At 60.8% G+C, this 57,671-nt stretch carries 46 protein-coding genes and 2 pseudogenes (1 of these 48 running past the window's edge); 13 read left to right on the top strand and 35 right to left on the bottom strand.

Translation table 11 applies throughout. The annotated features are described in order from the left end of the window. Positions 1-949 (bottom strand): acyl-CoA carboxylase subunit beta (locus tag H8A95_RS03180; RefSeq protein ID WP_420839321.1); only part of this gene is annotated, 949 nt, incomplete at its 3' end. 133 nt (positions 950-1,082) lie between these two features. On the opposite strand from H8A95_RS03180, the gene H8A95_RS03185 reads away from it, so the two are divergent. Together H8A95_RS03185 and H8A95_RS03190 are read left to right on the top strand one after the other, a co-directional pair. Then, on the top strand, positions 1,083-2,489 hold the full coding sequence (locus H8A95_RS03185) for a helix-turn-helix domain-containing protein (RefSeq protein ID WP_229181781.1): 1,407 nt from the start codon (positions 1,083-1,085) through the stop codon (positions 2,487-2,489). A 311-nt stretch (positions 2,490-2,800) separates the two neighbouring features. Beyond that, positions 2,801-3,436, top strand: a complete 636-nt coding sequence (locus H8A95_RS03190; RefSeq protein ID WP_057020979.1) for an Lrp/AsnC family transcriptional regulator — start codon at positions 2,801-2,803, stop codon at positions 3,434-3,436. Positions 3,437-3,669: 233 nt separating this feature from the next. Here H8A95_RS03190 and H8A95_RS03195 read toward each other — a convergent pair. Further along, positions 3,670-4,446: pseudogene (locus tag H8A95_RS03195) on the bottom strand (helix-turn-helix transcriptional regulator). Between the two features lie 133 nt (positions 4,447-4,579). Between H8A95_RS03195 and H8A95_RS03200 the strand changes: the two are divergent. Genes H8A95_RS03200 through H8A95_RS03210 form a run of 3 tightly spaced genes read left to right on the top strand, consistent with a single transcriptional unit; the run spans position 4,580 to position 8,219 of the window. Further along, the gene (locus H8A95_RS03200) at positions 4,580-5,071 is read left to right on the top strand and encodes a (2Fe-2S)-binding protein (protein WP_229181782.1); all 492 of its coding nucleotides are present in this window, start codon (positions 4,580-4,582) and stop codon (positions 5,069-5,071) included. Beyond that, complete coding sequence (locus tag H8A95_RS03205; protein ID WP_229181784.1) at positions 5,068-6,057, top strand: FAD binding domain-containing protein; 990 nt, start codon at positions 5,068-5,070, stop codon at positions 6,055-6,057. The genes H8A95_RS03200 and H8A95_RS03205 overlap by 4 nt, the downstream gene beginning before the upstream one ends. After that, the gene (locus H8A95_RS03210) at positions 6,054-8,219 is read left to right on the top strand and encodes a xanthine dehydrogenase family protein molybdopterin-binding subunit (protein ID WP_229181785.1); all 2,166 of its coding nucleotides are present in this window, start codon (positions 6,054-6,056) and stop codon (positions 8,217-8,219) included. Before H8A95_RS03205 ends, H8A95_RS03210 begins: the two co-directional genes overlap by 4 nt. A gap of 1,559 nt (positions 8,220-9,778) precedes the next feature. Here the strand turns inward: H8A95_RS03210 and H8A95_RS03215 are convergent. The 5 genes from H8A95_RS03215 to H8A95_RS03235 all read right to left on the bottom strand — a co-directional run bounded on the left by H8A95_RS03215 (position 9,779) and on the right by H8A95_RS03235 (position 16,713). Next, on the bottom strand, positions 9,779-11,161 hold the full coding sequence (locus H8A95_RS03215; protein WP_229181786.1) for an aminotransferase: 1,383 nt from the start codon (positions 11,159-11,161) through the stop codon (positions 9,779-9,781). A gap of 60 nt (positions 11,162-11,221) precedes the next feature. Further along, positions 11,222-12,538 (bottom strand): aspartate aminotransferase family protein, encoded by a 1,317-nt coding sequence (locus H8A95_RS03220; RefSeq protein ID WP_229181787.1) that lies wholly within the window; start codon positions 12,536-12,538, stop codon positions 11,222-11,224. 29 nt (positions 12,539-12,567) lie between these two features. Further along, positions 12,568-14,361 (bottom strand): hydantoinase B/oxoprolinase family protein, encoded by a 1,794-nt coding sequence (locus H8A95_RS03225; RefSeq protein ID WP_229181789.1) that lies wholly within the window; start codon positions 14,359-14,361, stop codon positions 12,568-12,570. A 10-nt stretch (positions 14,362-14,371) separates the two neighbouring features. Further along, positions 14,372-16,444, bottom strand: a complete 2,073-nt coding sequence (locus tag H8A95_RS03230; RefSeq protein ID WP_274617373.1) for a hydantoinase/oxoprolinase family protein — start codon at positions 16,442-16,444, stop codon at positions 14,372-14,374. A 131-nt stretch (positions 16,445-16,575) separates the two neighbouring features. Continuing rightward, entirely contained in the window at positions 16,576-16,713 is a 138-nt protein-coding gene (locus H8A95_RS03235; protein WP_229181792.1) for a hypothetical protein, read from the bottom strand. 363 nt (positions 16,714-17,076) lie between these two features. Between H8A95_RS03235 and H8A95_RS03240 the strand changes: the two genes are divergently transcribed. After that, the gene (locus H8A95_RS03240) at positions 17,077-17,823 is read left to right on the top strand and encodes a GntR family transcriptional regulator (RefSeq protein ID WP_229181794.1); all 747 of its coding nucleotides are present in this window, start codon (positions 17,077-17,079) and stop codon (positions 17,821-17,823) included. 185 nt (positions 17,824-18,008) lie between these two features. Here the strand turns inward: H8A95_RS03240 and H8A95_RS03245 are convergent, their stop codons facing one another. Both H8A95_RS03245 and H8A95_RS03250 read right to left on the bottom strand, forming a co-directional pair. Beyond that, positions 18,009-18,950: an alpha/beta hydrolase gene (locus H8A95_RS03245; protein WP_229181795.1), complete on the bottom strand. Its 942-nt coding sequence runs from the start codon at positions 18,948-18,950 to the stop codon at positions 18,009-18,011. Positions 18,951-18,990: 40 nt separating this feature from the next. After that, entirely contained in the window at positions 18,991-20,487 is a 1,497-nt protein-coding gene (locus H8A95_RS03250; RefSeq protein WP_229181797.1) for a flavin-containing monooxygenase, read from the bottom strand. Positions 20,488-20,616: 129 nt separating this feature from the next. On the opposite strand from H8A95_RS03250, the gene H8A95_RS03255 reads away from it, so the two are divergent. Beyond that, the gene (locus H8A95_RS03255; protein ID WP_229181799.1) at positions 20,617-21,663 is read left to right on the top strand and encodes an AraC family transcriptional regulator; all 1,047 of its coding nucleotides are present in this window, start codon (positions 20,617-20,619) and stop codon (positions 21,661-21,663) included. Between the two features lie 230 nt (positions 21,664-21,893). Here H8A95_RS03255 and H8A95_RS44345 read toward each other — a convergent pair. The 22 genes and pseudogenes from H8A95_RS44345 to H8A95_RS03370 form a co-directional block, all read right to left on the bottom strand. Continuing rightward, positions 21,894-22,010 (bottom strand): annotated as a pseudogene (locus H8A95_RS44345) (biotin carboxylase N-terminal domain-containing protein); the annotation flags it as partial. A gap of 293 nt (positions 22,011-22,303) precedes the next feature. Next, on the bottom strand, positions 22,304-23,590 hold the full coding sequence (locus H8A95_RS03265) for a methyl-accepting chemotaxis protein (RefSeq protein ID WP_420839323.1): 1,287 nt from the start codon (positions 23,588-23,590) through the stop codon (positions 22,304-22,306). Positions 23,591-23,643: 53 nt separating this feature from the next. Beyond that, on the bottom strand, positions 23,644-23,826 hold the full coding sequence (locus tag H8A95_RS03275; RefSeq protein WP_229181800.1) for a hypothetical protein: 183 nt from the start codon (positions 23,824-23,826) through the stop codon (positions 23,644-23,646). A 54-nt stretch (positions 23,827-23,880) separates the two neighbouring features. Beyond that, complete coding sequence (locus H8A95_RS03280; RefSeq protein WP_229181801.1) at positions 23,881-24,990, bottom strand: WD40 repeat domain-containing protein; 1,110 nt, start codon at positions 24,988-24,990, stop codon at positions 23,881-23,883. An 8-nt stretch (positions 24,991-24,998) separates the two neighbouring features. Beyond that, positions 24,999-25,307 (bottom strand): hypothetical protein, encoded by a 309-nt coding sequence (locus H8A95_RS03285; RefSeq protein ID WP_229181802.1) that lies wholly within the window; start codon positions 25,305-25,307, stop codon positions 24,999-25,001. Beyond that, entirely contained in the window at positions 25,304-25,753 is a 450-nt protein-coding gene (locus H8A95_RS03290) for a hypothetical protein (RefSeq protein ID WP_229181804.1), read from the bottom strand. Before H8A95_RS03290 ends, H8A95_RS03285 begins: the two co-directional genes overlap by 4 nt. A gap of 14 nt (positions 25,754-25,767) precedes the next feature. Then, the gene (locus tag H8A95_RS03295) at positions 25,768-27,807 is read right to left on the bottom strand and encodes a sigma-54-dependent Fis family transcriptional regulator (RefSeq protein ID WP_229181806.1); all 2,040 of its coding nucleotides are present in this window, start codon (positions 27,805-27,807) and stop codon (positions 25,768-25,770) included. Positions 27,808-27,928: 121 nt separating this feature from the next. Continuing rightward, on the bottom strand, positions 27,929-28,423 hold the full coding sequence (locus tag H8A95_RS03300; RefSeq protein WP_229181807.1) for a hypothetical protein: 495 nt from the start codon (positions 28,421-28,423) through the stop codon (positions 27,929-27,931). 140 nt (positions 28,424-28,563) lie between these two features. Then, the gene (locus H8A95_RS03305) at positions 28,564-29,244 is read right to left on the bottom strand and encodes an MIP family channel protein (protein ID WP_229181808.1); all 681 of its coding nucleotides are present in this window, start codon (positions 29,242-29,244) and stop codon (positions 28,564-28,566) included. Between the two features lie 110 nt (positions 29,245-29,354). Continuing rightward, entirely contained in the window at positions 29,355-30,986 is a 1,632-nt protein-coding gene (gene groEL / locus H8A95_RS03310; RefSeq protein WP_229181810.1) for a molecular chaperone GroEL, read from the bottom strand. A 122-nt stretch (positions 30,987-31,108) separates the two neighbouring features. Further along, on the bottom strand, positions 31,109-31,912 hold the full coding sequence (locus H8A95_RS03315; RefSeq protein WP_229181811.1) for a metal-sulfur cluster assembly factor: 804 nt from the start codon (positions 31,910-31,912) through the stop codon (positions 31,109-31,111). 6 nt (positions 31,913-31,918) lie between these two features. After that, on the bottom strand, positions 31,919-32,941 hold the full coding sequence (locus H8A95_RS03320) for an amidohydrolase family protein (protein ID WP_229181812.1): 1,023 nt from the start codon (positions 32,939-32,941) through the stop codon (positions 31,919-31,921). Positions 32,942-33,059: 118 nt separating this feature from the next. Next, positions 33,060-33,431 carry an MmoB/DmpM family protein gene (locus tag H8A95_RS03325; protein ID WP_028345441.1) on the bottom strand — a complete coding sequence of 124 codons (372 nt, stop codon included), beginning with the start codon at positions 33,429-33,431 and terminating at the stop codon, positions 33,060-33,062. Positions 33,432-33,437: 6 nt separating this feature from the next. Further along, a complete protein-coding gene (locus H8A95_RS03330; protein WP_229181814.1) occupies positions 33,438-34,508 on the bottom strand; it encodes an aromatic/alkene monooxygenase hydroxylase subunit beta in 1,071 nt (356 codons plus the stop codon). A gap of 60 nt (positions 34,509-34,568) precedes the next feature. Next, on the bottom strand, positions 34,569-35,609 hold the full coding sequence (locus H8A95_RS03335; RefSeq protein ID WP_229181815.1) for a 2Fe-2S iron-sulfur cluster-binding protein: 1,041 nt from the start codon (positions 35,607-35,609) through the stop codon (positions 34,569-34,571). A gap of 83 nt (positions 35,610-35,692) precedes the next feature. Next, positions 35,693-37,363 (bottom strand): aromatic/alkene/methane monooxygenase hydroxylase/oxygenase subunit alpha, encoded by a 1,671-nt coding sequence (locus H8A95_RS03340; protein ID WP_229181816.1) that lies wholly within the window; start codon positions 37,361-37,363, stop codon positions 35,693-35,695. Positions 37,364-38,721: 1,358 nt separating this feature from the next. Further along, positions 38,722-39,774 carry an NAD(P)-dependent alcohol dehydrogenase gene (locus H8A95_RS03345; RefSeq protein WP_229181817.1) on the bottom strand — a complete coding sequence of 351 codons (1,053 nt, stop codon included), beginning with the start codon at positions 39,772-39,774 and terminating at the stop codon, positions 38,722-38,724. Between the two features lie 645 nt (positions 39,775-40,419). Then, positions 40,420-40,863 (bottom strand): NADP-dependent isocitrate dehydrogenase, encoded by a 444-nt coding sequence (locus H8A95_RS03350; RefSeq protein ID WP_229181819.1) that lies wholly within the window; start codon positions 40,861-40,863, stop codon positions 40,420-40,422. A 253-nt stretch (positions 40,864-41,116) separates the two neighbouring features. Beyond that, positions 41,117-41,317 (bottom strand): hypothetical protein, encoded by a 201-nt coding sequence (locus tag H8A95_RS03355; protein WP_229181820.1) that lies wholly within the window; start codon positions 41,315-41,317, stop codon positions 41,117-41,119. 97 nt (positions 41,318-41,414) lie between these two features. Beyond that, on the bottom strand, positions 41,415-41,999 hold the full coding sequence (locus tag H8A95_RS03360) for an adenylate kinase (protein ID WP_229181821.1): 585 nt from the start codon (positions 41,997-41,999) through the stop codon (positions 41,415-41,417). After that, positions 41,996-42,553, bottom strand: coding sequence for a hypothetical protein (locus H8A95_RS44350; protein ID WP_420839324.1), 558 nt, complete (start codon positions 42,551-42,553; stop codon positions 41,996-41,998). Before H8A95_RS44350 ends, H8A95_RS03360 begins: the two co-directional genes overlap by 4 nt. A gap of 57 nt (positions 42,554-42,610) precedes the next feature. Beyond that, entirely contained in the window at positions 42,611-43,405 is a 795-nt protein-coding gene (locus tag H8A95_RS03370) for an enoyl-CoA hydratase/isomerase (protein ID WP_229181880.1), read from the bottom strand. Positions 43,406-43,765: 360 nt separating this feature from the next. Between H8A95_RS03370 and H8A95_RS44065 the strand changes: the two genes are divergently transcribed. Continuing rightward, complete coding sequence (locus H8A95_RS44065) at positions 43,766-46,117, top strand: enoyl-CoA hydratase-related protein (protein ID WP_338027766.1); 2,352 nt, start codon at positions 43,766-43,768, stop codon at positions 46,115-46,117. A 23-nt stretch (positions 46,118-46,140) separates the two neighbouring features. Here H8A95_RS44065 and H8A95_RS03385 read toward each other — a convergent pair whose 3' ends face one another. Next, positions 46,141-47,694, bottom strand: coding sequence for an acyl-CoA synthetase (locus H8A95_RS03385; protein WP_229181823.1), 1,554 nt, complete (start codon positions 47,692-47,694; stop codon positions 46,141-46,143). Positions 47,695-48,087: 393 nt separating this feature from the next. Between H8A95_RS03385 and H8A95_RS03390 the strand changes: the two genes are divergently transcribed. Further along, a complete protein-coding gene (locus tag H8A95_RS03390) occupies positions 48,088-48,864 on the top strand; it encodes an SDR family oxidoreductase (RefSeq protein ID WP_233286898.1) in 777 nt (258 codons plus the stop codon). A gap of 784 nt (positions 48,865-49,648) precedes the next feature. Here H8A95_RS03390 and H8A95_RS03395 read toward each other — a convergent pair. The 3 genes from H8A95_RS03395 to H8A95_RS03405 all read right to left on the bottom strand — a co-directional run bounded on the left by H8A95_RS03395 (position 49,649) and on the right by H8A95_RS03405 (position 54,310). After that, positions 49,649-51,034: an MFS transporter gene (locus tag H8A95_RS03395; RefSeq protein WP_229181824.1), complete on the bottom strand. Its 1,386-nt coding sequence runs from the start codon at positions 51,032-51,034 to the stop codon at positions 49,649-49,651. A gap of 182 nt (positions 51,035-51,216) precedes the next feature. Continuing rightward, positions 51,217-52,845, bottom strand: a complete 1,629-nt coding sequence (locus H8A95_RS03400; RefSeq protein WP_229181826.1) for a fatty acid--CoA ligase — start codon at positions 52,843-52,845, stop codon at positions 51,217-51,219. 301 nt (positions 52,846-53,146) lie between these two features. Then, positions 53,147-54,310 (bottom strand): CaiB/BaiF CoA transferase family protein, encoded by a 1,164-nt coding sequence (locus H8A95_RS03405; RefSeq protein WP_229181828.1) that lies wholly within the window; start codon positions 54,308-54,310, stop codon positions 53,147-53,149. A 225-nt stretch (positions 54,311-54,535) separates the two neighbouring features. Here H8A95_RS03405 and H8A95_RS03410 point away from each other — a divergent pair, with 225 nt between their 5' ends. The 4 genes in view from H8A95_RS03410 to H8A95_RS03425 are tightly spaced (at most 13 nt apart) and all read left to right on the top strand, a layout consistent with a single transcriptional unit that may run on beyond the window. Further along, positions 54,536-55,828 carry an alpha/beta hydrolase gene (locus H8A95_RS03410; RefSeq protein ID WP_229181829.1) on the top strand — a complete coding sequence of 431 codons (1,293 nt, stop codon included), beginning with the start codon at positions 54,536-54,538 and terminating at the stop codon, positions 55,826-55,828. Positions 55,829-55,841: 13 nt separating this feature from the next. Continuing rightward, on the top strand, positions 55,842-56,225 hold the full coding sequence (locus H8A95_RS03415) for a hypothetical protein (protein ID WP_229181831.1): 384 nt from the start codon (positions 55,842-55,844) through the stop codon (positions 56,223-56,225). 3 nt (positions 56,226-56,228) lie between these two features. Continuing rightward, positions 56,229-57,314 (top strand): PHA/PHB synthase family protein, encoded by a 1,086-nt coding sequence (locus H8A95_RS03420; protein ID WP_229181832.1) that lies wholly within the window; start codon positions 56,229-56,231, stop codon positions 57,312-57,314. Next, positions 57,311-57,671, top strand: partial view of a GNAT family N-acetyltransferase gene (locus tag H8A95_RS03425; RefSeq protein WP_229181833.1) — the 5' portion only. 236 nt of this gene lie beyond the right edge of the window; the window shows 361 of its 597 coding nt (coding positions 1-361); its start codon is at positions 57,311-57,313; its stop codon lies beyond the right edge, outside the window. Before H8A95_RS03420 ends, H8A95_RS03425 begins: the two co-directional genes overlap by 4 nt.

The following is a 57,671-nucleotide window of genomic DNA, read 5'->3' on the forward strand; positions in this document are numbered from 1 at the left end:
TGCGGCCGGCGATGCGGCCGAAGCCGGTGACGATGTTCTTGGCGAAGGTCTCCGAGATCTCGAAGAAGTCGCCCTCGTCGACGACCTTCAGGATCAGCTCCTTCATGTCGTAGGGCTTGTTCGGATTGTCGGGGATCAGCGTGTCGAGCGACATGTCGACCCGGCCGATATCGTCGAAGCTCGGCCATTCCGGCACGCCGTCGGTGTTGTTCGACGGCAGGAAGTCGATCAGCCGGCGCATCTGCAGCAGCGCGTCGACGTCGTTCTCGAACGCGCCGTCGGCGATCGAGGAGCGCGTCGCGTGCACCGAGGCGCCGCCGAGCTCCTCGGCGGTCACCACCTCGTTGGTGACGGTCTTCACCACGTCGGGGCCGGTGACGAACATGTAGCTGGTGTTCTTCACCATGAAGATGAAGTCGGTCATCGCAGGCGAATAGACGTCGCCGCCGGCGCAGGGGCCCATGATGACCGAGATCTGCGGGATCACGCCCGAGGCCTGCACGTTGCGGCGGAACACATAGGAATAGCCCGCGAGCGCCGCGACGCCCTCCTGGATGCGCGCGCCGCCGGCGTCATAGAGGCCGATGATCGGCGCCCTCGCCTTCATCGCCATGTCTTGCAGCTTGGTGATCTTCAGCGCATGGGTTTCCGACAGCGAGCCGCCGAACACGGTGAAGTCCTTGGCGAACACAAAGGTCTTGCGGCCGTTGACCGTGCCCCAGCCGGTGACGACGCCGTCGCCGGGGATCTTGTTCTTCTCCATGCCGAACTCGATCGAGCGGTGCTCGACGAACATGTCGAATTCCTCGAACGAGCCCTTGTCGAGCAGGAGCTCGATCCGCTCGCGGGCGGTCAGCTTGCCGCGGGCGTGCTGCGCCTCGATGCGCTTTTCGCCGCCGCCGCGTCTTGCGCCGGCGCGACGTTCTTCAAGAGCTTCAATTGTGGAGATCACACAACACCCCCCGGTGGGTCCGCGAGCAGGTCTTACGCGCCATATACAAGCGATCCGAAACCTGAGAAGGGTTGAAGACGCACATTCGCACATGTTACAGAATTGCAAACAGCATATTGCGAAGTTGCAAATGGCAGGAAAGCTTTATATCGGTCGCAGGTTCCGCGAGGTAAGGGAGAGCAAAATGCTCACCCAGGCGGCGTTCGCGGAGCGGCTGGGAATCTCGCTCAGTTACCTGAACCAGATCGAGAACAATCAGCGGCCGGTCTCGGCTTCCGTGCTCGTGCTGCTCGCCGAAAAATTTCAGGTCGACCTGAGCTCTTTGTCGCTCAACGACAGTGACAAGATCATTTCGATGCTGGCCGAGTCGTTGGCTGATCCGATCTTCGCCTCCTATTCGCCCAGCATACAAGAGTTGAAACTGGTGGTTCAGAACGCTCCCGGTTTTGCTCAAGCGCTCCTGAGCGCGCATCAGGCATATCGGCGCAACAGCGAGCAACTCGCCAGCCTGGATGGCCAGATCGCCAATCTGGCGGGAGAACCGACGGCTTATGAGGAAGTTCGCGATTTCTTTCACCTGGTCGACAATTACGTCCATGAGTTGGATACCGCGGCCGAGGCTCTTGCCGACCGGCTGAATATTCCCGACAGCAACGCGACGACGGCGTTGATCAGCTACCTGGAATCGAAACATGGCGTGCAGATTCGCCAGAGCGGTCCGAACGAGACTTCATTGCGGCAATTCGATCGCGCATCGCGCACGCTGTTCCTAAGCCAATATCTGCCTACACCAACCCGAACCTTCCAGATCGCTCTGCAAATCGCGACTCTTGAACAAGAAGACCGGATTGGTCAGATTACAGATAAAGCGACATTTCGATCAGTCGATGCACGAAACGTGTGCGCGGCCGGATTGCGAAATTATTTTGCGGGCGCTCTCGTTCTACCGTACCAACGATTCCTGCAATCCGCTCGAGAGCTGCGGCACGATCTTGAATTGCTCGCGACGAGGTTCGGCGCAAGCCTGGAGCAGGTTGCTCATCGCTTGTCTACGCTTCAACGGCAAGGCTCGAAGGGTGTGCCCGTCTTCTTCGCCCGATTGGACCGCGCCGGAAACATCACCAAACGCCACAGCGCGGCAAAACTGCAATTTGCACGATACGGAGCCGCCTGCCCGCTCTGGAATGCGCACCAGGCATTCGAGGCCCCAAGCCAAATCATTCGGCAACTCGCCGAGACACCGGACGGCATCCGATTTCTTTGCATCGCAACTGAACTTTCGAAAGGCCGGGGCGGCTTCGGCTCTCCTCGTCCGCGCTATGCCATCGCTCTGGGATGCGAAGTCTCCTATGCAAAAGATTTCGTATATGCAGACGGGCTCGACCTCACAAGCAAGGGCACTTTCGATCCGATCGGAATTTCTTGTCGAATCTGCGAGCGGACCAACTGTTCTCAACGCGCGATCCCGCCGCTCAAGAGCAGATTGAGAATAGACCGCGATCGCAGGGACATACTGCCCTACCAATTACCCGGCTAGGCCAGTCGATGACAAAGCTGGGACCTCCAAAAATCGCGGGCTTGGGCTGGACCTGGTTCAGTTCCCGCGACCATCAGTGCACAGATTGCAATCGCGTTGCTCATCACGACGGCAGCAGTCGACGGCGCGCAGGCCACATGTTCGAGCGGCAAGATCAGATTGACCGTTTTTCGATACAAGTCGTCATTTTATCGAAATTCTACATGCCCCGGCGAGAGATAGCATTTGTTTCATCGAGATGTCACCACGCGGAATAACGCGAGGGGCCGGGCCTCGATGGGACGACGAATGCTTGCCCATGGGAGAATGAAATGACGACGACGGCTTTGGACAGGATCGACATAAAGATCTTGAATGAACTGCAGCAGAACGCAAGTTTGACCAACGTTGAACTCGCTTCCCGCGTCAATCTCTCACCGTCTCCGTGTCTCGCTCGAGTTCGAACGCTCGAAAAACTCGGGGTCATTGACCGGCGAATTGCGGTGCTGGATCCCGCAGTTCTCGGCATCGGCGTTACGGCATTCATACAAGTAAAGCTTGAAAGGCAGGCCCAGCCATCACTCGAGAGCTTTACGCGTTCAATCGATCGCCTTGGCGAGGTGATGGAATGCTACCTGATGACCGGGGACAACGATTATCTTCTCCGCGTTATGGTGTCTGATATCGAGGCTCTTGAGGATCTCATCGTAAACAAGCTCTCCCGCATAACCGGGGTTTCGAGCATCCGCTCAAACCTGGCCCTGAAGCGGATATCTCACAAGACGGTGCTCCCTATCGACACGAACCGACCAGTTCAGGTCAAGCCGTGCAGCTCTTCCAGGCGCCTCGACAGGCCCGCCAAACAGCAATACGACGCCTCGCCCCAGGCGCGGATCGATGGTGGCATGAATCTCGAGACTTCGCGGATTTTGCGGGGTGACGGGCAGTACCCCTCAAGCCTCCCGTAGACAACGGCAGGAGCACTGTCTCGAGCTTGCGCTCGTTGTACGTGCTTTTTGCTCCAACGCACAAAGATCGAGTGCCGTTCCGTGTTCGACCGTGTGCGCGCGGAACGCGACGGTCAAAAGCCGGCCGCCTGCAGAAAGGCTCCCGCGTGATGTGTGGGAGCTCAGGATCGACAGCTAATAGGCCCTCGTGGTCGGGGCCGCAATTTAGCGACTGTCAGTAGAACCCCGCCCCCCTACTTCACCGGCGTGTAGATCACGACCCGCAATGACGGGTCGTCATTGACCTGGAAGCTCGCATGTTCGAAGGACACGACGCCCTTTTTCGGATGATGCAGCCGCTTGATGCCGGCGGCCGTGCCGCGGATGTCGTGGGTTTTCCACCAGACCGAAAATTCCGGGCAGCCTTTCCTGAGCTTGAGCAACAGCTCATGAAACGCGGGATCGTCGGCCCATAGATCGTGCACCGCCCGGAACTGCGCGACGACGCGCTTGGCTTCATCGGCCCAGGCCGCCCCGAACAGCTTCCGCGCCGAGGGCCGCGTCAACATGGAGACGAGCACGTTGCGGTCTTCGCTCGCGAGATGATCGAACGCGAAAATGTCGTTCGCCGCCTTGTTCCAGCCGAGCAGGTCCCATCAGCGACCGGTCACATAGGCCGGGTGCTTCATCGCGTCGATCATCCGCTGCAATGATGCCGGCACGGTCTCCTGCTGGAAACTCCGCCGCTCGCCGGAACGGGTGAGGGCCTTGAGATGAAGGTGCTCGACCTTGTTGAGCTTGAGCGCCCGGGCCAGCGCATTGATGGTCGTGATCGACGGATTGACCGAGCGGCCCTGCTCGAGGCGCACATACCAGTCGACGCCGATGCCGGCGAGTTCGGCTACTTCCTCGCGCCGCAGACCGGCGGTTCGCCGCCGCCGTCCATCGGCAAGCCCGACATCCCGCGGCCGCAATTTCTCACGGCGCGACCGCAGGAAATCCCCGAGCTCACTGCGGCTCTTCTCGATCACCGACATTGCAGCATCTTTCGAACAACGCCCAAAGGGGGACTGCCAATCCTAGGATAATACCATGCCTTCCAGCTTCGCCCTAGCCTGCCATAATCGCGGCCGAACATTCCAGTGCCACGGCGATGTACACCACATGACGCAATCACTGAACGCCAACATTCCGAAACAGAGCATCGCGCTGTCCATAAAGATCAACGGCACGCGATACGAGCGCGAGATCGCGCCGACCGCGACCCTGCTGGACGTGATTCGCGACGAGCTCGGGCTCACCGGCACCAAGAAGGGCTGTGACATGGGCGGCTGCGGCGCCTGCACGGTGCTGGTCACGGGCCGTCGGATCGCATCCTGCCTGGCGCTGGCAGCATCCTTTGGAGGGGCCGACGTGACGACGATAGAGGGGATCGGCACGGCCGATCGCCTGCATCCGCTGCAGGATGCGTTCATCCGGCACGATGCGCTGCAGTGCGGCTACTGCACGCCGGGCCAGATTCTGTCCGCGATCGCCTTGCTGGCGGAGGGCCCTCTCTCGATCGACGACATCCGCGAAGGCATGAGCGGCAATCTCTGCCGCTGCGGCGCCCATGCCAACATCGTCGCTGCGATCGCGGAGGTCGGCGGGCTATGAGCAGCGCTTCCTTCAACTATATTCGCGCGGCCGAACTCACCGATGCGCTCGCGCGCGGCGAGAGGGCAGGTGCCGCCTATCTCGCCGGCGGCACCGATCTGCTGCCGCTCTGGAAGGCTTCGCTGACCGCGCCACAGGAGGTGATCGACATCTCGCACCTGCCGCTTGCGACCATCACCCGCTCCGGCGACGCGCTCACCATCGGCGCGACGGCCCGGCTGAGCGACATCGCCGCCCATCCGGAGGTGAAAGCGCACTATCCTCTTGTATGCGATGGCATCCTTGCGAGCGCGAGCGGACAGGTGCGCAATGTCGCAACCATGGGGGGCAATCTGCTGCAGCGGACACGTTGTCCCTATTTTCGCGACGCGGGACTGGCCTGCAACAAGCGCGATCCCGGGTCCGGATGCGGCACCCGACATGGCGAGAACCGCCATGCCGTGCTGTTCGGTGGCTCGCCCGGCTGCGTCGCCACGCATCCGTCCGACCTCGCGGTGGCGCTGGCCGCGCTTGACGCCAGGATCGTGGTGAGCAGTGCTAGCGGCGAACGCGAACTCGCACTGTCCGAGCTTTACCCGCTGCCGGGCGAGACCACCGCACCCGATTCATCTCTGCGCCCCGGGGAGATGATCACGGTGATCCGCATGCTCAATGCGGCGCGTTTCGCAAACCACGCGACCTATCTGAAGATCCGCGATCGCGCCTCGTTCGAATTTGCCGTCGTCTCCGTCGCGGCGGCGTTGCGCATCGCGGATGGCGCCATCGCCGAGGCGCGGCTCGCGGCTGGCGGTGTTGCACCACTGCCCTGGCGACTTGAGAAAAGCGAGGCGGCGCTGATCGGTCGCGCACCGACGGAGCACGCCTTCGCCGAGGCCGGCGCGCTCGCAATCGAAGGCGCGCGCCCGCTCGAAGGCAACGCATTCAAGATCCCCTTGCTGCGCAACGCCGTCATTCGCGCCCTGCAAACGGCCGGAGGCCAGTCGTGAAGAACCGAACCATCGCGCGCTATGAAGGCACCCTCAAGGTCACCGGCCAGGCCCGCTATGAAGGCGAGATGATGCCCGAGGGCCTGCTGCACGCGGCCCTCGTGGAGTCGCCCATCGCCTGCGGCGAATTGCAGTCACTCGACACATCGCGCGCTGCCACGCTGTCGGGATTTGCCACCCTCGTCACGCATGAAGATGCCGCATCGCTGAAGCCGTCGGCAGCAACCGCCCTGATCCGGGAGAAGGCGATTCATTTCCACGGCCAGCCCGTCGCGCTCGTCGCCGCCACTACGCTGTCGGAGGCCCGCGAAGCGGCGAAGGCGACACAAGCCTCGATCGCAGCGCGCACCGCGTTGACGCAAATGGGCCAGGCGCTGGACCAGGCCTATGAGCCGGCGATGGTCGGGCGTTTCCCGGCCTCGACCCGCCGCGGCGATTCTGCGAAGGCGTTGAGCGAGGCCGGGCTCGTGGTGCGGCGCCGCTACACAACCGCCGTCAACAATCATCATCCGATGGAGCCCCATGCGGTCGTTTGCTGGTGGGAAGGCAACAAGGTCGTCGTTCACACCTGCACGCAGGCGATTTTCGCCACGCGGGCGATCATCGCGCATGCGTTCGAGATGCCGCCCGTCGACATCCGCGTGCTGTCGCGCTATCTCGGCGGCGGCTTCGGCTGCAAGGGACAGCTGTGGTGGCCGTGGATGTTCTGGGCGATGCTGGCATCGCGAAAGACGAACCGTCCGGTGCGGCTCGAACTGACCCGCGCACAGATGTTCATCCTGGTCGGGCGGCGGCAGGAGACGGCGCAAGACATCGCGCTCGGCTTCGTCGATGGGCGGCTGACGGCGATCGAGCATGATGTCGTAGCCCAAACCTCGACACATGCGGAATTTTCCGACTCGACCGCGGTCTACACGCGCTTCCTCTACGCCTGCCCCAACGTCACCACGCGTCACAGCCTCGTGCGCACCAACGAGCCGCAGCCGGTTCCGATGCGTGCGCCGGGAACGGCTCCCGGCACCTTTGCACTGGAGTCGGCGATGGACGAGGCGGCAGAATTGCTCGGGGTCGATCCGCTCGAATTGCGCCTCGACAATTTTGCCGATCGCGACCAGGAGAACGGCCGGCCCTGGAGCAGCAACAGCCTTCGCGAATGCTATCGCGTCGGCGCCGAGCGTTTCGGCTGGGCCGAGCGCCGTGCGCGATCGGCCACCAAAGTCGGCCGCTGGAAAATCGGCTTCGGCATGGCGACCACGCTCTATCCTGCGATACGCCAGGCCTGCCGAGCGCGCGTCGCGCTGCGCGCCGACGGCTCGCTGCTGGTCCAGTGCGGCACCCAGGACATGGGCTCGGGCACCTACACCGCGCTCGGCCAGATCGCAGCCGATGCGCTCGGAGTCCCCATGGACAAGATCACCGTCGAACTCGGCGACACCGAGTTGCCGGACGGCCCCTTCTCCGGCGGCTCGCAGGTCACGGCGAGCATCTTTCCCGCCGTGGAAGCGGCGACGGCGAAACTGCGCGCGGCGCTGGCGAGCATCGCAACCACAGACGCCACCTCGCCGCTCGGCGGCAAGCCGCCGGAGGATCTCGAATTCGCCGACGGGATGATCCGCAGCCGCTCCGGCAACGCCGGCGAAAGGCTCACCGACGTGCTCGCGCGTGCGGCCGCCGATGGCCTCGAGGCGGAGGGCGAGAGCCCGGCGACCGATCATCAGAAGCTTGCCGCGACCGGCATGGGCTATGGCGCGATCTTTGTGGAGATCGGTGTCGACCCCGAACTCGGCGAGATCCGCGTCCGCCGCGTCTGTGGCGCCTTCGCGGCCGGGCACATCCTCAATCCGCTGCTGGCGAAGAGCCAGTATATCGGCGGCCTCATCGGCGGCATCGGCATGGCGTTGCATGAGCAGACCGCGACCGATGCTGCGACCGGCAGCATCCTCGGCAAGTCGTTCACCGACTATCTCATTCCGGTTCATGCCGACATGCCCGCATTCGACATCGCCATGATCGACGAGGACGACCCGCATCTCCCCGGCGGCGTCAAGGGCATCGGCATGCTCGGCACCGCCGGCATCCAGGCCGCGATCGCCAACGCCGTCTACGACGCCATCGGCAAGCGCATTCGCAAGCTGCCGATCCGGATCGAGGATTGTCTCTGATCGCGGCACGTGGCTGCGCGCTCAAATAACTTCTGCGCTGTCGGAAAATGATGGCGGAGAGAGTGGGAGTCAAACTCCCGATTTCGATTACTCCACTTCGAAAGACTGAAAGCCGCTGAGTAAACGCTCGCCTGCCTCCTGCAAAGGTTTCGAGTTTGAGCCCGGTTCGATTCCAGTCGGGCGATTGTTGAGCACGGACCGTGCCGGCGCAGATCGCTTGCGGCTTTTTGCGAGCTAATGCCGTCCGCATCCTGCTGGTATTTGTGCTGGTATTGGCAGCAATCGACGACAAAAGTTCCTTCAAATTCAAATTGTTATGGCTCTAGACGATTGTCGGCCAGGGGCACCACGGAAAAAATATTAACAATAACAACAACTTAAGATGCTAGTTCGATTCCGGATTCCCCGGGAAAACCGTCGGGATGGATTGAAAATCCAAGCATAAGCCCACTGCAGCGGTCCACTTTGCTGGTATTTTTGCTGGTATCGCCAAGCCAAACGCGCCGCGGCGAATTTCGCTATTCCGAACGACGGAATCGAGCAGATGGCCCGCAAGAATGATGGCGCGGGTGCCAACCCAAAGCAGATCTGACTAATCTCGACTGCCGCCGCGTGACCGAAATTCGACATGAGCGACGGACCGCCGACGCTTTTCGACTCGCACACAAAGCTGCTGCAGCATTGGGCTGATCGGAACTGTTTCGATCCCAAGAAGTCGATGCCGACAAGGGAGGCGCGCAGGCTTGAGTCTCCTAGTCATCAGGCTGGTTGAGGTTGTCCAATTCAACCCGCGACAAACTCATGTGATAATCGTCGAACGCTTGTGCATGACGTGCCGCAAAAGCGGATCGATTTCGCAGCGCTTTTGCAACGCGTTGCGCTTGGCCGCCTGAGATAAACCGCCGCGCGTACATACGCCGTGACCAAGAGATCGTCTGCGCTCCTGACCGCTGCCTTCCGAAGAAGGTCACGCTCGTATCGTGGTCGAACGCACCATCGCGCAAGATGGATCGATTCCTTCGTGTCGACCCTCTGGTCGGGGGTTCGAGTCACGGGAACGCTACATCGCGATACCCACTATTTCGGGAGTCCTGTTTTCTTTCCGGAGAGCAGCCTAAACTCGGAACGTCGGAGCTCGACAGTCAGCCAAAACCGCCGTTCGTGCGCGATCCCTTGTCGCCAAATAGTCGGCGAGTAGGTTCAAATCAGGGACCTGCAACTATCTCAAATTGCTGTTTCAGGCGGTAGCTTGAACGGTTAGCGTTGCCCTCCGAAGGCTGATGTCAAGGGGTATGGTTTGGAAGGAAGTCGAAAAAGGGCAACGAATATCAGTAGGTTGAGAACCTCTCGGCGCCCGCTCCGGAAAATTCTTCGCGTAAGCACCGCGTGAGCAGCAGCAGCGAAAAAAGGCGCAGCGTGGCCCGTATGGTTGCCATGGAAATACTCATCAGTGAAGCTGGTTCAGGTCCGTTTCGGCTGGTCAGAATCGTTTCGAATGCGGCTTTGCTCCCGCTTTTTGACAACGTTGACGCGATCGCATCAGCGGCAGCGTCACAACGCTACTTTGTTTCACGTTCGTAGGCCGCGCTCACGTCTTCCAGCGCCTTGGTGAAGCGATCGAACATTTCGTCGACTTCTTCCTCCGTAATGATCAGCGGCGGAGAGAAGGCGCAGCCGTCGCAGCCGGGCAGTGCGCGAACGATCAGCTTACAAAATTCCTCGGCCCGATCCCTGACCTTGCCGCCGAAAGTGCCGACCGGCATCAACGGCGCCTTTGTCTTCTTGTCCGCAACAAATTCGATGGCCCCGATCAATCCGGAGCCGCGCACGTCTCCGACGTAAGGATGATCGGCGAGGCGGCTCAGGCGCGCGAGAAACCGCTTCGATACACGCTCGACATGCGCACCGATGTCGCGCTCTTCCAACAGGTCGAGGACCTTGAGCGCCACCGCGCAGCCCACCGGATGTCCGGAGTAGGTGGAGCCGTGTCCGAAGTAGCCGGTGGATGCGCTCCCCTCGACGAGGCCCTGAAATATTTCATCGGATACGACAATGGCGGCCAGGGGCTGATAGGCCGACGTCAACCCCTTGGCCAGAGTCATCGTATCCGGCTTGAAGTTCATTGTCTGGCAGCCCCAGAGCTTGCCGGTGCGGTAGAAGCCGTTGATGACCTCGTCGTCGAGAAAGAAGATGTCGTACTTGCTGAGGACTTCGCGAACTCCCGCATAATAGGACAGAGGCGGAATGCTCACGCCGCCGCCGCCAGTGATCGGTTCCGCGATAAAGGCCGCGACCGTGTCGGGACCTTCGCGAAGGATCGTATCTTCGAGTTCCCGCACCAGACGCGCGGCAAACTCATCGCGGCTCTCGCCATTCAGGCTGTTGCGAAAGTAGTGCGGATCGGAGACGTGGATCACGCCCGGCAGCGGGAGATCGAAATTCCTGTGATTGATCGGAAGACCGGTGAGGCTCGTCGCCATGACGGTAGCGCCGTGGTAGCCGTTGATGCGGGAGATGATCTTCTTTTTTTGCGGCCGGCCCTTGGCGTTGTTGTAGAAGCGGATGAACTTCACAAGGAAGTCGTTTGCCTCCGAGCCGGACAGCGCGAAGTAGACATGCGCATTCTCGATCGGTGCCAGCGCGGCAAGCCGCTCCGCGAGATCGATGGCCGGATTGACCGACTTGTATGCGACCGTGTGGTAATAGGGCAGCTTGCGCAACTGTTCGGTGGCGGCCTCGATGAGCGCCTGCTCCCCGAAGCCGAACGCGGTGCACCACATGCCCGCGGCACCTTCCATATACGGGGTGCCGTTCTCGTCCATGACGTAGATGCCCTTGCCGCCAACCATTACCGTCGGAGGTCGCTCCAACTGCGTCTTCAGGTTGACATATCCGTGGAGGACGTGGGCGATGTCACGGGCGCCGGCCGAGTTTGCATGCATCGAAAGGTTCCTTAGCGTGAGAAGAGAGCGAGACCGACTCCATCAACGCAACTGCGCCGGTCACGTCCGAAGCCCGCCTTTCGTGATTCCGCTGACCGCGGCGATGAAATGATCGATATCGGCGTCGGTCATCGGCGTCGAAAGAATTCCCTTTCCCGTGCTGGCGAGATGAAATCCTTCGTCGGTAAGCGCCCTTTGAAGGGCTTTGATGCGGTTTGCTTCCTCGGTCGTGGCATAGGCTGAACGATAGTCGATAACCGGCCGAGTGTGCCCGAAGATCATGAACATCGATGCGAAACCAGTAACCTGACCCGGAAAACCGGATTGTTTGAACGCGACATTGAGTTCGTTGATGATCCGCACGTTCATGCGGTTCATCCGATCGGTAGCGGAATCGTCGAGCAGATCGAGCGTGACTTTCCCGGCGGTCATCGTCACGGGGTTGGCCGTGAATGTGCCGCTCCATGGCAAGGCGGGCTTACCGGCACGGTGATCGTAAACCTTCATTAATTCGCGCCGGCCGACCACGGCACCGACGGGGAATCCGCCGCCGATGATCTTGGCGAGTGTCGTCATATCGGGATTGATGCCGAACAGCGTTTGTGCGCCGCCACTGTGAGCCCTGAAGGTGATGACCTCGTCGAGGATGAAGACCGCGCCGATTTCGCGCGTCACGCACTCGATCATGGCGATGTAGTCCTTCGACATCGGAAGGAAGCCGAGATAGCTGGGAGCCGGATCCATCAACACCGCAGCGACTTGTGACGCGTTCGCGCGAATGATGCGTTCAGCGGCCTCGACATTGTTGAACGGCACGACGACGACGTCGTCAGTCACGCCTTTCGGCACGCCCTTCGAATAGCCGATTGAGTTCGGATCGTTGCCCCAGTTGGACGGATTGGAATCGAGGCTGACTTCGGCATAGTCGTAGGAGCCGTGGTAGACGCCTTCGGCCTTGACGATCTTGGGACGTCCGGTCAGTGCGCGGGCGGCCTTGATCGCGCTCATCACCGCTTCCGAACCGGAGTTACAGAAGCGAATCTGCTCGAAGCTTTCGGCGCGGGCGCAGATCGTCTCGGCGAGCGCGACTTCCTGCTCCGTCGGCAGTGTGAAGGCCGTCCCATTGCCGACCTGCCTGCGCACCGCCTCGACCACGGCGGGATGCGCATGGCCATGCGCGAGCGAAGCGAAGTTATTGAGAAGGTCGAGGCGGCGAGTCCCGTCGACGTCGATCACATAGGCGCCTTCGCCGCGCGCCGCGTAGACCGGAAACGGATCCTGCCACGGCATCGTTCGGGTGATGCCGCCGGGCAGTACTTTCAGTCCGCGGTCATAGAGTTGCTTCGACCTGCTGGTCGGATCCGGCCAATGAGTCATGTCGCTATTCCAACCTCAAGGCTGCTGGTTCAGGCGGCTGCACGCGCGCGCAGCTTTTCGGTTGCTCCGATATCGACGGTGAGATCGTTCGTGGTGACCGAACCGATGAACGCGACGCCATAGACATCCCGCGCCCGCTCGATCGTTTCGAAGCCGTCGAGCACATCCTTAAGGACGCGGCGCGGGTCGCGCTCGAGTGGATTGCCATAGCCGCCGCCGCTGGTGGTGTTGCCGCGAACCCGCTCGCCCTTCTTGAGAACCGTGATGACGACGTTCGGAAGCTCCTCTTCCTCTCCGTTTGCGCTTATCTTCCAGTGCTGCGCCTTGATGCCGTCCTCGCCGCCGCGGACACCCTTAGGCGGATAATGCGTTCCGTCACATGGCCAGAGGGCGTCCATCGGCTGCCCCTTGGGACCATAAGAGACTTCGACCGCGAAGGAGCCACGATACTTGCCCGCGCCGGCGGAGCCGGGGAGGATACGGATGTATTGGAATTCCAGCGGATGCTTGAGTTCGTCGACCTCAACGGAGTCGCGATACATGAGGCCGGCCACAACAGGCAAGGCGTAGTTCGGCCAGCCGTCTGCCGTTGGGCTGCCGGGGCCGCCGGCCGCTGCGACGATCAGCTGATTGACGTAGGGTTCGTTGCCCAGCCGGTGGTCCTTGCCGGAGATGACGCCGGTGCCGGCGCCCATTCCGATGCCGCCTTCCGCGAGCCCGAAGTTGTCGCCGATCGTCGCGAACGCAGACTGGGTGATGTTGATCAGCCGGTCGGCGACATTCGTGGTGGCCAGCGAACAGGAGTGCGGGAACGCAGGACGGCCCGCAACGGAGCCGTCGCGGAGATGCAGGCCCAGGCGCCGGAACGAACCCGCATTGCGCGGCACGGTGGGATCGATCGAGTTGAACACGCCCGAGAACACCGCCGCCGTGACGCAGGCCTCGCTTTCATTGAAGCCGCAGGGCACGTTGTCGACATTGTCTCGCAGGTCGAGTTCGATGATCGAGTTATCCGGATCGATGCTGAGCTTGACGTTGAGCGGCACGCCGTCGGGCAGCAGTCCCGCGAGGGGATCGTGCGCGCCGCTGCGCACGACGCTCGCTTTCGGCAGCTTCTTGATCGCCTGGATCATGCGCTGCTCGGAATAATCCATCCAGTTGGTGATGAAGGTCCTGATCGTTTCCTTGCCGTATTTGCTGCACAGCTCCTTGAGGCGCCGTTCCGCGATGCGGGCGGAGCCGATGCCGGCGAGGAAATCGCCGTACCATTGGTTGGGCACGCGGATACGTGAACGACACATCGCGACGACGTCTTCATTCATCTTGTAGTCGCGCTGGATACGGACCGCCGGGAAGATGAGGGCGCCTTCTTCATATTGGTCGCGCGCCTGAGCCATGTAGGTCGTCGGGAGGCTGTTGCCGATGTCCGCTTGATGGGCCTTGGCGACCGTGGTGAACAGGTGCTCGCCATCGATAAACACGGGGACGAGAAATGCATGATCTGCAGCGTGCGAGTTGCCGGAATAGGGATCGTTGTGCAGGTAGCAATCGCCTTCGCGGAGATCGCCGGCATGACGGTCCGTCATCGCAGCGGTCAGCATGTGCGATCCGAAGATATGGATCGGCAGGCCTTCGGCGCTGGCGAGGAGCTGATTGTCGGCCGTGCAGATCGCGCAACTGAAGTCGCGTGCAGAATTGATGACTGCGGATCGCGCCGCGCGCAGAAGGGTGTTGGTCATCTCGCGCACGATGCCGTCGATGCGATTCGCGATGATCGCCGTGAGATAGGGATCGAACTCGCTGTTGGCTGTGGTCACGGTCATTGCTCTGATCCTATGCCAGGCTGAGAAGGTAGTTTCCGGCGGAGCTGATCGTCGCCGTCATGCCGGGATAGACGACAAGCGTCGTCGTTGGCTCCTCGACGATAGCCGGTCCCTTGATGACGGCGCCGAGACCCAGATCATCCGGCTTGTAGATACTGGTGCTGACAGGCGTGGCGGTGCCGAAGAAGCACTGGCGTATCGCGGAAGGACTGGCGTCGGTCTTCGCCATGCGCGCGACATTCGGCGCTTCTCGGGATGCGATCTTGGCCGTCAGCCGCGCTTTCCAGTTCACGATCTCGACAGGACTTCCTTCGTCGCGAACGGCGAACACGCGCTCATGGACTTCATGAAAGGCGTTGACGAGCGCGTCGATATCGCCCTGCCCGGCGAATGAACCCGATGCCAGCGGCGTATCCAGCTCCCACACCTGACCGAGGTAGCGTGCCTCCGCGTAATAATCAATCCGGTAGTCTTTGCCACGTTCGCCGAGCGCGCGCCGGAAAGCCTCGAGCCGATCTTTCAGTTCGGCCAGCGTGGCATTCACTTTGTCCTTATCGAAACGATTGGTCAGCGACACGACGCTCGCCGTCTCCTCAGCGACGATGTTGGCGAACTGCATCCCCGAGGCCGATAGCACCGAGGCAACTTTCGGCAGCACGACGCTTTCGCACCCCAACTCCTTGGCGATCAGCATGATGTTGAGACCCGCCGCGCCGCCGCCGGCAACGATGGTACTTTCGCGCGGGTTCACGCCTTCGTTGATCGTGATGTCACCGATCGCGCGCATCATGAATTCGCCGGCCAGATGGATGATGCGATAGGCCGTCTCTTCCACGGTGCTCCCGAGTCGGGAGGATACGGTTTCGATCGCGCGACGCGCCGCGCCGGCATCAAGAGTCATGCGGCCGCCGAGAAAGTAGTCGGGATCAAAATAGCCGAGCACCACCGCGGCGTCCGAGACGGTCGGCAACGTACCGCCACGTCCGTAGCAGGCAGGACCGGGTTCAGCGCCGGCCGATTGGGGGCCGACACGCATCAAGCCGCCTTCGTCAATCCACGCGATCGAGCCGCCGCCGGCGCCGATCGACCTCATGTCCACGGCGGAGATACCCAGCAGGTCGCCCGTATATTGCGGTCCAAGCCAAGTGTCGCGCGTATATGTAAGATTGCCGTCGCGAACCAGCCCGACGTCGAAGGTCGTACCACCGGTGTCGCAAACGATGACGTCATTGCCGAGGCTCTCCAGCGCGGAGAACGTGAGGCCCGCGATCGGGGCCATCGCCGGTCCCGAACCGACCGTGTAGATCGGCTTATCGATCAGGGCTTCGACATTGCTGCATCCGCCGGCCGCCGTGCTGACTAGAAGTTCGCCGTTGAAGCCGGCTTCCCGCAGGTCATGCTGTAGCCCTTCGAGATGCCGCTGCATCAGCGGCTTTAGCGAAGCGTCGATGGCCGTCGCCGAAGCGCGGCGATATTCGCGGACGATCGGAATGAGCTGGTGCGAAAGCGTGTAGGGGACGTTGGGCGCGACCTCGTCGAGAATCCTGGCGAACCGCAGTTCGTGGTCCGAATTGGCAATAGACCAGAGGAAACTGATGGCCACCGCCTCGAAGCCTTGATCGCGGATGCTTTCGGCGATGTGTCGGGCCTGGGCCGTATTGAATGGCACAGAGACTTGACCCTCCGAGTTCATCCGCTCCTCGATCTCGAAGGTGTGGCGCTTGGCGATGTAGGGATCGGGGTAATCCTGGGTGAAGTCATGGGGATTGAACTTGCCGCCCTCCTTGAACAGGAGAGTGTCGGCGAATCCCTTGGTCGTGACGAACGCCGTTTTCGCAACGGTCTTCGTCACGATGGCGTTGGTAGCTCGCGTCGTTCCGTAGATCAGAAGAGTGGTTTGACCGAGAAGTTCGAAAAACGAAATCTCGAGTTGATCCGCCGCAGCCTCGATCGCCTCGCGCATGCCGAGGAAGATGCGATCGCGCGTGGTCAAGGCCTTGCCGATCGTCATCAGGCCACGGGTATCGGCCACGATGACATCCGTGAATGTGCCGCCCGTGTCGACTGAAATTGTATAGGCCATCGCCTGAACTCTCCAAAGAAGGACTGGAATCTTGCGGAATGTGCGAGCGTGCCCCTTGGGCACACGCTCGAAGGTCGAGGAAGGTTTAGGTCAGGACGCTATGGGTTGAGCCGCGTGCGTATCCGAAGTGGTCATCGGTCGCAGGAAAACCGGATCGCGCGCGAAAGTCGGATCGTCGTGCGGTTATCTGTCTGGCCAATGTCTCGTGCCGAAATGGCGGCATCTGACGGCACAGCACGACGGAATTCGCGGATGGTCACCTCAGGCATGCCATTCCTCCCCAGTCTCGATGCGTCTAATCGCGTAATTCGGAGGCGCGGTTCGTCTCTGGGCCTTTCGGCTGGCGTTGAAACCGCGCCCTGGCCCCGCTTCGAGAGCGTCGTGCGGGAGCTCATAAAATCAATGTGATCACATAAATATCCGCGCTGCAAGTGAAAATATCAGGAGGATCAAGCGATTTTGGTTCATTTTTCGGCAAATTGGCATGCAAGCGCGCTCCCCGCCGGAGAGCATCGCCAGATATTTCGTGTCCAGCCCGAAAATGCGATGTATGAAGGATATTATGTGATCACAAAGTGACGCTTTGTAAGAGTAGCTAGAGCGACGTAAAGCTCCGCACAGGGAGGTCTTCGATGAATCTGATCGACAGTCCGAAAGACACGGCATCGCTAGCCGGGGTGCCGGCGGAGACCCTGAGCATTCAGGTCTATTTGACGATCCGGGACCGGATATTTCGTGGAGAGTGGCTCCCCGGCACACGCCTGACGCTGCGCGCACTCGCGGCCGAACTCGGCACGAGCGTGCAACCTGTCCGTGACGCGATCAGCAAGCTGACCGTGGAGCGCGTGCTCATCCTGCGTCCAAATTACAGCGTGCAGATACCGGGAATTGACCGGCTGATGATGGACGAACTTTTCTCGATGAGGAATCTTCTGGAAGCCGAGGCCGCCCGCCGCTGCGCCTCGTTGATGTCGGATGTGGACATCGATGAACTTGAAGAAGCGATCCGCGCCACTCGCCGCGTCTATACCCTTGAGACGGCCACTGCGAACAGGGTTGGAGAGATTCAGAACGTCGCGCGCATGCTGGCGCTGAAATCTGGCTCGAGCACGATCGCCGAACAGATCATCAACCTGCGCACGCGCACCGCGCCTTACTATGCCGCCGCTCTCTCACGCGACGATCACGAGGGCAACAGGGATCCTGAGTTCGTCATCTTTACGATCCGTATTCAAGATGAGTTTGTGAGAGCGCTACGCCGCCGCGATTCTGTCGCCGCAGCCGAGATCAGGAAAGTCGATCTCTATACGTTTCAGCATTACATCTACCGGCTCATCAATGTTCCGCAGAATGATGCCAGCTCCGCCGATCCACGCTGAACAACAAAGCTGCCGGCACGCTCCCCGCCTATCCAGTCGCCACTCCAATCGACCCAGCTCTTCCTCCGTCGCATCGCCGCCAGATGCGACAAGACCGATCCGAGCCTTTCCGCCACGATCGGCCTTGCCGCAACGCGTCTCGCCTTAAGGCGAACGTCAACAGGCCCTGGCCTGCCGAAGTAGCGCTAGTCGCCCCGCAGCACTTCACCGAAGCGAGAAGTGCTGTGCTCGATGATAGCCTGCGCGGCAGGCGACCAGCGGCCCATGTCGAAATAGCCGTGGATCATGCCCGGCCCTGGAATGTGCTCGGCCTTGCCGCCTGCGGCGCGCAGCGCCTCGGCGTAAGCGGCCCCTTGGTCGCGCAGCGGATCGAACTCGGCCGTCACCACCACGGCCGGCGGCAGGTTTGCGAGGCTCCTGGCCTGCAGCGGCGCCAGGCGCGGGTCCATGGTGTCGCTGAAGCCGCCGGCATAGTGATTGTAGAACCAGGCCATGGTGTCCATTTCGAGGAAGTAGCCCTTGGCGTTCTGCTCGATGCTTGGATAGACGGCGGCTACGTGGTCGACCGCCGGATAAATGAGAAATTGCGCAGCGAGCGGGATGCCCGCATCACGAAATCGTTGCGCTACCACGGCGGCAAAGTTGCCGCCCGCGCTGTCACCGGCCACGGCGACGGCGCCGTCGCCGCCAAGTTCGGGCGCATGGGCCACGACCCACTTGGCGGCAGCCACGGCGTCATCAATGCCGGCGGGGAAGGGGTGTTCGGGCGCGAGGCGGTAGTCCACCGCCACCACCACGGCGCGGGCGCCGCGGCAGATGTCGCGGCACATGTTGTCGTGCGTATCTAGGTCACCGATGACATAGCCGCCGCCGTGGAAGAACGCCACGGTTGGGAAGGGGCCGTCGCCTTCGGGACGGTACGCGCGCGCCTTGAGCGGGCCGGCGGCGCCGTCGACGGTGGTGTCCTGCACGCTGGCAACCGGCACGACCTGCTCGGGTGTACGAGAGCCGAATGTCAACGCCAGGTAGCCATCGCGGCCTTCGGCGGGCGAGCCTTCTTGGATGGGCTTGGCGCCCGAGCCGGCCATCATTTGCAGGACGCCGTCGAGGTGGGGATCGAGGGGCATGATCGTTGTTTCCTTGAATTGGTTGTGCCGGAAATTGGTCTCAGCGGTAGGCGAGCGCTTCGTCGTTGGGCTGCAAGGCAGGCAGGATCGAGAGTTCTTCCGCGTATTCCATATGATGCTTCCAGGGGTGACGGTCGCCTTGCCGGAACAGATGGTGCTGCGCTCGCATCACATAGCCGGCGTTGAAGTTCTCCGAGCTCATCCAGGGCAGGCGCGGCATGTCGACGTCCGCGGCGGAAAGCGTGGGCTCTACCACCGAGCGGCCCTCCTGCCGCATGTGCTCAATGAGGCGGCACACCAAGTCACTGACCAAGTCCGCGCGCAGCGTCCAACTCCAGCGGAAGTAGCCCAGGGTGTAGGCCATGTTGGGGACGCCTTGAATCATGACGCCGCGGTAGGTGACGCGCTGGGTGAAATCCACCGCTTCGCCATCCACGCTGAAGGGGACGCCGCCGAAGAACTTCATGTTGAAGCCGGTGGCGGTGACGATGATGTCGGCGTCGAGGCGCTCGCCACTGGTGAGCTGGATGCCTGTGGCGTCGAAACGCTCGATGGTGTCAGTGACCACCGACGCCTTGCCGCTGCGGATGGCGCCGAACAGGTCCCCATCGGGAATGACGGCAATGCGCTGCTGCCAGGGGCGGTAGCTCGGGTTGAAGTGCTTGTTCACGTCGAAGCCTTCGGGCAGGTGGGCTCGGGCCTGCTCCATGAGGAAGGCGCGCAGGCCTTCCGGCTGCTCGAACGACATGCGCACGATCTCGCCCATTTTCGCGATTTGCGCGCGCCGCATGATTTCGTGTGTCCACTCCTCGGGCAGGTCCAGCGCGCGCAGCGGAGCCTCCAGCGGATGGGCCCAGGGATCGGCCGAGAAGAAGGTGGGCGTGCGCTGAAGCATGGTCACATGCGCGACAGAGTCGGCAAGGGCGGGAATCAGCGTGGCCGCGGTGGCGCCCGAGCCGACGATGACAACGCGCTTGCCGGCGCAGTCCAGATCCTGCGGCCAGTGCTGCGGGTGCACGATCCGGCCCTTGAAGTCCTGCATCCCCGGCCATTCTGGCGTATGGCCCTTGGCGTGGTCGTAATAGCCCGAGCACATCCAGAGGAAGCCCGTCGTGAACGTCAGCGTCTCTCCCGTGTCTGTGCGGAGGACTTTCAGCGTCCAGCGCCGGTCTTGCGACGACCAGCTCGCCGACGTAACCTTGTGCCCGTAGTGCAGGTGCGGCGTCAGGCCGTTTTCCTCGATCACCTCTTCGAGGTATGCGCGGATCTCGTCCGCTGTGGCGATGGAACGGCCGCGCCAGGGCTTGAAGCTGTAGCCGTAGGTATAAAGATCGCTGTCCGAGCGGGCGCCGGGATAGCGATGGGTCCACCAGGTTCCGCCGTGGCCATCCATCGCTTCGAGCACGGCAAAGCTGCTCTCGGGAAAGCGCTTGCGCAGGTGGTAGGCGGCGCCGATGCCGGAAATGCCAGCGCCGATGATGAGATAGTCGAGATGCTTTACGTCAGATGACGCATTGGCCTTCTGGTGCGTTTCCATGTGAATTTTTTCTCCTGTCGCGTTGGGGTCAAGGGACCACGCGTTGGAGAATGTTAGGCTCAAACCGATTGCGGTTTTTGTTTTTACGCGACAAGATTTCGATCTTGGACGACAGGCAACAGGATTCGGATGCCGCGCGATTCAAATCACCTCAACATCGTGCGCGCCGCGGCGCTGTCCGGCTTCGAGACGCTCGTTCGCGATCTCGGGGGAGACGCGGCGACCATCTTGCGTTCTTGCGCATTGGATATCGAGGATCTGGACGATCCCGAGCGCTACATACCTTATCGCAATGTGGCCCTGGCGGTCGAGGAGGCGGCCCGCCTGCTGCAAGTGCGGGATTTCGGCCTGCTCCTTTGCGCCATGCAGGATGTGAATTCCCTGGGTCTGCTCGCGCTGGTCATACAGTCCGCGTCTAGCGTGCGCGAAGGTGTGCTGCTGGGCGCCAAGCACGTTTATTTCCACAATCCGGCGCTAGGCTATCGGAACTTCATGGATTCCGGCGAGGGACTAGAATGCGTTGAAGTGTTTCAGCGCCTGACGGCGCTGCCGAGCCTGCCACAGGTCACGGAAATCTGCGTCGCCTATCTCTGCCGCATAGTCGGCATGCTGTCCGACGGCACGCTGCGCCCCGCCGCCATCCATTTTCGTCATGCGCCTGTGGGCGCCGATACGCAGTATCGGCGCCATCTGGGGCAAACGCCGCGCTTCAATGCAGCCTTCGACGGCATCTCCGTTGATCCGTTGGCGTGGCGCCGTCCGATACCGAGCCGCAACCAGCTCTTGCAGCAGTTCGTCGAGCGGTTTCTGGTCGGATCGTCGCTTCCGCGCGAGCAGTCCGTCTCGGATCAGGCGAGCAACGTATTGCGCAGTCTCGTGCGTGCGGGAATGGCCGATCTGGGAACCGTCGCGAGCGCTATGGGGCAGCACCCGAGAACGTTGCAGCGCCGGCTACGCGCCGAGGGCGCGGTTTTTGAGGAACTGCGGGACGCCGCGAGAAAGACCTGGGCTCGCCAGTTGCTGGTCCAGCCTGGTCTCAGCCTGATCCATATCGCGCACTTGCTTGGATTCGCCGATCAGTCGGTTCTGACGCGCGCCTGCCAGCGTTGGTTTGGAGCCGCGCCGAAACGATTGCGCCAGGACGCCACAGCGCCGCGGGCGCTGTCGACTTCATAACAATCTGCGCGTCAGGGTAGGCCCTTGCCTGCGAATTGCAATCGGTGGAATACGCGCTCTACCCCATTCAGGGGCTCCACGACGACCTTTGAACGCGCTTTCCGGCCGAGATAGTTGAAGGTAGAGCGCTGGCGGACAGGATTTTGGAACCGCGTGAGATGATCGAACATGTCGACGCGCAAGTCGTCGTGACTGCCGCACCTCGCCAACAAAATCGCGCTATTGGCTCAGTCCTGTTCGGCATAGAGCGCGACCGTCTGGATTCCAAGTTCGGTCGCAGCTCGGAAGACGCGGATGGCGATTTCCGAGGGGTTGGCAACGAGCAGTTTTTTTATGCAACTCTTCATGGTGCCGCTCGCAAATACCTGCTTTGCCGACGAAGGCCCGTAAACAGACGTGGTTTGGCCGCAAGTTCGGACCCACGACCAGGGGCGGCGGAAGTCATAGAGACCGATTGTGCCATGCATTCCACCATCGATCTGCAAGACGAAAGCGATCGGCCCTAAGAATGACGGGGGTGCACACGACATCTACTCGAAAATTTTCAGAGGCTTGTGATCGTGGTCCGAAAGACGCCGCCAACGCGCCGGGCCGGGCCGGGAGGCGGTCTCGGCACAAACTTTCAAATTTCACGTTTTAGTCATGAAACCCGTACCGTGTTGAGAAATCGGCTCACTTCGTCTTTCAGCCGACCACTCTCGCTCGACAGCGACCGTGCCGAGGTCAAAACCTGCGAAGAAGCCGCACCAGTTTCGGTGGCCTCGCGCCGCACGTCCATAATGTTCGTGGACACCTGTTGTGTACCGCTTGCAGCCTGCTGAACGTTGCGGGAGATCTCCTGCGTCGCAGCACCCTGCTCTTCTACAGCCGCGGAGATGGTTGACGAAATCTCCGATAGCTTCTCGATCGTGCCGCTGATCTCGCCAATTGCGCTGACCGATTCCTGTGTCGCGGCCTGGATCCCGCCGATCTGCTGACTAATTTCTCCAGTAGCTTTCGCCGTCTGCTCTGCCAGGGCCTTCACTTCTGAAGCCACGACCGCGAAGCCACGGCCGGCTTCGCCCGCTCGAGCCGCCTCGATGGTGGCGTTCAAGGCCAGCAAGTTTGTCTGTCCCGCGATTGAATTGATGAGGTCGACGACGTCTCCGATGCGTGCAGCCGCTTTGGAGAGCTCACTGACGCGTTCGTTGGTCTTTCGCGCTTGATTCACCGCCTCGTTGGCAATGCGCGCGGCTTCCTGCACCTGTCGGCTGATTTCCCTCACGGATGAGGAAAGTTGCTCGGTCGCCGACGCGACGGATTGTACGTTCGTAGAAGCCGCCTCGGAGGCGGTAGCGACAGTCGTCGTTAGCTCTTGTGATCGTTCTGCGGTGCTGCTTAGCTTGTTCGCCGAGTCCTCGAGCTCGGTCGAGGCTGAAGAAACCGTCTCGACGATCTTGCCGATAGCGCTCTCAAACTCGTTGGCCAGTTTGTTGATTAGAGCTCTTTTCTCCTCTTCTGCCGTCATCAATTCGTGAATATCCACCAACGATCCGCAGGCACGCCGCGGTTTTCCTTTCTCGTCGAGCACGACGCCACCTGTCGCTCGAAACCAGCGATAGCTTCCGTCTTTGACTTTTAGGCGATACTTCACGTCATAACCGACGCCCGTCTGGCATGTCGAACCGAACGCGGCGAACGTCGCCGGCGCGTCGTCCGGATGAAGGCGCTCCGACCAGGATTGCACGACGTTGGGGAATTCGATCTCGTTCTTATACCCACACAATCGGCGGAATTCACTCGACCAAGTCCAGCGTGCCTTGGGATGCATCGCATCTCCTTCGTGAAGGATCGCGTCCCACAATCCGATGCCCGAATAAAGAGAAGGCGTCTCAAGCCATTCGGCCTTGTGAAGAAGCTCGTCGTTCCGAAGAAGTCTTTTCAACATACCATTCCCCGCAAATTCGTTTCGCAAATCCAACCTGACGTGCAGCAACGCTCCTACTGTGTCACCGCGCTTCGCTCAAACGGCTTGTTCTCGGCGATAAATCTTGCGGCCAACACCAAGGCCCCCATCGAAAAGTCCTTCCCGTGCGCGGCGACCATGCGTTCGGAGAGTTCCGCCAACTCTTTGAAGAATCGATCTTTACTTTCGGCCTCATTAACAGGGCGATTGGTTGTCATAGTTGGCTCTCCTCACGATTTCGTCGCCGTTCGTAGTCATTCTGGAGCGGGAAGCTACTTGAAGATGTGCGGGGGAAACGTAATGATCGCCGCCTCCCCGTTATCCGAGCCGAATGCAAGATGCTGGCCATCGGCCGACCACCGAAGTGCGTGGACAGCGCTCCCGCCAGGTGGCTTGACGACCAGTTCGTCCGATTCCCCGATCTTGGCGACAACCACCATGCCGTCCCCGTAACCTGCCGCGATCAGCCGACCCTCGGCGTGCATATCCACCGTCTCGACGAGTACGAGCCTGGCACGGCCTGTCGTAATGCTGGCCAGCCGCTCGCTGTCGTCGCTGAGACTGGAAATGTCCCAGGCGATTATTCGATAAGCTCCGCTCGTAACAAGGACGCGGGAGTCCGCGCTCCACGCCAGGGATGAAGTGCTCCCAGGATAACTGGAAATCCGGACGATCCGGGCATCGGCAAGGCGGATCAAAACGACGCCTGCCCCCATGATAGACGCGGCCAACCAGCCTCCATCGGGACTCCACGCCAAATTGGAGATTGGGCCGAGCTCGAATGAAGCCACCGGCTCTGGTCTTGCCCCGAAGGCACGAACAAGCAGGCAATCGTCGACTCCCATCGCAAAGCGCCGACCATCCCTTGATACAGCCAGTGCCGATGCATTCCCGCCCGCGCGCTCCTGGAGCCAGCCGACTTCGCCATTGGGATCGTAAAATACGACCGATCCGCCGGAAGCGGCCAGAATGCCCCCGGCCTGCACCGGGGCGACGAGATCGATTGCGGACCCATGGTCCGCGATCAGATGCGTGACCCCGGATGGTGACACGCCGAGCAGCCGGCTGCGCTCATTTGCGACAAAGCCCGACGACCCGATCGAGGCGAGATGAAGCGGCGCATCGCTGACGACGACCTTCGTCAATGGGGGCACCGGCTTCCGCCGCGGCGAGATTGTGGCCCGGCCTCCGTCCAGCGCGATACGACAGCGATCCTGCGGCGGCTCGGTATCGGTCAACGGAGCGATTGCCAGCGCGCCATCGGTGAGCGCAAATGCGACTCCGTCTCCCGCGAAGGCCGTACCGGTGACGGGCACCCCCACCGTCCAGTGCCGTCCGAGCAAATCATAAAGCGCTGCAATCTCTGCTTCCATCGTGTCCATCGAACGTCTCACCTGTCGGCGGCAATCCGCCTGTCAATATCTTCAAGGCGTCGTTCCAGTACGGCGCATTGAGCGTCGCATGCTGCCATTCCGGCAGCTGCGTTTTTCAGGCGTGCCCGTGCTTCCTCAAGCGCCTCGGAGAGCGCATGCGAGACGCCTGTCGTGGCAATCTCACGCTCAATCTCCTGAATCTCGAACTCCGCCCCACCGCCAAGCTGGAGGTTCAGAAGATTGCGCGATCGAGCGGCCGATATCTCCTGAACGACGGCCAATCGTTCCTTCAGCAGTTCGATCTGGATCGAGGGATCGTCACTCATGCGTCCGCCTCGATCTGAGTCAGGATCCGCTGCAGGCCTCCGACACCAGATACAAAGTGATGCTGCGCGTCATTGATGTGAGATTGCAGGGAGTCCCACAGATCGACCCTTAGCAACCGCGCCGGATCGCCGGCCATCGTCTCGATGGCCTGAAGGCCGAACTGGTGCCGTAAGCCGATTCCCTTCAAGACGAATTCCGAAAGCTCGCGTGCATGCGTTTCGACGAAGGGACGCAATAGCGGATGCGCGCCATAACTGATGCCGCGCTTTGCGAGTTCGACCTCGATGAACACGATGAAATGCCTAACCAGCAGATTCTGGCTTTCGCCCAGCAGTTGCACCACGAAAGTAACGTCGCGGTCTGCGCGCGCAAGGATCTGCGATGCGATTGCCGCAGCGGTGGTCGCCCCCTCCCCGCCGCTTTGCTCTTCCCAGACAGCCGACATGCCTCATCCCGCCTTCAGGTCCGAGAACGGTATTGGTGCAATTTGCGATACAGCGTGGCGCGCGAAAGCCCGAGCTTCTCTGCAGCGGCGGCAATGTTACCGCCTGCATTCGCGACCGCCCTCTCGATGGCACGCCGTTCCACTTCGTCGAAACGTGCGATCTCGTCGCCTTCCGATCCCGTCGAGCGATGCGCCGCCTGCATGGACACCGAGGAGGGTTCAGCCGACGCCGCTTCCGCGAAATCCTCCGGCAAATCTTTGGGAGCGACGATGCCGGTGATCGTCATCAGCACGAGGTTCTCAACCAGATTGCGCAGCTCGCGAACATTCCCCGGCCAGCTATAGCGCCGCAGCAACTCCATCGTCGCTGACTCGAAATGTAGCGGTTGGGTGCTGTAAGTCTCCGCAAATTGCCTGTTGAAATGATCGATCAGGATATCGACATCGCCCAGGCGCTCACGAAGTGGCGGGATGGTGAACTTGACGACGCCGATCCGGAAGTACAGGTCCTTGCGAAAACGTCCCTCCGCCACTTCCTGCTTCAGATTCCGATTGGTCGACGCGACGAGTCGGACGTCCACAGGTCGCGCCTTGCTGTCACCAAGCCTGTACACCGCGCGCTCCTCCAGCACACGGAGCAGGTAAGGCTGCAAGTCCATCGGCATCTCGCCGATCTCGTCAAGGCTGAGCACGCCGCCATTGGCGAACTCAAACCGTCCGGGCCTGCCCTCGCGCGTCGCGCCGGTATAAGCACCCGGCGCATGCCCGAACAATTCGCCGCCGAGAAGCTCCTTGGAGACCGCACCGCAATTGAAGGCAACGAATGGCTCCTTGCCCGTATTCTGGCTCGCGGCGTGAACCAGACGGGCGAAGAGTTCCTTGCCGACGCCAGTCTCACCCTCGAGCAGGATTGCCGTTCGTCCAAGTGCCGCCCGCTCAATCTTCTCGATCGTTTGCACCAACGCGTCACTGCATCCGACAATCGCTTCCTTCGCCGAGACAAGTGCGGCGCGGGCTGCTGGCGACATCTGGGATCGGGCAAGACTGGCGCGTGGCTTCGCCGCGAGCACAAGCATCGCGCCCTTCACCACGCCGTCGACCACCAATGGCTCGATCCGCTGCTCGCGCAGTTCCTCGGGCAGCCCCTTGACGAGGTCTCTCGCCAGAAAGCCCTCGTCACTTGGGAGAAGCTGCTGCCCGATACTCAAGTCATGCGACTGCGCAATCCGGTGCCAGCGAACGGATGCCATGTCGTTGTGGTGAATGACCCGGCCGAACCGGTCGAGAATGACGACGCCGTCAGCGCTGTTCATTCCCGGCATTCGGGAAATGCTCGCCTCGAGAAGCCGCATTCTCTCGATGCGGACCTTTTCCGAGAGCGCCAGTTCGATGTGATGAGCCGCGACCACTGCCAAGGCTACATTGTGCCGGTGAAAGATTGCCTGAGGTCCGGAAAAGTCTACGATGCCGATGATGCTTCCGTTTATCGGACTACGAATGGGGCTACCGACACAAGTCCATGCCTTGATGCCTTCGGAGAAATGCTCGGCCGCATGGACATGAACCGGCTTTCCCGTGACCAGCGCTGTACCGATGCCATTGGTGCCGGTGACCGCTTCACCCCAGGCCGCGCCGGCTTCCAGGCGAATATCGTGCCCTGCGTCAATGGTCCGCCGATCGCCCCCGACCTCCAGCACGACGCCGTTCCTGTCGGTGATGACGACCATCGTCGCGGCATCACCAAGCACTTCGGCAATGCGGCGGAAGGTCTCGGCGCTCGAACCAAGCAGGTCATCGTTCTTCAAACGCAGTTCATAGAGATCATCCGGCGAGGCGAGGAGATTACTGCCCTTACCACGAGCATCGACCCCGGACTTGACACTGCGTTGCCATGACTCCTCGATGAGGCCGCGCACCGGGGCGTTTTCGCGCCTCAGGTCTCCGAAGGTCAGGAAATTTTCCCATGCCTTGTTGGTTTCGTCCTCATCGTATGGCCGCCCCTGCTCCGCCTCTGAAGCTTTGTAGCCTTCCAGGGAAAACGGCGGCTTGGCCATGAGCGTTTCCGTCAGCATTGGAGCACCATACGTCCGTTGGCAAACAGCAACCCGATCGGCAAACACGAACTGAGCCGGATCCCAGCAGGGTCGTTCTCCCTGCGGGCTCCGCTCACGCAGATCATTCGACGCTTCTGGAGATCGCGTCCAGGCCGAGGCGGCCAGAGATGATCTGTTCCAAGTGGGCTTCCGACGTCTCGTCGGGCACACTCACTCCCTCAAGGTCGGCCAGGACCCTGTGCAATTCGTCGTCGAGCGGCTCGAAGATCCCGTTCTCCCGTGTCGCCAGCGCGAAGTATCGCGATTGGCCGTTGCCGCGCAGTTCGCCGACAAAATCGAGCTGCCGCCCCGATGCGAGATCGGCAATCACGACGCGACCGTTACGGCTGATTCGCACATAGGGCTCGACCTCTTTTGGGCGAGCCGGCGGCGTGGACCAGAGCTTGCCCGAGGGCTCGGGCTGCGGAGGCGGCGTCGGGTTGCGCAATTGCTGCCAACGCCCGAGTGTCAGATGATTGGCGAGCGCGTTGATCGTCGTGCGGTTCTTCTGAAGGAAATCCTTGGCCGCCACCTCTTCCCGGTGCGGACCGTCGCGTTTGGAGATGATGTAGACCATGTCCCTTTTCCTCCTGCCCGGCTGATCGGATGAGCCTGGAGGCTTGTTACACTGCCTCCTTCGGCTCATGCCGGGACTTTCAAGATTGTAACCCGTTCCGGATCGTTGTCACGGTGCAATCAATCATGCGATCGCGAACGTCACGCCGCCGCAACCATCTGGCGTGTCACCCCCGCCTTGAAGACGTAACCGGACAGTGCGGCCCCCAGGCACGGCGCTACAAAATAGAGCCACACCTGTGACAGCGCATCGGAGCCAGCAAACAATGCAGGCCCCAGCGATCGCGCCGGATTGACCGACGAGCCCGACACGGCAATGCCGGCGAGATGGATCGCGACCAACGTCAGACCGATCACCAACCCGGCATAGGCCGACGCCGCTCCGTTTTGCGTCGCACCAAGGATCACCGTCAGAAACAGGAACGTTGCCGACGCTTCGAACACGAACGCGGATAGAACACCGTACTGGCCCCAGCCATTCTGGCCAAAGCCGTTCGCCGCGACGTCGTAGCCTCCGACCTTGCCTTCGGCGATCAGGTACAGCACGGCTGCAGCCGCGATTCCCCCGATGAACTGCGCAACGATATAGCCGGAGAAATCCCGCGGCGACATCCGCCCGGCGACGAGCATCCCGAGGCTGACCGCCGGATTGAGATGAGCACCGGAGATATGACCGATCGAATAGGCCATTGCGACCACGGTCAGGCCGAATGCGAACGCGACGCCCAGCAAGCCGACCTCGGCCCGCATGAAGATCACGGTCGCGCAGCCAAAGAACACCAACGCGAACGTACCGATAAATTCCGCAACATACTTCTGCATAACTCCCCCTCCCTGGTGATGGATTCGATATCGAGACTTCTGTCCGCCTGGTCGCGGCGCGCGCCGTCGCTTGAGGCGGCGTGATGGAACCCGGACCGCGTACGCGTGCCTCATGCGCGGCCAAGCTTCTCCGCTCCGCCGCCCAGTGCCGGCCCCTGTGTCGGATCGATGTACTCCGGCACATCGGCAATCAGGGTGTTGGTTGTCAGCACCAGCGTGGCGACGGAAGCGGCGTTTCGAAGCGCCGTATAGGTCACCCGGACGGGGTCGACGATGCCGGCCGACACCATGTCGATGAATACACCGTTGGCAGCATCGAACCCGACGCCCGACCGGGAGCTCTGCAGGTCGGCCACGACCTTCTCCGCATCATGGCCGGCATTCCGTGCAATGAAAGCGGCGGGACGCGACAGGGTTTCACGCACCAGCTTGATGCCCTCACCCAGATCGCCATTGATGTTGCCAAGCGTCCGCGTCACCACCGGCGCACACTGCGCCAACGCGGTGCCGCCACCAGGCACGATGCCCTCTTCGGCTGCGGCCCGCGCCGCACTGAGCGCATCGTCGATCAACTGGATCGTCCGCTTCTGCTCCACCGGAGTGACGCCGCCTGCCAGGATCACGGCCGTCCCACCCGACAACTTTGCCAGCCGCTCCTTGAGCTTGTCCTGTTCGATGTTCGGCGGTGCCAGATCGTGCTGCTTGGCCACCTGTTGGCGCCGCGCGGCGATCGCCGCATCGTCGCCGCCGCCCCGAATGATCACCGTTTCGCGTGCGCTGGCCCGCACCTGCCGTGCGGTTCCGAGATCGTCAAGGCCGGCCTCTTCCAGTCTGCCGCCGAGTTCGCGCGCGATGACCCGTCCACCGGTGATGATGGCGAGATCGTCCATCATCGCCTTGCGCCAATGACCATAATCAGGCGGATTGACCACCAGGACCTTGCCGCGATTGTCATCGCCAAGCAGCGTGACGACCACTTCCGGCGCGATCTCCTCGGCGACGATGACAAGCGGCCGCCCGGCCGCGGCGACGGTCGCGCGTAACGCCGCCAGCTCGGCCGGCGTTTTGATCTTCAGGTCGGTCAGAAGAATGTAGGGCTGATCGAGCACCACCTCCATCTTTTCGACATCCGTCACCATGTGGTGCGAGATATAACCGCGATCGAACGACATGCCTTCGACGACTTCGAGCGTCGTACTGGTCGTCAGCCCGTAGTCGGAGCTGATGATGCCATCCTTTCCGACGCGCTGGACTGCCTCCGCAATCAGACCGCCCAGATGGGCGTCGGTTGACGCAATCGTGGCCACCGCCTCCAGTGTCTTGCGGTCCGAAACGGCAATTGCCGAGCTCTTCAGGGCTTCAACGACAACCTCAACGGCCCGGTCGATCCCTTTGCAGAGATCGACGGCCTTGGCGCCGCGCTCCAGTGCAGCAACTCCTCCCTGGATGAGGCCATTTGCAAGCACCATGGCGGTGGTCGTGCCGTCGCCAGCGACCTCGTTGGTCTGCATCGAGACCTCGCGCACCACCTGCGCACCCATGTTCTCGAAGCGATCAGGCAGTTCGATTTCGGAGGCAATGGTGACGCCATCGCGCGAGACGATGGGCGTGCCGATCGGCCTGTCGACCATCGCGTTCATGCCCTTGGGACCGAGGGTCGATTCGACCGCCGCTGCAAGCTTCTGGACCCCGCGCGCGAGAGCACGGCGGGCTTCGGTATGATGTAGTAATACTTTCGGCATTGGCTTCACTCCCAGGCGGTCGGGTCTTGTTGTCTGATTGGGCGGACGTGCTGACCGCTCCGGTTCTTGGCGCTTCCGGGCAGCGCGCTGAACGCACTCCCCACGCTTCCGCTTCTCAAAGGTCAGGTGCTGCCTGATGGAGCAGCACAGCGGCTGCCGCAGCCCCCGCACGGTGACGGTGTCCGTCCAGGACTGCCGTCGGCGAATTCGCGATTGCGGACGGCAAGAAGGCCTCTGCACAATGAGCTGTTGAACTCCATATTGATGCGCACTCCCCGCAACCGCTGCAGATAGGACGCTAGTTCGTGCCGTCTGATGGGGGCGCCCTCGTAGGCCACAAACGCACGATCCTCCGGGAGGCAAGCCAGACCCACTTCAATCAGAAGCTCGCGATAGCGGGGCTTCTGGCGCGCAACGTCCGGCGAAGCGAACTCGACCTCGTCAAAGCTATGCAGACTCATCCGGCAGATCTCCGGATCCTCATAACCCAGCCCCCGCAAGGCCAGGATCATGATCTCCTGGCGCCGCTCGAACGCCTTGCGGCGGAACTTGTCCCGCAATTCGTCAAGCGAGCCTGCCGGCGCAAACTCCCTGAGTGCATCGGCGAATGACCGGCCTTCGCGGACACCACGGTTGATCTCGTCTGCGACCATATGGTCCCGAAGCTGCGGCCGCGCCTCGCGAACCCACGGCAGCGACGACACCGCCCGACGCATGTCGTCGGCCATGAGGAACGCGAAGTTCGCCGAACACCAGTAGGTCGGCAACCGAAAGACGATATCGACATCGCCATCGTCACCGACGGTAACATGCTCGACGAATCCGAGATCGGTCACCGACTCGTCGAGTTCGGGGTCTGTGACCAACGCGAGGCGCTGCCACACCTCGCTGGTCCTTCGGTCATGCTTCAAGAGCGGCGCGTTCATGTGATGTCATCCCGCCGCGGTCGCATAAGCACCCTTGGCAAGCTTTGCCTTCTGCGCCTCGACATCCACGCCATAAAGGCGCGCGGCGTTGAGACCGAGTATCTTCTTTTTGGCTTGCGGCGTCAGATCGACACCGTGCTCCTGCTTCAGGTCCTCCGGCAGCTCGAAGTTCCAGAACTTCTCGACCAGCCAGCGGGGCGTCCAGATGGCGTAGTCGCTGCCGAACAGAATCTTGTCCTCGCCGACCCAGAACAGCAATTCGCTAATCACTTCCGCGAAGTACCGGGGACGTCCGTGAATGAACGGAAGCGCGACTGCAAGGCCGCCATAGACATTGGTCTCCTGGACGGCGATCCAGCAGAAATCGTCGAGTCTGGGCAGACCGCAGTGCTCGATTATGAAATTCAGTCCCTGGAAGTCGGTCGCCGCGTGATCGACGTCGTGAACATCGAACGCATCCTTGTCCAGCGGGATGATGGTCGGCCCCTTGTGAACGTGGATGTTCGTGATGCCGAGCTTCTGGCAGAGCTCGAAGCAACGATAGGCGTTCGGATCGGTGAGCTTCCAGCCCCGCGACTCGCCCTTCCATTCGGCGGTGTAGAGCTTGACGCCCTTGATGCCGAACGTTTCCTTCATGTAGTGGATGTATTCCAGCGCCCGCTCACCGTCGCGTGGATCAAAGGCCCCGTTGACGATGAAACGGTCCTTGTACTTCTTCGCCATCTCGGCGTTGCGGTCGATGGTGTTGAAGCCACTCTTGTAGAATTCCGCGAGATAGGTCGACTGCACGATGGCCATGTCATCCGGACCGTCGACGAACAGGTCGCGGTACATCTGCTCGGCGCTGTATTTCTCGAACTGGTCCTTGGGCCAGAGCTTGTCTTTTGGGCTAAGCGAGGTGTGGTACGCGTAGAAGCAATCAATGAACTGCTTGCCGTGAATGTTGAGCTGGTTCGCCGGACTGCCGTCCCAGAAGTGGGTATGACCGTCGATGACGAAGACTTCCTCGCCCGTGGGAGTTATGAACATGATGGTCTCCAGGAATTTTGATAAGCTCTGTTCGATCAATCCACGCACTGTCGCTGCGCGAACACTTTGGAAGCGGTGGGGCCGCACCACTGAGGATGCGGCCCCCAGTCAGGGAGCTTCACTCGATGTATTCGAAGACCTCGTCCATGTTTCCGAACAGTGTCACCGTGTTGTCGTCGATGCGCACCATCCGGCCGTAATGGGTCGAGGTATTCACTTCGAATATCTCGGCCGTCATGTCCTTTCCGAGGATGTCACTGATCTCATCCATCTTGAAGATCAGCTTGCCCTCGCCGTCGATGCGGATCAGGGCCGGCTGGTAGGTCACGGTGACGTTCGGCTTCTTGCCCATGAATTCGGCGATGGCGCGTGCCTCGACGCTGTCGTTCATGGTGACGCCGCACTGATGGGAAATCGTCTGTTCAAAACGAAGATCCCCCATCTTCTGGAAGATGTTCTGGTTGGTCGCACTTCTTGAAGCAACAGACATTGCAATTTACTCCTTGGGAAGGACGAGACCGAGCTCGCCGAGGATCTTCTTGATACGTTCGACCGACTGGGCGCGGACGTCAGCGTACTGCACCGGCTTCGAATGCGGCTGCGACCAGACCGGCTGCAGTCCGGCGGCCGCCTTGTTGGCCAGCGCCACGTGCTTGTTCACCCAGCCCTGGAACAGCTTCTTGTTGTGCGCGGCATGCTGATTGTCGGTTACCAGCAGATGCATCAGGTCGATCGTGTTGGCGAGGTTGCGCTCATAGTCGGCCTCGGCCGCCGAAATCACCGCCGGCGTGATGAAATCGCCGTTCGGCGAGCCGACCTGCATCAGGAAGCCGCTGCGGAACAGTTCGCCGACCAGCGGCTCGAATACGATGTTGGTGGCTAAGTACTGCTCGAGATAGTCGGCCGACCCCATGATCGATTCGATCGCTTCGCGGGTGCCCTGCCAGCCCTTGTCCTCCAGCCACATCCGCTTGCCCGCGGCGTCGTCGAAGCCCGGAATGTCCATTCCGATCTCGGCGAGATAGAGCGTGATGTCCTGGGCGAGACGAAGCTTGTAGGACGAGTTCGTCAGCGTCGCGTTGTTGATCATCTGGGTGTAGCCGTAGCGCTGAGCCTGCATCAGCGACGTGCCGAGCCCGAACTCGGCATGTTTCCACGCGCCGAGGTGGTTTTGCAGGATCTTGACCCAAGCCTTGTCGAAGCCCTTCGGCGCGCCGGACTTGCGGCCGTTGGCGATCACCGACTGCACCATGGTCTCGATCTTGGACTGGCGCTGGTAGTGGGTGCGCTCCCATTCCTGGTCGGGCGCACGGAAGGCATGCCAGTTCGAGCTCAGCGCGGCCGTGTTGTCCTTGGTGTAGGCCCCCTTCCCGTTAGGGAAGGAGATGATCCAGTCCTGCAGCAGATAGCGCTCCGGATCGGGCTGAACGTCTACGGTCACGTCCTCATAGTGCGTCGCCCGCTTGCTGCGAGGCTCGAAATAGCGGTACTTGCGGCTGTCGGAATCCGGAAATATCGCAGCGCCTGCTGCACCGGATTTCGCTGGAATACTTTGAACGGCAGTCATGGTCGTCTTCCTCCTCCCTTGGTGGGCTCTGTAAAAGGCACGGTCGCTATTCGAAAACTCTCAGTTGGTGGCTGGTGTGAACTTGTCGAAGAAGATGCGATCCGACTCGACGTCGTTCATCTGCAGCACTGGCACCAGCGCCTCGATCATCGGCGACGGCCCACAAGCGTAGACGTCGACGTCTTCGCCATATCCCGCGTTGCGAAGATGCGCGCCAACGGCTTCGTGCACGAAGCCCTTTGCTCCGCCCCAGGTCGTATCGTCGGCTGCATGGGAGAGCACCGGGACGAAACTGAACTCCGGATGCCTGGCGGCGAGCTCTGCGAAGCGATCGAGATAGAAGAGGTCGTTGCGCGTTCGCGCTCCATAGAAGAAGTGCACCGGGCGCACGTCGCCGGATTCGATGTGATCGTGCAGGATCGACCACAGCGGGGACATTCCCGATCCGCCGCCGACCAGGACTATGGCTCCGGTTCTGTTCTCTCGCCGGAAGCAGGTGCCGTAGGGGCCTCGGATTCCGACCGAGGTTCCGAGGGCGAGGTCTCCGTCGAGCCGGGAGGAGAAGCGTCCGTTCGGGTACTTTTTGATGATGAATGCGAGCTTTTCGCCCTCGATCGGCGAATTTGCCATGGAAAACGAGCGCGTAATCGTCTCTGCCCCCGGGAGCGTGATGTCGACATATTGACCCGCCCAGAACTTCAGAGGTTGCTCGAGCGATATCTCGAGGAGCCGGATGTCATGGGTCAGCGCGGAGACGCTCGTGACTGTGCCGGTGAAGTCCCTGACCGGGATCGATTTCGACAGCACCTCCTCGTCATAGTTGAGGAGCTCCACCTCGAGATCCGAATAGGCCAAGGTCCGGCACAGCAGGATGTAGTCCTGGCCTCGCTCCATCTCGTTGAGGGCGAACGTCGAATATTTCTTGAGCTCTACTTCGCCTCCGGTCAGGACGCATTTGCACGCCGAGCACTGTCCCTCCTTGCAACCATGCGGCAGTGCGATGCCCTGGCGGAAGGCGGCGTCAAGAACGGTCTCGTTCTCCTCGACCTCGAATTCTATGCCTACCGGTTGCAGGCGAACGACATTAGCGGGCGTGCCCATGGGGCCTCCTCAAACCAAGACTTGCGTGTCTTCCGGAGATCGATCGGGAAGGAGCCGGCCGGAGCCGGCTCCTTCGGTCTCGGTTAGTTGCAGGGATTGATGGTGAATCCCTTGCGATAGTCGGCGAGATGCTTCTCTCGGTCGGCCGGGCTCATTTCCCGCAGCGTGAGCAGCGGGCTCTTCAGGATGTGGCCGCGGACGTCGTCGAGCGTCCACATCTCCTTCTCGTCGAAGCGCAGGTGCGGCTGGGCGACCAGGGTCTTGCCGTCGGTGCGCACGAAACCGAGATCCTTGATGGCGTCGGCGATATCGACGTTGTGGTAGACGCTTTCCCATTCGCGACGGCCGCTGAACCGTCCCATCGCCGGGGTCGGACGCCCCTGATACTCGCCGGCGAAGGCTTCGACAGCCGTCCAGCGATCGAGTTCATGAGCGAACGTGTAGAGCTTGCCGTCGATCTCACCTGTGACCATGTCCTCGCGGATCAGGCAGGGCACCAGGCACGACCAGCAACGATGCGGATAGACGTAGCCGACATCGCCGTTGAACAGGATGTTGGTCTGGCCGCGATGCGACAGCTTCTCGTACCACTTCCAGAAGTCGCCGAACTGCGCATACCAGCCCGGATACTTGTGCTCGAACCACTCGAAGTCCTTGTCGGTCTGGGCCTCGATGCGCCAGAAGTTGGCCGACCAGCCGACCGCGAAGAACTGCGCGACCTTGTGGACGTAGTGCTTCTCGGTCAGCCGCTTCCAGGCCGTCTGCACGTCGTCGTGATGGATCTTGATGCCGTACTTCTCGAGCGGCAGCATGTAAGTGCGATAATAGTCCTCGAAGATCCAGCGGTGCCACATCTCCGCATAGGACTCCTTGGCCTTGTCGCGGTTCGTGGTGCCGTATTCGATGAAGGTTCCGATCGCCGCGTCGACGATGGCGTGGTTCTGCCAGAACGCATAGCGCATGTCGCGCTCCAGCAGCAGATGGTTCTCCGGCTCCTTCAGCATCGACATCAGCATCGAGTGGCCGTTGCCGATGTGCCGGCTCTCATCCGACTGAACCGACAGGAAGACCGTCGGCAGCGCATAGTCGCCGTTGCGGGCGGCTTCCGACGGCATGGCGACGAACAACGTGTTGGTGAATGCGGTTTCGGCGACCACGGTCAGGTACACGTTCGCAGAGGTGATCGCGTCGCCGGTGATGAAGCCCTCACCGAACTGCCTGCCGATCGTGGTGGCGTAGCACTTTCCGAACGCCTCCTCTGTGATGTCGAAGCCGGCCGGATCGATGTAGTTCTCCATGTACCACTTCTTGAGATTCATCTGGATCGTCGAGTGACGAAACTCGTCGACCATCTGCATCGTGAAGCCGGTGCGGAGATCTTCACCCGGAGCGAGACGGCCGACCATGGCCATGGACCTGGCGGCGGAAATTTCCGGGAACGGAATGATCGCCAGGAACAGCTTCATCCACTCGACCCAACGCGGCTCGACATTGCGGAACATGTCGCCGCGCAGCGCAGCGTCGAGCGCACCGTAGACGCGGTTGTCCTTCTCCTCCTGCATCGGGAAATAGGAGCGGAGGACCTGCTTCATCGGATCCTTCGGCGCCTTCGCGATCTTGTAGTCCGTGGGAAAGGTCATCGCTTCCTGGACGTAGGAAGGATTCCATCCGAGATCTGCAATCTTCTTTGCAGCATCACCGACGGATATGCCGCGCTGGGCGGTGATCTTGTTGAGTGTTAAAGTTCCAGACATCTCGTCTTTCCTCCTGATCGGGTCAGAAACCACATCGATATTCCGCCTGCCTGGACCTTCGCGGACCGGGCAGCGCTTACCCGTGCGTTACGGGCCACCTCGCGACCGCTCGCACGGCCGGACGCTTGATATCGGCAAGGGTCTCGGGAACGACTGTGGTGCACCGCAACGATGATCAGGAGCAATCTTCCGAACCATGGTCCTTCGATCGCAATGCTTCATCCAACCCATGATGCGCCCTCAGCCAAGCGTCCCCTTCCCTCGTTCTTGTCGCGGCTCACCCCAGACGGAGCAGTCGGCGTTGTTGTGTGATCAGCAGCTTTGCAATGGGCGTGCCAGCGCGTCCGAAGCGCGGCCAGCACGATTTTCGAGGCACCGATGCTGATATCGCGTGGACGGAGCCGTCACATGCGCCCGGCTTGCGGGTGAAGGAGATGCAGATTGCGACGGAAATTGCAGAATGAGAATCTCGGCAATGCAAAGGCATCGGCGTGCGCAGAATTATTTGCACTGCAAAAGAGAAGTGCTCGTGGGTACTCCCGCCGCAGCGACCGCACGTCAGATGCGGCGATGTTTCGGGATCTCGACCTGAATGGCTTTCTCGCCCGAACGCTTCCCCACACGCTTGGACGAACTAGCGGGAGGTTTCCGCAACGGCCGAGCACTTTGCCTGCGCCGTCTTGGAGATCCAGCGGTCGCAATAGAGCGCGTAACAGTCATGACCGCAGAACGACAGCCCTGTGCTGAATTCCTTGAGATAGCTCGCGCCGATTGGCTCACAGCAAAGCATGCAGAGGGTTCTCGGGCGCAGCCTCATGCCGTTCACCAGAATGAACCTCATGTGGCGCCTCTCAATGCGAAGAAACGATGTCACCGGCAATCGCCCCAAACCAGCCAACTCGGAACCGCGAAGCATCTTGCAGCCGGCTCCCGGCGTCATTGAATCGATCAACGCGTGCTGTGCGGGGTGCCTGCGCATAGTTCGAGCAACGGCCGTGCCAGATCGTCCAGAGTCTCCCGACCACCGCTTCCTGAACAACGCAATCGCCGGCGACCCTGGATGACCGTGCCGCCTCGACTTGAGAGCGTCCGCGACGCAAATTGCGACAACGATATGCAAATTGAGACTCGCTGCGAGCTTCCGTTGGTATTTTTGCGATGCAACATGAGCATCTGTTGGATGCCTGGGAGCCGATTTGATCGATTGGCTGCTTCCGCCCGGTCTTAGAAAACTCGCTTCGACGGGCCTTCAGGCCATCTCCGGCATACACAACCGAACGAGAGCTTCTTCGCTGCGTCAGGTTGCCGGGCCCGTGAAATCCACCACGAGCAATGCTCGCGGTGGATCACGTTCGCCTTCACGGAATCAATACTGCGCGTCCATGAATCTTGCCGGCATTGAGATCATGCAAGGCCTTGTTTGCATCGGCGAGGCGATACTCGGCGGTCGCCAGTTCAACCAGACCGCGGTCTGCGAGCGCCATCAACTCCGTCAGCTCGGCCCATGTGCCGACGAGATTGCCGATGATGTTCTTCTCGGTGATCACCATGTCGACGGTTGGGATGCGGATGTCCTCGCCGTAGCCGACGACATAGTAGCTGCCCATCGAACGGGTCATCGCCAGCCCTCTGGAGGTCGTGCCCTTCTCACCGACGAAATCGATCACCGCCTCCGCGCCGTTTCCGGCAGTCAGAGCCAGAACGGCAGCCACCTCGTCGCCGTCGGCTTTCACCAGGTGGTCCGCGCCTGACTTTTCGGCCAAGTTTAGCGACGCTTCGGACTTGTCAACCACGACGATATCGGCGGCGCACATTGCCTTGAGGCATTGGATTGCGATGTGACCCAATCCGCCCGCACCGATAACGACGCAGAATTCGCCAGGCAAAAGGTGACGCGTAGCCTTCTTGACCGCGCGATAGGCCGTGAGCCCCGCATCCGCGTAGGGCGCCACCTCCTTCGGGGCAAGCGTCCGGGGCAACGGCACGATATTCCGCTCCGAGGTGCAGAGGAATTCTGCATAGCCGCCGTTGCAATCCAGACCAGGAAATGTGCCGGGGCCATGCATGTCGAATCCGCGGCGGCAGGCGAGACACGTCCCTCCGGTGATCTTCGGATGAACGATGACGGGATCTCCTTTCTTCAGTCCCTCAACCTCCTTGCCGACCTCCTCGATCCAACCCGCATTTTCGTGTCCCATGATGATGGGGAGGAGTTTGTCGCCGGACGGATCCATGTGCGGCTTCCAGACACCTTCGATGATATGCAGATCGGTCCTGCATACGCCCGCACCACCGATTCGGACGATAACGTCAGTCGATTTCGTCATCTTGGGATCAGGTACGGTTTCTTCGACGACCCAGCGGTCATTGGACAGCTTCTCGTCATACGCTCTCAATACTTGGGCTCTCATGTTCTCCTCCGTCTGCCCAGCGAGCCTTGCGCTCGCCGTCGCGGGGGCGCCTCAGCATTTTTCGTGCCAGCGCAATTGCGCTGCGATGCGGGATCTGTTGGAGTCCTTCATCGGGCGCAGACAGCGCGGAATTCGGGCTGTTTCTTTCGGAGCCGGCCATCGCACACCTTCGCCCCGCCCGGGGGCGCGCGTGGACGGCGCTGACAGCCCCCGGACTGTTCTTGGTGAGGTTGGAGCCGCCGCGAACCGTTGCGCGCCTGGTCGACGACGGATTGAGACTCTTTGGCTGAAGATGTGCTCGACCTCCTCAATGGCTGAGAAGGCCAGTCAGCACGAAATGACGGCGAGCCGAAAGCAAGCAGATCGGTCAACAGTGCCGCTCGCAATCGCGCAAGATCCATGGCGCGCTGTGTTGTTGTTCTTCGCGTCAAGGACCGTGACCCACCAGGGTAGAGACCCGATCGGGGCTCCGCGGCGCCGCACTCGCGGCGCCGTGGGATCGAAGCGCGCTTCGGCGTGCGGGGACGCCGTGATCCCTCACCGACTTCACGCAAGTCCCGCAACGCATTTCTCCGCTGAACAAAACCTCTTACTGAACATGAGATAAGGATATCTAGCCCGCCGCCTGATGCGACCCCCACCGCCCTATGGACTTGACACCTGCGCTAACGCCGCGTTGAGCGTCGCGCTCGGTCGCATCACGGCGTAGCGCTTCTGCGGGTCGGGTAGATAGTAGCCGGCGATGTCGGCAGGCTTGCTTTGCACGGCCGCGAGCTCGGCAACGATGCTCTCCTCGTTGCGGGCGAGCGTTTCGGCCAATGCCTTGAACTGCGCTTGCAACGCCGGGTCTTCGGTCTGCGCGGCAAGCTCCTGCGCCCAATACATCGCGAGGTAGAACTGGCCGGCGCGGTTGTCGAGTTCGCCGGTGCGTGGCGAGGGCGACTTCTTGTTGTCCAGCAATCCGCCTGTCGCAGCGTCAAGCGTCTTGGCGAGCAGCTTGGCCTTCTGGTTGCCGGTCTTCAGCCCGAGGTCCTCGAGCGACACGGCGAGCGCCAGGGCGGGCTTCGATGTCGTCGTGAAACGTGACACCTACAGTGAGCTTCGGCAACCAGTTTGTCTGATCGAGCGGCTGCACGATCGATCACACGTGTCCAGCTCTTTTCGGGCGGCTCGAACCCCGAACGAATTGTTCGCTGCTTGTGTGCAGACCACCGCTACGCCCGCCGCGCTCGACCAGGTGAAAGCCGGGAACATCCCTGACCGCGCATGAATTCGGGCCTGCTGATGCCGGTCATCCGTGTTCGATATTGCTGAGAAATTCCCTGCCGGCCCGAGTGATTGCCTAAACGCCGTCGGCGTGAACGACATAGGATTGACCGAAGATATCGAGATCGGGCGCGCGATCCGACAGGCGCTTCATGCGCTCGGTCCAGTCTGAGCCGCTGGACAACAATATCGCGACGGATAACCGCAACTCGGCATGACTCGTACGTCCGGCCGGCTGCCCCTCGAGCACCTTCAGGATGGTCAGCTGCAAGCTCATTAGATCTCCCGGGCGCGTCAGCGGCGCCGGAGCAGGTCTCACGGCCGGCTTCGCCTGTTCACGGGCATCGGCCGCTCCTTTCGCGGTCAGCCAAATATCAACCTTGCCCGATCGCTCGAAAGAGTTCGAAGGTGACGGCGTCGACCGGCTGCAACCCATCGACGCTTCTGAGCAAGTCACGCGTTCGGTAGTATTCGACCAGCGGAGCGGTCTGCTCGTTGTAGGCATCGAGGCGTACCTTCAGCGTTTCGCGGTTATCGTCAGCGCGCACCGCGCCGCCTGATTCCATCGCCTCGCGCGCTCTCGTCAGGATCCGGTCGAGCAGAACCTCCTCGTCCGCGCGCAACTCCACGACATGGTCAAGGACGAGCCCCTCGGTATCGAGAAGGTCGTCGAATGCAACCGCCTGAGATATCGTCCGGGGGAATCCGTCGAGCACAAAGCCGCGCCCAGCGTCCGCCTGCGAGATTCGCTCGACGATCGCGGCGATGACGAGCTGATCGGGAACCAGCGCCCCGCTCGCCATCATCCGCTTCACTTTCCTGCCGATACAGGTCTCGGCCGCTGCGGCGGCACGTAGCATATCCCCGGTGGAGAGGTGCAGTATGCCGAACCTGCTCACGATACGCTGTGCCTGCGTTCCCTTACCTGCGCCGGGCGGTCCAAGCAAAACCATTCTCATCGTTCGTTCCTCAATGCGCGGTCATCACCGCCGGTGCGCGCGCGGCTCTCGTCGGCCGGATCGCCACCAGCAGACGAATGCCCGACAGCAAATACAGCACGATCAAGAAGTAGAGGTTGTAGATGTTGTAGATGTTGTCGCCGTTGCTCTTTACGATGGATGCATTGATCGAGGGGTGATCGACGGACTGGCGAGTCTTGCATCCATCGCCGTCTCGACTCCCGACCGCGGACCTGCTTCGGACCGAGCTTCCGGCCATCGGCGACATAGCCCTGTGCATTGAGATAGGCCGGCAACGGCGCCGTCGAAACATCGCTCGCTAAAAGGCCGGGCAACACGAGCACCGGATGCCCGTCTCCACGCGGCGTACGCCGAAGCAGCGGATGAGCGGCAAAGAAAGCCTGCCGCTCCAATATCTCGCGTACTTCGACCGCGAGCAGCAGCTTCGAAGATGGATTGGATCGGTCGAGGCCGTGTTCATCCTGGATTGTCCCTCCCGGCGCTGTGGTTACGCCTGCCTCCGGGCGCATCGAGGATTGATCAATGTAAGACACCAGCTCATGCAAACCGATGACCCGATGATGACTGCGTCTTAGCCTTGGAATCGGACCCTAGCGGCCGGTGAACTTCGCCGGCCGCTTTTCGAGGAACGCGGCGACGCCTTCCCTGAAGTCTTCGGCGATGCCCGCCCTTTGCTGGCACTGCCGCTCCAGATCAACCTGCTCCTCGAACGAGTTTTCGGGGCTGTCCCAATAAAGCTTGCGGATCATTGACAGGGCAATGGTTGGGCCGTTGGCGAGATCGTGTGCAAGTTTCATCGCCTCATCCATCAGTTCCGTGTCTTCATACACGCGGTTGACGAGTCCCCACGCGAGAGCCGTTTCGGCCGGCAGCCGCTCGCCAAGCAGCGACAGCTCGATCGCTCGCGCTCGACCGATCAGCCGCGGCAGCAGCCACGTCGACCCACAATCCGGCACTAGTCCGATGCGGCGGAAGGCCTGCAGGAAATAGGCGGATTTTGCTGCCAACACCAGGTCGCCCATCAACGCGAAGCTCATGCCTCCCCCTACCGCCGGACCGTTCACCACCGTCAGCAGTGGACAATGAAGGTGCCTTAGCCGGCGCAGGAGCGGATGAAACGCCGTCTCCAGGGTCGCGCCAGTGTTGCGGCGAACGGGCTTGTCCGTATTGTTGCGCCCCTGCAGGTTGGCGCCGGTGCAGAACGCCCGGCCCGCTCCAGTCATGACCATACACCGGACCTCGGCCCGACGATCGTCAACGGCATCAAGCGCATCGTTGAGACCTTGCAGCATGTCGATCGAAATTGCGTTCATCACCTCCTGATGATCGAGCCGCATCACGGCGACGGACGAATCGAATTCCAATGTCACGTGCTTCAATTGCATGATGCCCTCGCTGACAGGCGCCATTCCGCGCCATCGTCTCCCTCTGGTTCCCCGGCTGGCGATATCCAGCCATCGGATGTCCCCGCCGGAGCAGACTTAGTATCCGCAGTCTTACATCCGAAGCACCAAGGTTCGGGGTGGCTCACAGCGCTCAGCGGAGGAGCGCATCCCAGGCCCGCCCGTGACGGCATTCCATGGCTTGTTGAGGAAATTCCCGTTCTGGTGAGGTTATACGAAGCGGGCGATCCTAAACTCGTCGCTTCCGACGAGGCCTATCGATTAGCCTGGCAGCTATTTTTACTGTTAATTCAAGTCCGGACACCAAGCGATTTTCGTTTGGCCTTTCGACGGGGTACCCACATGACGCTGTCTCCCATGACTCCCATCATTGTCGGTGTTGGCCAGTTTACAGAACTGCTTGGGGCTTCGAACTTCGAGGGGCTCGCAGCATACGATATAGCCGTGCGCGCGGCCCGGAGTGCCATGGATGATGCGCTATCTCTCGATCGCCTTCGGACGGTAGTGGATGCGATTGCCACGACGCGCACCTTTGAGGACTCTACGCCGCGCCGGGCCCAGCCGTTCGGCAAGTCAAATAATTTTCCGCACTCGATCGCGAGTCGTCTCGGCGTCGAACCGCGGACAGCGGTGTGGGAAATGGCCGGCGGCAACACGCCACAGCACCTCGTCAATGAGTTTTCCGCGCGGCTCGCCGGCGGTGAGTTCCGTATGGTGCTGATAGCCGGCGCGGAGAACATATCGACCGCTCGCTGGCTGCAGTCGCAGGGACGACGCGCCGACTGGTCGGAGACCGTCAATGGCCCCGTCGAAAATCGCGGAATGGGATTGCAGGGACTTGCTCTTCGCTACAACATTCGCCACGGATTGATCGGCACCCCGCCATATTATGGCCTCTGCGAGAACGCGCGGCGCGGGCGTACGGGTCAGACACAAGAGCAGTACCTTCAAACCATGGGAGACCTGTTCGCTCCCTTCACGAAGGTCGCTGCCGCCAACCCGTATTCCTCGTCCCACGTCAAACCTTCGACGCCCGAAGATCTAATCACTGTGGGCGAACGCAACCGGATGATCGCGGATCCCTACCCACAACGACTGATTGCCCGCGACCAGGTCAACCAGGGGGCCGCGCTCGTGCTCACAACGGTCGGAGTCGCCCGGGAACTCGGGATCGCGGAGGATCGTTGGGTCTTCCTGCACGGTCATGCCGACGTCGCGGAGCGCGAACTGATGCAGCGGCAGGATCTGGGCCGGTTTCCGGCGGCAGTCATGGCGTGCAAGTCCGCCCTCGATCAGGCCGGCCTGACGGTAGACAACATAGCATTCTTCGATTTCTACAGCTGCTATCCGATCGCGGTATCCAGCGTTGCCATCGACGGTCTCGGGATACCCGAAAATGACCCGCGCGGCTTTACCGTGACGGGCGGGCTACCCTATTTCGGTGGGCCGGGAAACAATTACTCCATGCACGCCATCGCGAGCATGGTCGAACGCCTGAGGAGCAAACCGGGTACTTATGGCCTAGTGGGTGCGAATGGCGGCTACCTCTCGAAATATTCCACCGGGATCTACTCCACGCGGCCGGTGGCTTTCATCCCGTACAACAGCAAGGCTCTCCAGGATGAGATCGATGGTTGGTCCGCTCCGATCATCTCGGAGAAGCCCGACGGATGGGCGACGATCGAGACCTATACCGTGGTCTATACCAAAGGCGCGCCGGACTATGCGGTAGTGGTCGGTCGCACCGCGAACGGCGAGCGCTTCCTCGCCAACACCGAAGCGGAAGATTCCCAGACCGTCGAAGATATCCACGAGGGCGATCCCCTGGGGCGCCGGATCTTCGTGCGCTCGACCAACCGTGGCAACCGCTTTGCGTTCACCGAAGAACGGATGGACGGGTTGCTGCCCCTTCGCCGACCGACATTCCGCGACTCCTATGAATATGCCTTGGTGGAGCGCCGGGGCCACCTGCTGCAGATCACCATCAACCGACCCGAGGTGCGCAATAGTCTTCATCCGATGGCCAACGAGGAACTCGAGGGAATCTGGGACGCCTACGAGGCAGACCCCGACCTTTGGGTGGCCATCATCACAGGCGCGGGGAGCGAGGCCTTTTCCGCCGGCAACGACTTGAAGTACACCGCCAGCGGCAAGCCGATGTGGATGCCGCGCAGCGGCTTTGGCGGGCTGACCAGCCGGACCCGGGTTAAGCCGGTCATTGCTGCGGTGAACGGCTTCGCCATGGGCGGTGGTACGGAGATGGCGCTCGCTTCCGACATCGTCGTTGCGGATGAGCGGGCATCGTTCGCCCTTAGCGAGGTACGTGTTGGACTGATCGCAGCTGCGGGCGGTCTGGTGCGGCTGCCCCGGCAGATCCCCAAAAAGATCGCCGTGGAACACATCTTGACCGGACGCCCTATTCTCGCTGAACAAGCGCTGCGGTTGGGTCTCGTCAACCGTATCATGCCACCCGGCCAGGCCTTGAATGGCGCGCTGGAGATCGCTGAGCAGATTCTAGCGGTTTCGCCGACCTCAGTCCGCGTTTCGATGAAGGTTATGAACGAAGCCGAGGAGGAAGCCTCCGCCGCGAGCACGCCATCTGAATTCCTCGACGAGCTGTTCACAAGCGAGGACTATTTGGAAGGTCCCAAGGCATTCGCCGAAAAGCGCAAGCCGATCTGGCGGAATCGGTAACGTCCTAGAAATCAGGGTCAGGTTCAGTTTACGTTACGGTCGCGATCCTTCCAGTAGGGAGCACGCAGTTCATGCTTCAGCAACTTACCCGCGGCTGATAATGGCAAGGCGTCGCGGAATTCGACACCGCGCGGACACTTGTAGCCGGCTATCTGCTGGCGACAGTGGGTGATGACCTGTTCCGCGCTCAATTTTTGTCCGGGCCGCACGGCGATGATCGCATGGACCCTTTCGCCCCATTTGTCGTCGGGGACGCCAATGACTCCAACCATCGAAACCTGGGGCAGTTGCGCGATCACATTCTCGACCTCGGCCGAATAGACATTCTCGCCACCGGTCACGATCATGTCCTTGATGCGATCGACGATATAGAGAAAACCGTCTTCGTCTATACGGCCACCATCGCCCGTATACATCCAGCCATCGCGCAGCGCTTCGGCCGTCTGCTCCGGCTTGCCCCAATAGCCGGTCATCACCGTCGGTCCGCGTACCGTGACTTCACCCGCGGTACCGACCGGAACTGGCTTGCCGTCGCCATCGACGATGCGTACCTCCGCAGTCGTTATCGGACGGCCTGCCGAACGAAGCTTGTTGGCGTGCTCTGGTTGCCGATGACACCAGGCAGGCAACGCCGTAACCACCGGCGCCAGCTCGGTCATTCCGTAGAGCTGGCAAAATTGCGCCGAAGGCAACGCCCGGATTGCCTGCGCGAGCAAGGCGCCATCGATCGGCGCTGCACCATACAGAACCAGCTCTAGTCCGGAGACGTCGTATTCACCAAAGCGCGGATGCTCGATCAGTCTTTGGATCATCGTCGGCACCATAAAGGTCTCGTTGCCGCCCTCGTCGCGAATCGCATCGAGCACGGCGACTTCGTCGAACGCGGGCAAAATGACCTGCTTGCATAGTCGCGTCATGAGTTGGAGCGTGAGGCTGCAACCGCCAACGTGGAACATCGGCGCGGTCTGCACACCGACGGCCTCCGCCGGGCGAGTCGCCGCGGAAATCGCGCCCAGCGCGTTGATGTAAAGGTTGGCATGGGTCAACATCACGCCCTTTGGCTTGCCCGTCGTGCCTCCGGTATACATCACAGCAGCAAGATCCGCGCCGCTGCGCATGGCATCCTCAATCGGAGCGGCGGCAGCAAGCAGCGCCTCGTAACTGAGCATACCATCCGGCGGTGCACGGTCGCCGACATATATGAGCGTGTTTAATGAGCCCGAAAGGTTCTTCAACTCGCCAGCCCAGTCAACGAAGTTATCGTCCAGGAGCAAGATACCCGTGTCGCAATCGTCGAGTGAGTAGGCGACCTCCTTTGGGTTCCATCTGATATTGATCGGATTGATGACGCCGCCGGCCCACCAGACTCCATAGAGATACTCGACATACCTGTCCGAATTGAGCGCAAGCATGCTGACCCGACCACCGGGTTGCAAGCCCATGCCCTTGAGTACGGCAGCCAGGCGCTGCACGCGATCGCCGAACTGCGCGAAGCTAAGGCGGCGTTGACCGCAGACGAGCACCGTGTGGTTGGAGCGCTCTCGCAGTCCCTTATGCAACGGTTGAGTCAGGTACATCTTCAAATCCAAGTTTCATCAGAACTAAACAGGCTTGTTGCGCATATTGATCAAGTGCGGCGACGCCGGCTTTCCGGACGTCGCGGCATCGGACGCCGCGCGTTTTCATCCCCTGCGGAGCCGAGGTCCTCGCCCGCCGCCGGCGTAAGGCCGCACTACAGCTGCGTTTAGTTGGCTAAAGAAATTGCTCATGCCGGCCCTCCCAAGGTCGGAAACTACCCCCGGGTCAATCAGCCAGAGGGCGCCCGCCCGATGCAAGCAGCATAGAAGTTTGAACCCCGAGGAAGATCGTCGGAAAAGACGATGGCGCGACTTTGCGGATAAGCTCTGGTTGGAGATACCTCAACCGGCAGCCCGTCGGGGTGTACCGCCTCTTACGGCTTGGAGGAACCAATGAAAATTGAAGATCTTTTCTCTGTCCGCGGAAAGGTTGCTTTGGTGACTGGTGGCAGTCGGGGATTGGGTGAAATGATCGCCCGGGCATACGTCGAGAATGGGGCAAAGGTGTACATCACCGCGCGGCGCGCTGACGCCTGCGACGCGCTGGCCAAGGAGCTGTCAATACTCGGAGCCTGTGTTTCAATCCCGGCAGACTTGTCGCGAATGGACGAGATCGACCGCTTGTCCGCCGAGCTCCGCAAACGCGAGAAGAGCCTGGATATTCTGGTCAATAATGCTGGGGCAAGCTGGGGAGCGCGCTTTGAGGAATTCCCGGAAAGCGGCTGGGACAAAGTGATGAATCTAAACGTCAAATCCGTATTCTTCCTAACGCAGCGTCTCCTTGACCTGCTGCAAGCGGCTGCATCCGAGGATGCCTGGTCGCGGGTGATCAACATCGGATCGATCGAAGGCATACGAACCTCGCATCAAGAGGCTTATTCCTACGCGGCCTCCAAGGCCGGCGTAAACCATCTCACCCGCATCATGGCGAAATTTCTCGCCCCTCAGCGGATTGCCGTTAACGCGATCGCTCCAGGCTATTTCCCCTCGAAGATGACGGCTGCTATGGAGGAAGAGAATACGCAGGCTGTGATCGACGGCGCCCCCATGAAGCGCATGGGTCGTCCGGAAGATATCGCTGGTATCGCGCTGTACCTCGCATCGAAGGCGAGCGGATTTGTCTGTGGCGCCGTCATCCCCGTCGACGGCGGTTTGGCGACCACCGCGTAAAACCGCCGAAAGCACGTCGAAACTGTGTACGGCATCTCGGCGGATCGACGGAATTATTGCGAAGGAATGCTCAAGGTTGGATTGGCGATTATCGGAACGAAACCTATCTGCGTGGCCTTTCCACCGTGAACGGAAGCGACCAGATATCATCTCGCTTGAGTGGACGCTCCAACACAGATTTTTGACACCACGCTCAATGTCGCCGGCGGGTGCGGACGAATGTACGCATGGCATAGCGACGGGACTTTGCGATGGACGGGCTTTGTGCGCCGACCGCTCGATGTGGCCGGGAATTTGTGCGCTGTGCCGAGAATGTTTCCAAGGCGATCATGGTTGCTGGACACCTGGGTGACAGAGAGGCGTCGCGGCGACTCAACGCGCCCGATTCTTGCAACTGCGGATCGCTTGTGAATCATTCAGCGGAATGAGGTTGCCCGAGGCCGATCCGAACAAAGCTAGACGGACCAGCTCTGGCCGCGAAGCTTTTTACAATGCTACCTAATCTTCAAGGGCCTTGCGACCCGAGCTACGCGGCGCTGTGCGACGTGGGCCGCAACGGGATCTATTGCTCCAGCCATGTGGCCGGCAGATGAAAAGGCGACATCGCCACAACTGATCGTAGTAGTGGTTTCGGCAAGGTGGCCGTTCAAGTTGGATTTTGGCATTCGCTCGCGGCCGACATCGCCCTCGCGCTCGGCGTGAGCGTTGTGCACCAATTCCTTGTTGTCCTTCGCCCAACCGCTGATCAATCCAGCATGAAGAACGAAAACTCATGGCTGGCGCCTTAATGTCGAACCTGACCGCCAAAGCCAGCTGCGCCTGACAAAGTACTTGACGCCATGGCGTCGCTGTTCTCGTGACCAGCGGAGGCGGAGCGTCCCGGATCGATCAGCGCAACAGCGATGAATGCGATGGCTGCGACCGTCGCCAGAATGAGGAAGACAAAAGATAGCGGTATGCTCGTCGCGATCAACGCGCCGACCAATATCGGGCCTACGATCCCCCCAATTCGGCCCAAGCCCGCGGCCCAACCGACACCGGTGGAACGCACTGCTGCGGGATAGAACTGCCCGGCATAGGCGTAGAGAAGGAACTGCGTCCCGACGGTCGTAGCGCCAACAACGACGATGAGCAGATTGAGAAGCCAAAGCGCCGGATCGAGCCCAAGAGCTCCAAGCGACATCGTAGCCAGCGCAAAGAAGGCAAGAAGGACCTTTTTGAGCGGAAGCCGGTCGCCGAGCCAACCGCCAAAGATTGTGCCGACGATGATGCCGACTTGAAGGATTGCCAGAAGATGCAGTGCAGTACCCTGGTCATGTCCGGCGCTGATCATTAACTTGGGCAACCATGACGCGTTTGCGTAGACGATTAGCAGGCACATGAACGTGGCGACCCAGAACATGATCGTGCTGAAGCCACGGCCCTCGCGAAATAGACGCTGCATCGGCGCGCCGTCCACCTTGTCAGACGTCGGAAGGACATACTGGTCATCGGCTTGCAACTGAAAGTCCGGCGCGAATGCTGCAACCGTCTTCTCCAGCTCTTCCGTACGTCCCGCTTTGACCAAGAACTGCATGGATTCCGGCAGCAGCATCAGGATAAAGGGAACGAGAACGATGGACAGGCCTGCCGCCTGGAACATCACCTGCCAACCATAAGCCGCAATCAGACCCTTGCTCATCTCGGCTGCCATCGCAGCTCCAAATGCAAAGCCGGTGAACATCAAGGTGACGATCCGCGTTCGAATACGCGAAGGCGAATACTCGGTCAGCAGTGCCACCATGCACGGCACCGCCCCGCCGAGCCCGAGCCCCGTCAGAAGGCGCAAAAGACTGAAGGTTATGGGATCATGCGCGAAGCTGGCCAAGACTGTAAAGACGGTAAATAGCGTAACGCATATCGTAATTGCCCTACGCCGACCAATTCGATCGGCGACGGTACCAAACAAGACCGCACCGATCGCCATTCCAACAATCGCGGAACTGAGCATGAAGCCCGCGCTTGCCGCGGCCACACCCATTTGCTTCATGATCGAAGGCAATGCCGCCCCGGCAATGACGATATCGTAACCGTCCAGAAGGGCCACCAAGGTGCACCAAAACAACAACATGGCGTGGAAGCCATTGAACCGGGCTTCATCAGTGAGCTTGTGAAGATCGATCTGACGCATTTCCAGCCTCCAGCGTTCGGGCTCCCGTTCCAAGCCAGCGATCTCGGAGCACCGGTCAGAATAGAAGCCAGGCTCGAGCGCAATTGCCTCGTCGCATCCGACGAGTGGCAGGAGCGAGTTTAGCGAGGCCGGGTGTCGTGACCTGAGAAAGTCTACGTCGTTTCAACTTCATGCAGTTCTAGCTAGGTATCGTCACCATAGCGCTCACGCAGCCGCTTTTTGTCGATTTTTCCGACGCTGGTTTTGTCGAGTTTGCCGATGAACATCCAGCGGTCTGGCACCGCATAGGGCGAGATTGTTCCGGCCTTCGCGAACGTCTTCAAATGCGCCTTCAAGTCCTCAGCCCTGGCGCCGCCGGGCGTCTTTAAGACCACCAGGGCGAGCGGCCGCTCGCCCCATTTCGTGTCCGTCACGCCGATCACCGCGACCTCGCGGACCGACGGATGCTGGCCGATCAGGTTTTCGAGTTCGATCGACGATATCCATTCGCCGCCGCTCTTGATGACATCCTTCTGGCGGTCGACCAGATGCAGATAGCCGTCCTTGTCGAACCTTCCAATATCGCCGGTGTGCATCCATCCGCCCCGCCACAGGGTGGCCGATGCGTCCGAATTGTTCAGATATCCTTGCGTCAAATAGGGCGTCCGCGCCACCACCTCGCCGACCGCAACACCATCCGAGGGCGGCGAAGTCATGGAGTCATCGACAATGCGCATTTGGCTCAACAGGATCGGCATGCCTGCCGTGATGCGAATGTCGAGTTCACGATCCTCGCGATCGTCCAGCCCTTCGACCGAATCCGTCTTGATCTGCGCCAGGGTCAGCAAAGGACAGCTCTCCGACATGCCGTAGCCGCAGTAGACGTCGATGTTGCGGTCGAGGGCCCTCTTGCACAGGGTGCGCGAGAGTGCGCTGCCTCCGATGAGGATTTTCCAGCCGCCGAAATCCGCGTCGTGCGCTTCAGGTGCCGAGAGCACCATGTCCAGCACGGTCGGAACGCAGTGCGAGAAAGTCGCCCCTTCGCTCTTCGCCAATTTGACCAGCAGCGATGGCTCGTATCGTCCGGGATAGACCTGCTTCCAACCGCAGAGGGTTGCGATATAGGGATAGCCCCAGGCGTGAGCATGGAACATCGGCGTCAGCGGCATATAGACGTCGTTACGCGAAAATCGGCCGTTCTCGCCCGCTTGTGCCACCGAAGCCAGGACGGTGAGGCAATGCAGCACGAGCTGGCGATGGCTGAAATACACGCCTTTCGGGAGACCGGTCGTACCGGTGGTATAGAACAACGTCGCGCGCGTATTTTCGTCGAACTCGGGAAATTCGTACGCCGGATCGCCGGCCGCGAGCATCTCCTCGTACTCGGCGGCCCATTCCAGGGTTGCAGGGGCTATGCCATCATCTGTCAGACAGATGAACCGTTTGACGCGCCGCAGCCTGCCCCGGATTTCCTTGATCAGGGGAATGAAGTCGATGTTGAGGAGCACCGTCTCTGCCCCGGAATGCTCCAACGTGTAGACGAGTTGTTCCGGCGAGAGGCGAATATTGGCCTTCATCAGCGTCGCGCCAAGCATGGGAATGCCGAAATAGGATTCCAGGTAGCGGTGGCTGTCCCAGTCCAGCACCGCAACGGTGCTTCCGTGTCCGACGCCCATGCGATGCAACGCGCTACCGAGGCGTCCGATGCGCGCAACCAATGTGGGATAATCGAAGCGCAGCTGGTCGCGATACACTATTTCTTTGCGCGAGCGTTGAGCGATCGGCGTTACGAGAAGCTGCTTGATCAGCAGTGGAAAGGCATACGGCGCCATGGGCGTCCTTTCTTGGAAAGCGGTGGGCGATTCTGCGGTTCGAAACGGCTCCGTCCGGTCCCTCCGCATGAAAATCGCGGGCCAATTCTCGATGGCTCGCCTACGCGAAGAACCGAACCGGCGCTCGCAGCGCGCCTTGCGCGTCTCTGCAGGCATCGACCGGTGTTCCGGCGGAACGCCGTTGTTCCATCACACATGGGGGCAACGCGGGCTGAGGATGCAACTTGCCGTATTCTCATTCGGACTGTCGCGCCTCGAATATTGCACCAGCCTCGCCGCCAAGCCTGGCGGCTGCCCACGTTCAGCTCTCGAGACCGAGTTCTCGGCTGACCTCCGCCGTATGCTGTCCGATCGTCGGCGCATGGGCGGATTCAGGATATTCGAAGCTTGAGAAGCGAACGGGCTGCCGAACTTCGATATAGCCACCTTCGGTCGGGTGCTCACGCTTCTGAAACAGGCCGCTCGTCTTCAGGTGCGGATCTTCAAGCACATCGCCAATCTCGTTTGCATGAATGGCCGGTACGTGCGCTTCCTTCAGGATCTTGAGCCACTCTGCGGTGGTTTTCTCGGGCAGGATTGCCTCAGCAGCCTCGTACATCTGCGTCATATTCGCGCGGCGGGTTGCCTTATCGATAAAGCGTTCTTCTTCAAGGATTTCTGGATGCCCTGTCGCTTGGAAAAAGCGTACCCAGCGATCGTCGAGGTACGGCGCGATCGAGATATAGCCGTCTTTCGTTCGCATCGGCTGACGCACCGGGTCGAGTTGGCGTGGATACCCCCAATTGCCCGTCGGCGGCACAAAAGTGGCATCGCACAGATGTTCGAGCATGTTGAAGCTGGTGATGGCTTCGAACATCGGAACCTCGACATGTTGCCCTTCGCCATCGCGGCCTTTTGCGATCAGAGCTGCCAAGGTCGCATAGACCGCGTGCAGGCCGGAAACCTTGTCGGCGAACAACATCGGCAAGTAGCGCGGCCGTGGGTTTCCATCGACGCGCGGCAGCAGCGATACCGCGCCCGACGCCGCTTGAATTACGTCGTCATAGGCCTGCAATCCGGCATATTGTCCACCAAGGCCAAATCCGGTGCAGTGAACATAGATGATATTGGGCTGCAGCTTCTTCACAGCCTCGTAGCCAAGGCCCAGACGGTCGATCGCCTCCGGCCGTATGTTATGAATGAACACGTCGCTGGTTTCGAGCAGACGTTGTACCGCAAGCTTTCCCTTCTCAGACTTCATATCCCAGCTTACCGAGCGCTTACCGCGGTTTAGCCGCAAATGTATCGGCCCCATCGCCGGCGTCTTCGCTGGCACACCGATGTTCCGCGCGCTGTCACCATCCGCCGGCTCGACCTTGATAACGTCCGCGCCGAGATCGGCCAGTATTTGCGTGCAGTACGGTCCGAACACCACCGTCGTCATGTCGGCGACGCGGATACCCGCCAGCGGCAGCTTCTTGCTCATGGTTATCTCCGATCTGGCGCGGTCATATGCCTTTGTTCCGGTTGCCTCACCCCGCGAGCGTCCGCTGGGGCAACATAGCCACGATTGTGATCCTCAGGCGGGAATGGTTGCATCGTCGGTTTCGACGATGGCTCTGCTCTGGGCGCGGTCTAGCCTTACCGAGATGTCGGATGACCAGCTGTATCAGCGGGTAAAGTTCTACGACACCATTAGAGGAACAGTTCGTTGGGATTAGACGCCACGAAGAAACAGCACCCGTCGATCATCGGCCCCGGCATGCCAGCGACGCTGCGAGCCCGCCAGCTCGATCGCGAGGCGAGTCTGCTGCTACGCGCGACCTCGTCGCTAGTCGGGCAGCCGATCAGCCACGAACGAGTCGATAAGTTTCGCCGGTCCTGGCGTCTCCTGGCCGTGACGTACGGGCGCCGCGTCCCTGTCGCTTCCATTGTCGAGCACAAAATCGACAGCCCTGCCGGCGAGATCATTCTGCGCGTCTACACACCAAAAGGGCCGACGGGACTAAAGCCCGCCTTTCTCTGGTGTCACGGTGGAGGATTCGTGGTCGGTGACCTCGATTCGAACGACTCTATTTGCCGCGGCGTAGCGCATGCAGCTCAGGCCATCGTGGTGGCTGTGCGCTATCGCCTCGCCCCCGAGCATGATCTCTATGCCGGGCGAGATGACTTTCTCGCAGCGTTGAATTGGGTGGCAAGCCATGGCGCTTCGATCGGCGTGGACTCCAGTCTCCTTGCGATCGGCGGCGATAGTGCTGGCGGCAATATCGCCGCGGCCGTAACACAGGAGAACCTCCGTCGTGGCGGTCAGCCTGTGCAGTTGCAGGTTTTGGTCTACCCGGCTACCGATCTGCTGGCCGAGTTCGCCTCGAAGACCGAAAATGGGAACGGCTACTTCTTAACGGCCGATTTCATCGATTCGCTGCTACCACTCATCGAGCAGGGCAAGGACCTGACAGACCCCTGGATTTCACCTGCACGTAACTCGGACCTCCGTGGCTTGCCTCCAGCCTTAATCGTGACTGCCGGTTTCGATCCGATCCGCGACGATGGCCTCTCTTACGCGGCGCAACTGCGCAAGGCAGGAGTTCCAGTGGAGCTCTTGCACTATCCGGGCCAGTTTCATGGCTTCCTTAATTTTGATTCCATCATTGGAGCTGCCCGCGATGCGCTTTCCCGCATGGGTACATCGTTAGGGAGAGCGTTTCGCAACGCGCCCCCGGTGGATTGCTCGACAGAAATTTCGGACCAAGCGCCGGTACCCTGGTTGCGCCCGCAAATACCGACAGAACTCCTGACCGCTGCGCTCCTGGTTGGCAGGTCGATGCGGCAATTCAGCAGCACGACGGCGCGTTGGCTATCGCCGGAAATCGCGAGCGCGGCCGAGTGCTCCCTTCTTCCGTGGTGGCTGCCGGTGGCTCTGATGCGACGCGCGCTGACGGCCTATCTCAACCTGCCGGCAGCGCACCAGACCTACCCCTCGGGCCTTGATGCCTCATCCTAGCTGGAGATCCGTCATGAGTTCATCCCAAAATTTAGATCCCTTCGAGATGTGGCGACAGATTGTCACCAAGCTTGAGGGAGGCATTAACTCGATGGCAAACAACGGCATGAACTCGGAGGAGTTCTTGCGCGCACTCCATCAGTTCTCCCAGGTGTCTACCGGGATGCAACAAACCTTCGAGAAAGCGTTGGACGCTTACTTCAAGGCGCTTCGGCTTCCTAGCCAGAAGGACATTGCTGCCCTTGCGGAAGGGTTGCAGCGGATTGAGGACAAAATCGACTTGCTCGTTCCTATCGAAGAGCGTGAACCCACCGAACGCCGACCGGCCCGGACGCGCCAGCCGTCCGGTGAAGGCACTGTCGCAGCTGAACCGACATCTCCGCGCAGTGGAAGTTAGGCCATGGCATCACCAGGCGCGGCCGCTTCCGAAACATCAATGGCGGATCGTATTAGCGTCGAAATCGACCGCGCGATCCAACGCAACTTGAAGGGTTTCGGCTATCTCGGATCGCCAGATCCGGTGGTCGGGCAAACCCCGAAGACGCTGCTGCATCGTCGTGGAACGCTTAGCCTTTACCACTACAAGCCGATAGCAGATGAAGTCTATCGCGTGCCGATCCTATTTGTCATGGCGACAACGAATAAGGCTTTCATCTTCGACCTGACCCCTGGCCAAAGCCTGATCGAGTTTTTGGTCAAACGCGGCCACGACGTCTACGTGATGGATTGGAACGCGCCTACCGGAGAGGAACGCTATCTCAAGATCGATAATTATGTCCTCGACTTCATACCCGACTGTGTGCAACGGGTGCAGCGGCACTCGGGCGTCGACAAGGTAACCATCGTCGGCTACTGCTTTGGCGGCGTTCTTTCCGCCATCTACGCGGCGCTGCACCCCGACGGCCCGCTGAAAAACCTCGTGTGTTTTACGACGCCGATCGACTTCGGCAAGATGAAGCTGTTCCGTCAATGGACGGATGCGCGCCACTTTGATCTCGACCGGCTAGTCGATACGGTGGGTATCATTCCGCCTGAAATGATCACGTCCGGTTTTGACATGCTCCGCCCCGCGGGCCGCATAGCAGGTCAAGTCCGGTTGTGGGATAATCTCTGGAACGACGAGTACGTTGCCGCCTTTCGCCGGATGGAGCGGTGGGGGAAAGAGACGCTACCGTTGGCCGGCGAATACTTCCGCCAGACAATTAGGGAACTGATGCAGAAGAATGCCCTCAATGAGGGAACGCTGCACATCGGTGGCAAGCCGGTCGAGCTTAAGGCGATCAAGGTGCCGCTGCTACACGTGCTTGCACAACACGACCATATCGTCCCCCCCGAATGCGGCAAGCCGCTGGTCGAGCAAGTCGGTTCACGCGACAAGGAAGAGGTCATTCTGCCGGGCGGTCATGTCAGCCTCGTTGCAGGCGCGAATGCAGTCAAGCGGATGTGGCCGAAATTGGATCGATGGCTGGAGAGGCGATCAACATGAAGAACGTGCGCCGAGACTATCCACGCACCGTCGCCTGCAACGGCACAACGGTGGAGTTGTCCCTGCTGTCGTCCCGCGACGCGGCGGATCTCAAGGCATTCGTCGCGACACTGCCGGAGCACGACCTGCTGTTCCTCAGCCGCGACATCACCCACCCCAAGGTGATCGAGGCTTGGATCGCTGCAATTCCAGAAGGTCGAATTAAGAGCATTGTAGCGCGGGAAAGCGGTCGGATCGTGGGTTGCACCGCGATCGCGCTTCACGAACTGTCATGGTCGCGGCATGTCGGAGAACTTCGTGTCCTTGTTTCGCCTGCTATGCGCGGGAAAGGACTCGGTCGTCTTTTGATCCAGGAAT

Source organism: Bradyrhizobium oropedii (genome assembly GCF_020889685.1).
Taxonomy (GTDB): Bacteria; Pseudomonadota; Alphaproteobacteria; order Rhizobiales; family Xanthobacteraceae; genus Bradyrhizobium; species Bradyrhizobium oropedii.

What these genes read in the sequence shown, in the direction of transcription:
- H8A95_RS03185 (WP_229181781.1), top strand. Translation starts at nt 1,083, where the DNA reads ATGGCAGGAAAGCTTTATATCGGTCGCAGGTTCCGCGAGGTAAGGGAG.
- H8A95_RS03190 (WP_057020979.1), top strand. Translation starts at nt 2,801, where the DNA reads ATGACGACGACGGCTTTGGACAGGATCGACATAAAGATCTTGAATGAA.
- H8A95_RS03200 (WP_229181782.1), top strand. Translation starts at nt 4,580, where the DNA reads ATGACGCAATCACTGAACGCCAACATTCCGAAACAGAGCATCGCGCTG.
- H8A95_RS03205 (WP_229181784.1), top strand. Translation starts at nt 5,068, where the DNA reads ATGAGCAGCGCTTCCTTCAACTATATTCGCGCGGCCGAACTCACCGAT.
- H8A95_RS03215 (WP_229181786.1), bottom strand. Translation starts at nt 11,161, where the DNA reads ATGCATGCAAACTCGGCCGGCGCCCGTGACATCGCCCACGTCCTCCAC.
- H8A95_RS03220 (WP_229181787.1), bottom strand. Translation starts at nt 12,538, where the DNA reads ATGACTCATTGGCCGGATCCGACCAGCAGGTCGAAGCAACTCTATGAC.
- H8A95_RS03225 (WP_229181789.1), bottom strand. Translation starts at nt 14,361, where the DNA reads ATGACCGTGACCACAGCCAACAGCGAGTTCGATCCCTATCTCACGGCG.
- H8A95_RS03230 (WP_274617373.1), bottom strand. Translation starts at nt 16,444, where the DNA reads ATGGCCTATACAATTTCAGTCGACACGGGCGGCACATTCACGGATGTC.
- H8A95_RS03235 (WP_229181792.1), bottom strand. Translation starts at nt 16,713, where the DNA reads ATGCCTGAGGTGACCATCCGCGAATTCCGTCGTGCTGTGCCGTCAGAT.
- H8A95_RS03240 (WP_229181794.1), top strand. Translation starts at nt 17,077, where the DNA reads ATGAATCTGATCGACAGTCCGAAAGACACGGCATCGCTAGCCGGGGTG.
- H8A95_RS03245 (WP_229181795.1), bottom strand. Translation starts at nt 18,950, where the DNA reads ATGCCCCTCGATCCCCACCTCGACGGCGTCCTGCAAATGATGGCCGGC.
- H8A95_RS03250 (WP_229181797.1), bottom strand. Translation starts at nt 20,487, where the DNA reads ATGGAAACGCACCAGAAGGCCAATGCGTCATCTGACGTAAAGCATCTC.
- H8A95_RS03255 (WP_229181799.1), top strand. Translation starts at nt 20,617, where the DNA reads ATGCCGCGCGATTCAAATCACCTCAACATCGTGCGCGCCGCGGCGCTG.
- H8A95_RS03265 (WP_420839323.1), bottom strand. Translation starts at nt 23,590, where the DNA reads ATGTTGAAAAGACTTCTTCGGAACGACGAGCTTCTTCACAAGGCCGAA.
- H8A95_RS03275 (WP_229181800.1), bottom strand. Translation starts at nt 23,826, where the DNA reads ATGACAACCAATCGCCCTGTTAATGAGGCCGAAAGTAAAGATCGATTC.
- H8A95_RS03280 (WP_229181801.1), bottom strand. Translation starts at nt 24,990, where the DNA reads ATGGACACGATGGAAGCAGAGATTGCAGCGCTTTATGATTTGCTCGGA.
- H8A95_RS03285 (WP_229181802.1), bottom strand. Translation starts at nt 25,307, where the DNA reads ATGAGTGACGATCCCTCGATCCAGATCGAACTGCTGAAGGAACGATTG.
- H8A95_RS03290 (WP_229181804.1), bottom strand. Translation starts at nt 25,753, where the DNA reads ATGTCGGCTGTCTGGGAAGAGCAAAGCGGCGGGGAGGGGGCGACCACC.
- H8A95_RS03295 (WP_229181806.1), bottom strand. Translation starts at nt 27,807, where the DNA reads ATGGCCAAGCCGCCGTTTTCCCTGGAAGGCTACAAAGCTTCAGAGGCG.
- H8A95_RS03300 (WP_229181807.1), bottom strand. Translation starts at nt 28,423, where the DNA reads ATGGTCTACATCATCTCCAAACGCGACGGTCCGCACCGGGAAGAGGTG.
- H8A95_RS03305 (WP_229181808.1), bottom strand. Translation starts at nt 29,244, where the DNA reads ATGCAGAAGTATGTTGCGGAATTTATCGGTACGTTCGCGTTGGTGTTC.
- groEL (WP_229181810.1), bottom strand. Translation starts at nt 30,986, where the DNA reads ATGCCGAAAGTATTACTACATCATACCGAAGCCCGCCGTGCTCTCGCG.
- H8A95_RS03315 (WP_229181811.1), bottom strand. Translation starts at nt 31,912, where the DNA reads ATGAACGCGCCGCTCTTGAAGCATGACCGAAGGACCAGCGAGGTGTGG.
- H8A95_RS03320 (WP_229181812.1), bottom strand. Translation starts at nt 32,941, where the DNA reads ATGTTCATAACTCCCACGGGCGAGGAAGTCTTCGTCATCGACGGTCAT.
- H8A95_RS03325 (WP_028345441.1), bottom strand. Translation starts at nt 33,431, where the DNA reads ATGTCTGTTGCTTCAAGAAGTGCGACCAACCAGAACATCTTCCAGAAG.
- H8A95_RS03330 (WP_229181814.1), bottom strand. Translation starts at nt 34,508, where the DNA reads ATGACTGCCGTTCAAAGTATTCCAGCGAAATCCGGTGCAGCAGGCGCT.
- H8A95_RS03335 (WP_229181815.1), bottom strand. Translation starts at nt 35,609, where the DNA reads ATGGGCACGCCCGCTAATGTCGTTCGCCTGCAACCGGTAGGCATAGAA.
- H8A95_RS03340 (WP_229181816.1), bottom strand. Translation starts at nt 37,363, where the DNA reads ATGTCTGGAACTTTAACACTCAACAAGATCACCGCCCAGCGCGGCATA.
- H8A95_RS03345 (WP_229181817.1), bottom strand. Translation starts at nt 39,774, where the DNA reads ATGAGAGCCCAAGTATTGAGAGCGTATGACGAGAAGCTGTCCAATGAC.
- H8A95_RS03355 (WP_229181820.1), bottom strand. Translation starts at nt 41,317, where the DNA reads ATGAGCTTGCAGCTGACCATCCTGAAGGTGCTCGAGGGGCAGCCGGCC.
- H8A95_RS03360 (WP_229181821.1), bottom strand. Translation starts at nt 41,999, where the DNA reads ATGAGAATGGTTTTGCTTGGACCGCCCGGCGCAGGTAAGGGAACGCAG.
- H8A95_RS03370 (WP_229181880.1), bottom strand. Translation starts at nt 43,405, where the DNA reads ATGCAATTGAAGCACGTGACATTGGAATTCGATTCGTCCGTCGCCGTG.
- H8A95_RS44065 (WP_338027766.1), top strand. Translation starts at nt 43,766, where the DNA reads ATGACGCTGTCTCCCATGACTCCCATCATTGTCGGTGTTGGCCAGTTT.
- H8A95_RS03385 (WP_229181823.1), bottom strand. Translation starts at nt 47,694, where the DNA reads ATGTACCTGACTCAACCGTTGCATAAGGGACTGCGAGAGCGCTCCAAC.
- H8A95_RS03390 (WP_233286898.1), top strand. Translation starts at nt 48,088, where the DNA reads ATGAAAATTGAAGATCTTTTCTCTGTCCGCGGAAAGGTTGCTTTGGTG.
- H8A95_RS03395 (WP_229181824.1), bottom strand. Translation starts at nt 51,034, where the DNA reads ATGCGTCAGATCGATCTTCACAAGCTCACTGATGAAGCCCGGTTCAAT.
- H8A95_RS03400 (WP_229181826.1), bottom strand. Translation starts at nt 52,845, where the DNA reads ATGGCGCCGTATGCCTTTCCACTGCTGATCAAGCAGCTTCTCGTAACG.
- H8A95_RS03405 (WP_229181828.1), bottom strand. Translation starts at nt 54,310, where the DNA reads ATGAGCAAGAAGCTGCCGCTGGCGGGTATCCGCGTCGCCGACATGACG.
- H8A95_RS03415 (WP_229181831.1), top strand. Translation starts at nt 55,842, where the DNA reads ATGAGTTCATCCCAAAATTTAGATCCCTTCGAGATGTGGCGACAGATT.
- H8A95_RS03420 (WP_229181832.1), top strand. Translation starts at nt 56,229, where the DNA reads ATGGCATCACCAGGCGCGGCCGCTTCCGAAACATCAATGGCGGATCGT.